Genomic DNA, 56,212 nt, shown 5'->3' on the forward strand with positions numbered 1-56,212 from the left:
GCACCGCGCCGATCAGCGGATGCCGGTCCATCAGCGCACGGAACCCCTCAGACAAAACCTGACCCACGGCGTCGGCGTTCTGCTGCAGCTGCTCCTTCTCGATCACGTCCAGGACGGTTACCCCGATCCGGCTGCTGAGCGTGCTGCCGCCGCCGGAGGAGAAGAAGGAGCCTTCGGACGCCAGCGCCGCCGCGATCTCCTTCCGCGTGATCACTGCTCCGAGCGGATGCCCGTTGCCCATCGCCTTGGCCATGGTGATGATGTCCGGCACCACCCCGTGCTCCTCGAAGCCCCAGAAATGCCGGCCAAGCCGGCCGTAGCCCATCTGCACTTCATCGCAGACACAGACCCCGCCCTGCGCGCGGACCGCGGCGTACACCTGTTCCAGGTACCCCGTCGGGGTGCCGACCGCGCCGGCGTTGCCGTTGCGCGGTTCGGCGATGAAGGTGCCCACCGGGGTGCCGGCGTCGTGCAGCTGCTGCAGTTGGTGCGCGACGCCGGCGGCGTAGGCAGCGCCCGCGCCCTCACCGCGGTGCCGGCCGCGGTAGGCGTTCGGGGCGTCCGCGACATGCACCCAGCCGGGCCGGGTTTCAAGTGCCCGGGGGTTGTCCGAGACGGAGGTGGAGACGGCATCGGCGCCCAGCGACCAGCCGTGGTAGGACTCGTGCACACACAGCACGTCCTCGCGGCCGGTGAACGCCTTGGCCAGCCGCAGGGCCAGCTCCACCGCCTCGGAACCGCTGTTGACCAGCAGCACCGTGTCGAAAGAGTCCGGCACCTTGGCCAGCAGCCGTTCGGACAGTTCGGCCACAGATGCGTAGTGGAACCGCGAATTGGTGTTCAGCCTCCGCCACTGGCGTGCCGCAGTTTCCGCGACCTCGGGGTGGCCGTGCCCAAGAGCGGTGACGTTGTTGACCATGTCCAGGTAGTGCCGCCCGGTGGTGCTGATCAGGTGTTCTTTCCAGCCGCGCTCGATCCGCGGCGGGGCGCCGTAGTAGTGCGTCTGCAGGGCGTCGTAGGCGCTCGTTCGGCGCCGCAGCAGCTCGTCCGCTCCGGCGTCGGCCGCTGCCGCCGGCGCGGTGCTGAGCAGCGGCGCCGGATCCTGGAACACCGCCGCGTAGCCGGAGAACTCACTGGCCTTCACAAAGCGCGGCGGTGTCCCGGCCACCGGATAGGCACCGGGCACCTGGAGCCAGACCGTCAGCGCATCCGGCCCGGTCTGTCCGATCCGCGAACCGGCCTCCACCGGCCCTTCGGCCAGGTCCAAAACGGCACCGGAGAGCACGACGGCGGCGTCCCCGCCTTCCAGCCGCATGGTCCCGTCCCCGCCCGCGGACAGTGTCCCGGCGAACGGCGCGTAGATGGCCAGCGGCTGAGGGGAGTGGACCTCGACGGCGAGGGCAACGTTCGCCGGCTCTTCGGTGCTCAGCGCGGTGGCCCTGGTCAGGCGGGCTTCGCCGTAGGCAGTGACCGCTGGGGCGCCCGGACCGCCGGCAGCGGCGAGAATCCGGTGCTCCTCGGCTTCTCCGTTCTGCCAGGACCCGTCGCGGAAGTCCTCGCTGTTCCAGCCGAAGTCCACGCGGCCCGGTTCGGCCAGCTCAGGCAGCAGGGGCAGCCAGGCGGAGGTGTCCGGCGCCGCCGGAAGCGGCTGGCCCAGGGCGGTTCGGATCGCGGCCTCGGCAGCGTTCCAGTCATAGCGGGCCGGAACCTCGAACATGGTCCACTCGCGGTCCAGGGCGTCGGAGGCGTAGTCGTTGCCGGCGTCGACAGTGACCTGGTGCTCACCGCTGACAGCGAGCACTGCACCGCGCAGGACGATTAGCGGCCACAGTGCCCGCACTTCGGCGTCGGACAGCGGTGCCTGGGCGTGGAAAGCCTGGATCATGGGCAGCACGGTGAGCGGGTTGGTCGGATCGTGGTGGAACAGCGCAGAGCAGCCGACCGCCAGCTCCGCCACCCGCCAGCTGTACATTGCATCGCTGAAGTCGATGATGCCGGTGAGCTCGACTGCCCCGCCCGCGGCAGGTTCGCAGACCACGTTGTCGTCGGTCATGTCTCCATGGACGGCCTGGACCGGCAACTGATGCTTCAGCGGTTCCAGGGCAGCATTGATGCGCTCCAGCGTCTGTAGCAGCAGGGCCCGTTTCCAGTCTTCGCGGACGAAGGACACCAGCGCGGCGACCACGTCTTCACCGGCACGCAGGTCCCACTGGAGTGCCCGCTCCAGGCCCGGATGCTCCAGCCCAGCCAGCGCGGCACTGGTCCGTCCCAGCCAGTCCCCGAGAGCGGCGCGCAGGGGAGCGCCCAGATGCGGCCGGTCAATGACCGGGGTGCCGTCCACGAAGGTCAGCAGCCGCAGGCAGTGCTCCTGTTCGTCCAGCACGGCGGTTTCCACCAGCTCCCCATTCACCGAGGACAGCGGCAGCGGAGTGGCGAAGCCGGCCGCGGTGAGCCGCTCCATGGCGGCGTTCTGCGCTTCGATCTCCGTGCGGGTGAAGGCCGGGTTGCTGATCTTCAGCAACAGCTTGGACCCGTCGGCAGCAGTCAGCCGGAAATTGCGGTCCTGCTGGCTGCCCAGTTCCCGAACCCGGGAGACCGCCAGCCCGTAGAACTCCCCGGCCAGCCGGACGGCGTCGTCCGCGGAAACCGCGGGGCGGGGCAGGCCCTCGGGGGCAATGAGTGCAGACATGTTCCATCCCGGATCAACGGCGGTTCAAATAGTGCCCCGATCGTATTCGGCCCCTGAACAGGCCTTCAATGAATTGGGAAATTATGACGCCGCGGCTAGACGGAACCGGGGACCGGCGCCGAAGCCACCGCAGCCGGTTTGCCTGCCCGCCGGAACAGGGTCTTGCCGTGCAGGGCACGCAGCGCGTTGAGGATGGTGGCGAGGTCCACCAGCTCCTGGGTCAGGGCGCCGGCCACAGCCGGAATGTAGCCGAAAGCGGCCACCAGCATGAGAACCAGGCTCAGGGCGATGCCCAGCCAAATACTGCCCAGCGCCACCTGCATGGTCCGCCTGCTGATGTCCACGGCGGTGGCAACCTTGGAGATGTCATCCGCGACGATAACGGCGTCGGCGGACTCGCTGGCCGCCGTCGAGCCGCGGGCACCCATGGCGATTCCGACGTCGGCAGCTGCCAGCACCGGGGCGTCGTTGACGCCGTCGCCCACCATGATCACCGGCCGCAGGGGCAGTGCCGCCACAGCCTTCACCTTGTCTTCGGGCAGCAGCTCGGCGCGCACATCGGAAATGCCGACCGTGCGGCCCATGCTTTCGGCGGTGGCCAGGCCGTCGCCGGTGAGCATGACCGTCTCGCGGATCCCCAGCCCGCGCAGCCGCTGCAGGGTGGCGGCGGCGTTTTCGCGGGCCGTATCGCTGAGGATCAGGGTGCCGGCGAAGCGTCCGTCCACACTGAGGTAAACCACCATTTGGCCCGGTGCGAGGTCCGCCGCCTGCGTCGCCGGGTCCACTTCCTCAACGAACCGGCGCTTTCCTACCCGCACGGTTCGCCCGTCAATGAAGGCCTCGACGCCGTTGGTCGCCACCTCCTGGGCGGTGTCCGCAGGGTGGACCGGCAGACCGCGTTCCTCGGCGGAAGCCAGCACCGACGCGGCCAGTACATGGGAGGAGTATTGCTCCGCGGACGCGGCAAGGGCGAGCAGCTCATCGGCGTCGAAGCCGTTGACCGGATTAACCGAGACCAGCTCGGGACGGCCGTAGGTGAGGGTGCCGGTCTTGTCGAACGCGGCGCTCTTCGCGGTGGAAAGCTGCTCCAGCACCGCGCCGCCCTTGACGATGATGCCGTGCCGGGCGGAGCGGCTCATGCCGCCCATAAACGCCACCGGTGCCGCGATCAGCAGCGGGCACGGGGTGGCCAGCACCAGCACTTCGGCGAACCGCACCGGATCCCCGGAAACGGCCCATGCAATGCCGGCAATCAGCAGGGAAACGATCGTGAAGGGCACTGCGAAGCGGTCCGCGAGCCGCACCACGGGAGCCTTGGATTCGCTGGCCTCCTGCACCAGGGCGACGATGCGCTGGTACTGGCTGTTCGCCGTCGTCGCTGTGGCCTGGATGCGTACCGCGTGTGTGCCGTTGACCGAACCGCTCATCACTGCGTCGCCGGCAGCACGGGAGACCGGAATCGCCTCACCGGTCAGGGACGACTCATCGAAGGCCGCGGCGGGGGAGAGCAGGACGCCGTCAACGGGCACCACTTCGGAGGGTTTGACGAGCAGGATGTCGCCCACCGAAACCTCGGTGGCGGGGATGTCTTCGGCCAGTTCGGCGGCAGCTTTGCCGGAGGCCGCATTGCCGCCGGTATCCGCGCCGGAAGGCAGCCGGTGCGCGATCTGCGGGGCGCGGTCCAGCAGGGCATCGAGTTCGCCCTTGGCCCGGCCCGCGGCGTAGTCCTCCAGCGCCTCACCGCCGGAGAGCATCAGCACGATAATCAGCGAGGCAATGTACTCGCCCACGGCAACGGTGGCGAGCATGGCGATGACGGCCAGGATATCCAGGCCGTAGTGCCCGCGCTTGATGTCCTGCACCATGCCGTAACCGGTGATGCCTACGATTCCCAGCGTGTACAGGCTGGCGATCCACTGCGCCGGCCCGCCGGCCCCGGTTCCCCACAGGATAAGGACGACGGCGAGCACCACCACGGTTGCCGCAACTACCGGGTAGTGCCGGACGGCCTTCTGGAAGGACACACGGTTAAGAGCCATGCTTTCGTTTTAGGCTCCTTTGCACCGGGTTTCCAGCAAGAGAAAGCTTGCCTAACCCCGATGGGCCCGGAATCGCTCCGTTGTGGGTCAACGGCCCGCCGCGCAGCGGAGCAAAGGCCACAAAGCGGAGCGAGGCGCACCAACCGGAGCGGAAGCCGGTTTCTAGGTCAGCTGCGCTTCGATCTGCCGGACGCTTTCAATAAGCCGCGCGCCGATGCCGGCATCGTCCTTCCCGGTACCGAAGTACACCACGGACAGGGATGCCGGCAGCTGGCCGGGCACCTGCACCGGAACGGCCACGGAGCCGACGCCGTCGATCACCTCGCTGTGGCTGGTGGCGTAGCCGCGGCGGCGGGCCAGCCGAGCCTCGTCGCGGTACGGCTGTCCGGGGGCGAGCCGGTTCCAGTGCTCCTCGGAGACCGCTGACTGGATCGCGATGCCCGGTGCGCCCGCGGTGAAGGAATGCCGGGTGCCCGGCCGCTGGATCAGCGCGGTGCGGCTGTGCCGGGGCTCAACGGTGACCAGGGTGACGCAGTCGTGCTGGTCCCACACGGCGATGAAGGCGGTCATGGACAGTTCGTTCGCCAGGACGGTCAGCTCCGGCAGTGCGGCGGACTGCAGGTCGCGGGAGACTCCCCGGGCCAGGGCAGCGAGTCCGGGCGCAGCTGAAACCCGGCCGGCTTCGTCGCGCATCACCAGCGAATGCGCCTCCAGCGTGCGCAGGATCCGGTAGGCGATGGAGCGGTGCACGCCCAGGCCGGCGGAGAGCTCGGCGATGGTCAGCGGCGCCTCGGATTCGGCCAGGAGTTCCAGCGCCTGGATCCCGCGGGACAGGGTCTGGGACTGGGAGCCGGAACCGGTGGACGCAGAAGTCATGCGCCCATCATAGGCTCAGGCCACCGCCGCACGGCGCCGCCTTCCGGCAGCGATTGCGCGACCAACCACTCCCTGACGTGGGCTGAAAAGATACGCGAGGGTGAAAACGGCGCCCTGGGCCAGCACCACCATGGGGCCGGTGGCGGTGTCCAGGTAGTAGCTGGCGTAAATGCCGGCGACTGCGCAGCCCGCCGCCATAAGGGGGGCGATCAGCAGCATTCGGTTGAACCGGTCGGTGAGCAGGTAGGCGGTGGAGCCGGGAATGATCAGCATCGCGACCACCAGGACCACACCCACGGCCTGCAGGGCGACGACGGCGGTGAGCGCCAGCAGCCCCAGCAGCGCTGCGCCGAGCAACCGCGGATTAAGCCCGACGGCGTGGGCCTGGGTGGGGTCGAAGGCGTACAGGGTGAAGTCGCGGCGTTTGAACAGCAACACCGCCAGGGTCAGCGCGGCCAGGACGGCGACCTGCGCCAGGTCCGCGGAGCTTACGCCCAGCAGGTTGCCGAAGATGATGTGGTTCAAGTCGGTCTGGCTTGGCGTCACGGAGATCAGCACGAGTCCGGCGGCGAACAGTGTGGTGAAGACGATGCCGATCGCCGCGTCCTCCTTGATCCGGCTGGTGTCGCGCACCAGGCCGATCAGGCCGACGGCCAGGAACCCGAAGATTACGGCTCCCAGCGCGAACGGTGCGCCCACCACATAGGCCAGTACAACGCCGGGCAGCACGGCGTGGGAGACGGCGTCGCCCATGAGCGACCAGCCGATCAGCACCAGCCAGCAGGAGAGTACCCCGCAGACCACCGACGCGATGACGGCGGTGGCCAGTGCCCGGACCATGAAGTCGTAGGAGAGGGGGTCGGTGAGCAGCTCGATCACGGTTGGCCTGCTTTCAGCGTCCCGGCATTCACTGTCCCGGCCGGAACCGGAGTGCCGTCCTCCAGTACATTGAGCCCGAATGCCCGGGCCAGCTGCTCGGGCCGCAGCACCTCCTGCGGGGTCCCGTGTGCCAGGACGCGGCGCATCAGCAGCACGGCTTCGTCGGCAAGCTGGGGGAGAGCATGCAGGTCATGGGTGGAGACGAGGATGGTCCTGCCGTCAGCGGCCAGTTCCCGCAGCAGAGCGGTAATGGTTGCCTCCGACCGCTTGTCGACGCCGGCGAACGGCTCATCGAGCAGCAGCACCGACGCGCCCTGGGCAATGCCGCGGGCCACGAAGGCACGTTTTTTCTGCCCGCCGGAGAGCCTGCCTATTTGCCGCTCCGCCAGATCGGTCAGTTCCACCCGTGCCAGGGCTTCGGTGACGGCGGCCCGGTCTGCGGCGCGGGGCCGGCGGGTGGGCCCCATGTGTCCGTAGCGTCCGGTCATCACCACGTCCTTGACGCTGAGCGGAAACGTCCAGTCCACGTCCTCGCTCTGCGGAACGTAGGCGACAAGTCCGGATGTGCGAGCCTTCGCCGGGGACAGTCCGCTGAGCCGGACCGTCCCGGCGGCCGGCTTCACCAGGCCCATGAGGGACTTGAACAGGGTGGACTTGCCCGAACCGTTCATGCCGACGAGTCCGCAGACGCGGCCCGGCTGGACGGTGAGGCTGACGCCGTCCAGCGCCGTGACGTCGTCGTACTTCACCGTCACGGAGTTCAGTTCCAGTGCCGGTGCGGCCATCAGGAACCGGCTCCGGCCAGTGCGGCGATGATGGTTTCTGAATCGTGGCGGATCAGGTCGAGGTAGGTGGGCACCGGTCCGCCTTCCTCGGAAAGGGAGTCGACGTACAGGACGCCGCCGAACTTTGCGCCCGAGGCCTCGACCACCTGCTGCATGGGTGCGTCAGAAACAGTGGACTCGCAGAAGACGGCGGGAACCTGGTTGTCCTTGACGAATTCGATGGTGGCGGCGATCTGCTGCGGGGTGGCCTGTTGTTCCGCGTTCACCGCCCAGATGTAGCGTTCGGTGAGTCCGGCGTCGCGGGCCAGATAGGAGAACGCGCCTTCACAGGTGACCAGCGCCCGCTGGGATTCCGGCAGGGCACCGAGCTTGGTGACCAGCTGGTCCTGCACCTCCTGCAGTTCCTGCTTGTACGCCTCCGCGTTGGCTCGGAAGGCATCGGCGTTCGCCGGATCGAGTTCGGCGAAGGCCTCCGTCATGTTCTCCACGTAGACCTGCGCGTTCAGCGGGGACATCCACGCATGCGGATTGGGCAGGCCGGCATAGGCGTCCTCGGCGATGCTGACCGGGTCCACGCCTTCGCTGACCGTCACCCGGGGGACGTCCAGGTCAGCGGTGAACTGCTCGAACCAGGCCTCGAGGTTCATGCCGTTATCCAGGATCAGGTCCGCCTGCGAGGCGCGGCGGATATCTCCGGGAGTGGGTTCGTAGCCGTGGATCTCGGCTCCGGCCTTGGTGATGGACTCGACCTGCAGGTGCTCGCCGGCCACGTTCTCAGCCATGTCTGCCAGCACCGTGAACGTGGTCAGGACAACTGGTTTTTCACTGCCGGGCTCGGACGCGGCGGTGCCGGAGCAGGCGGACAGGGCGAGCAGAAGGGCGGCAGCCGGCAGCACTGCCAGGCGGCGGAAACTGTGAACGGTCTTCATGCGGAAAACCATAAGTTCGGTGCATCGATTAAACAAGTTCGGTGCACCTAACTTTGTCACATCGGGCGAATGGTCCGGTTCAGGCTCGTCAAACACATCAGGGAAGGCGGCGGCGGCTCAGCAGGCCGGACCCGAGCAGGAGCAGGCCGCCGGCCAGCGGCCACCACAGGTACATGGAAATGGTCCCGCCCACAAAGGCGGTCACCAGCACGGCGATCATCACGGCGCTGACCAGCAGCACCCCCGCCACAATCCGGGCCCGTCCGCGGTGCGGAGGCGGGATGGGCGGCAGCCAAGTGGGACGTTCGTCGATCCACTCCATCCGGCCAGTGTAAGAGTGTGCGGTCCGCCTGCAACCCGGCCCCGGCAAAAAATCCGCCCGGGCGCCAAAGCCGGCGCTCGCCGTCGTGCATCCCTTTTGTCCGCGCTGCCGAACTGGCACAGTGGCGTTCAACCACTTCCAAACCTGCAGAGGAGTTCCCATGGAATCGAGCGACCTGTTAGTTGACGCATTCGGCCGGCTTCCCTCTACCGTGCGGCGGGTGGTGCACGGACTGAGTGCGAAGGAACTGAACCACCGGCCGTACCCGGATGGCAACTCCATCGCGTGGCTCATTTGGCACCTCGCGCGGGTTGAGGATGCCCAGGTGGCCGACATCGCCGGGCACCAGCAGGTGTGGACCGCCGAAGGCTGGGCAGGCCGGGTAGGACTGCCGCTCGACGCCGAGGACACCGGCTACGGCCATACCTCGGAGCAGGTCGCCAAGGTGCAGGTGCAGTCCGGTGACGTGCTGCAGGGGTACTACGACGCCGTGAGCGCCCGGACCATTGCCTTCGTCTCCGGCCTGTCTGCGGCGGACCTGGACCGGGTAGTGGATACGGCGTGGGACCCGCCCGTCACGCTGGGGGTGCGGCTGGTCAGCTCCCTGGCCGACTGCCTGGAGCATGCGGGGCAGGCAGCCTACGTGCGGGGAATGCTGGCCGCCGGGCGATCCTGAACATCGTGGCCAGCCTGTCCGAGTCCTCCAAATCCATGGCGGTCACCCCGGGCCTGCGGTGAGCCGGAGACCCGGCCGGCAGCTAGACCGGCCGGCCTAGGAACCGATCGTCAGCAGCAGCGCATCGCAGGCAGCCGCACAGCGGTGGCAGGCCTCGGCGCAGATACGGCAGTGGTCGTGCGCGGAGGCGTGCTGCTCGCATTCATCCGCACACCGGCGGCACGCTGCGGCGCAGGCGCGGACAAGCTCAACGGCGGACGCGTAGTCCTTCCCCGCCCGGGCCAGCACCTTTCCGGTGGCTCCGCAGATCTCCGCGCAGTCCAGGTCGGTGCGGATGCAGCTGACCATGTCCCCGAGCATGTCTTCGCCGAGGCAGGCATCCGCGCAGGCAGTGCAGGTCTGGACGCAGTCGAAGCACGCTTCGATGCAGGCGGCCAGCGCATCCATGTCCACGTTGGAGTTCCCTGCGGGGTGGGACGTCAGCATGTCTTTGATCAGGCTCATGGTGTGCTCCTTCTTCTCCGTGATGCGGCGGCAAGCTCCCGCCGCGGGCTTGCCGCGAGCCTAGCCAAGCGGCTGCCGAGCCCTCAAGGAGCCTGCGGCATTTTGCCCCCGGACTAGGCGGGTGCATAGAATCGGCGTAGCCTGACAAGGCCGGTTATCCGGAACAGGCCCGGGGCTTTAGCTCAGTTGGTAGAGCGTTTCGTTCGCAATGAAAAGGTCAGGGGTTCGATTCCCCTAAGCTCCACAGATGTGGTCCCGTCCTCTCCGCCCAGCGGGGAGGACGGGACTTTTTTGTGCCCGAATATGAAGTTCCCAAATAGGCGGCAGTGCAGGCCTCCGGCCTATATTGGCCGCAGTCATGTAACGGGCATCACAGAAAGGGAACAGCGTGAACAACAAGGAACTGGTTCTCGATTTCTACGAGAAGTACAACAACCGCGACGTCGAGGGCGTGATGGCCTACCTCGGGGACACTTACATCCAGCACAATCCCTGGGTCGCCGACGGCCCCGAGGCATTCCGCCGCTTTGTGACCTACCTGCGCGAGAACTACCCGGACGGCCGCAACGAAGTAAAGCGCGCAATTGCCGACGGCGACCTGGTGGCACTGCACGTTCACTCGCGCCGGGTTCCGGGCGAAGAAGGCCGGGCCATCGTGGACATCTTCCGGGTCGAAGACGGCAAAGTCGTTGAGCACTGGGACGTCATCCAGCCCATCCCCAAGGAGATCTACCCGCCCATCAATGACAACGGGTACTTCTAGCCAATACTCCAGGCCCGCCTAAGCTGGAGAAATGCTGCCGCCGGACACCCCAAGACTCCGTTTCCGCGAGATGACGCCGGAGGACCTTGACCTCATGGCTGCGCTGCTGGGCGATCCGGCGGTCATGACCTACTACCCGGCGCCCAAGACCCGGGACGAGGCGGCCCAATGGATCGCCTGGAACGAAGCCAACTACGCCCGGCACGGTTATGGCCTGTGGATCGTGGAGACGCACGACGGCGAGTTCCTGGGGGACTGCGGCCTCACTTGGCAGAAGATCAACGGCCAGGACACCGAACTGGAAGTCGGCTACCACATCCGCACCGGCAGGCAGGGCCACGGCTACGCGACCGAAGCCGCAGCCGCCTGCCGGAACTTTGCCCGCGACACCCTGCAGGCGCCCCGGCTGGTTGCCATCATCCATCCGGAAAACACGGCATCGCGGCGGGTAGCGGAGAAGCTCGGCATGGGCCCTGTCGATGAGGACCACGGCGGACCCATCCCGGTACGAACGGTGATGGGCATGAACCTCCGCTAGGCAGATTCCCGTCCGTGCCGGTAGCCCCGCCGGACCTCGGCGATGGCCCGTGCAATGTTCGGATCCCGCCCGGAGGCGGTCATGATCGTGTCGAAGTCCGTCAGCCCTACGTCGCCGTGGCGGACGGTTACCTCAATCTCCGTGCGCTTGGCGGCGTGCGGACGGCGCGGCGGTCCGGCAATCGCCGCGTTCCCCGCCAGCGCGGCGCGGCCGGTGCGCACCATCCGCATCTCGCCGCCCACGTCATCCCGGAAACGGAAGGTCTTTCCCTTCCTGGTGGTCATCAGCGCACGCCACTGCTCACGCTGCACCTTCGGTGCGGCGGGGAAGAACTGCGCGACGGCGTCGTTCAGGGCAGCGGTCTCCGCCTCCTCGCGGCGCGGACGCAGGACGAGCCGCTCCCTGAGGATGAAGAGCGGGTAAACCACCAGGAGGATGGCCAGTGCCACAGCGATGAAATTGAAACCGCCGAAAATGATGAACGCTGCGGCCGTGAAGACCAGCCGGCTCACTGCCTTCTCCGAATATGTTCGCGGCGGCGTATACGGAACTCCCACCCGCACGCTGGATTCTTCACTCATGCCCATCCGCCTTTCAGCTCTGCCAGGGCTTCTGCTTCCCGCGCCAGCCGGGTGGCCTCGCGCAGCTCGGTATCGAACGGATTGCCGGGACCGGCAGGAATTCCGGCAGGAACACCGCCCAGCCCATCCAGCCTTAGCCGGCTCTGCTCCACGGTGACGGCTAGGCGCAGCTCAGCCTGCGCCTTAACCAGGTCTGCCAGCAGCTGGTGGACCTTTTCACGCCGGGAACGGATCTCCTCGAGGTGGGCGGAGGCCATCTCCCCGCGCTCGGTTGCCAGTGAGTGCATGCGCCGTGCTGTCCCGGCCAGCGTCAGTACTGCGGGGGACGGTTCGGCCGGCATGACGGTCTCCACTGCTTCGCGCCGCAGCCTGTAGGCCTCGGAGACTGAGGCGAAATGGGCGGCCATTTCTCCCGCTACCCGTTCCTGTTCCTCGAGGGTCCGTCCGGCGGCCCGGGCTGATGTCATGGCGCTTTCCAGCCGCGCATGGATTTCTTCATGGTTGGCCCGCGGCGGCGGAAGCGTTCCCCGCCGCGCATCAAGGTTCGTCCGCAGGGTGCTGCTCACGCGACGCAAATCCTGGAGTAATCGGGCCATGATTCTCCTCAGCCGGGAATTGTTCCGGACCCCTAATGCCCCTCAGCTCTCTGCCCCGCAGCTGCCGTGCATCAGAAGGAAGTGTGCAGGAGTCTAGCAGTGGCGGAGAGCGGCCGGGATGGGGTTGCACAGATTAGTTGTGCGCGCTGCCGGAGTTGGCTGGGCGTGAGTCCTGCCACGTCGGGCCGGTGCGGATTATCCTCATCTGCCGCCCGGATGCAACGGTGTTGCCCGGTATCGGCAGCTCAACAGAACCAGAAATCCCATGTTCCTGCGTTATGCTCCCATATCATGGCTGCGCGTAAATCTCCCGTGTTCACCACGGCAACCACATTCGGACGCCTGCTCTCCTTCCTTGGGGTCAGTGTGATCTGCGGAGTGCTTACTGCCGGGCTGTTCGTGCCCATGGCAGCCGGAGCCGGATCCGCGGCGTCGGCCTCCATTTCCTTCTTCGATGGCCTGCCTGCCGATCTGGAGCGTGCCACGCTGGCCACGCCAACCCGGATCGTTGCGGCGGACGACTCGCTGATCGCCACCCTGTACGAGGAGAACCGCCAGCCGGTCACCCTCGACCAGATTTCCCCGCACATGCAGGACGCCTTGATCTCCGTTGAGGATTCCCGTTACTACGAGCACGGGGGTGTGGACATGCAGGGCATCTTTGGTGCCCTTGCCAGCAACGTCTCCAAAGGAACCAACCGCGGCGCCTCCACCATCACCCAGCAGTTCGTGACCAACGTGCTGGCCAATGGAGCCAGGGAACGCGGGGAAGAAGCGGTCTATAACGGCAGCAAGGGCGTTTCCGACAAGGTCCGGGAAGTCCGGCTGGCCATTGCCGTGGAAAACGAGATGACCAAGGACGACATCCTTGAGGGCTACTTCAACATTGTTTCGTTCACCGGGAGCACCTACGGCGTCCAGGCAGCAGCCAAGTACTTGTTCAACGTCGATGCCAAGGACCTGAACATCCAGCAGAGCGCCCTGCTGGCAGGACTCGTCAAGGGCCCCAGCGTCTACGATCCCGTCACCAACCCTGATCTGGCCGTCGAGCGCCGCAACGTGGTGCTGGGCACCATGCTTGAACACGGCAAGATTGACCAGGCGCAGTACGACGCCGCAGTGGCCAGCGGCCTGGACCTCAGCATTACGCCCACCAAGCAGGGTTGTGTGGCTGCCGAACAGGCACCGTACTTCTGCTCCTACGTGGAGCACCTGGTCCTGAACAGCGAGGAATTCGGTGCCACCAAGGCGGAGCGTGCATCGGTGCTCTACCGGTCCGGACTGACCATCAAGACCACCCTGGACCCTGCAGTGCAGCAGGCTGCGCAGGAAGCCGTCACCGAGACCGCCAATCCGGACACCACCGCCGGCCAGGTGGGGCACTCGATGATCAGCCTGCAGCCGGGCACCGGCAACATCCTCTCCATGGCGCAGAACACGCGCTTCATCCCGGGCGAAAACCCCGGCGACTCCGTCCTGAACTTCAACGTGGACCAGTACCAGGACGGGGATCCCGAGAAGAGCCTGGGCGGTGTGGGCGGATTCCAGCCCGGATCAACGTTCAAGCCCTTCACCGTTGCTGCGTGGGTTGACGCCGGCAAGTCGCTGGGGACCCAGCTGGACGGCCGCAAGAAGACCTACCCCCAGGGTGACCGCTGGACCGCCAGCTGCCTCGACGGCGGAGCCTACGTTGAAGGTGCCGCCAACGGCTGGACTCCGCAGAACTACGGGGACACCAACTATGGGGATGCCACGGTGCTGCGCGGACTCGCGCAGTCGCTTAACACCATCACCTTCTCCAGCGCCAAGCAGCTGGATCTGTGCCGCATCATGGAAATCGCTCAATCGATGGGCATCCATGACGGAAAGAGCGACTCAGGCGAAGAAGAGCCGCTGATGATCAACCCGTCCGCCCTCATCGGCGGTGTGCAGGACGTTTCCCCGATGGCGATGGCACAGGCCTTCGCCGGCTTCGCCGCGGAAGGAAACGTCTGCGAACCGCGGGCGCTGCTGGAGGTCACCGCGGCCAACGGCAAGACCTATGACGTCCCGGAACCTGAATGCGAGCAGGTGATCTCCAAGGAGACCGCCCGCGGCGTGAACTACGCGACCCAGGAAGTCATGAAGTCCGGCTCCGGCTCCCTGCTTAACTACGGCAACCAGCCCATGGCCGGCAAGACTGGTACCAATGACTCCCGGTCCCAGACCTGGTTCATTGGCTACAACTCCGGAATGGCCACCGCGTCCTGGATTGGCAACTGGAAGGCCGGAACCGAGTCGCTCTCCGGGCTGGAGATCGGCGGACGCTTCTACCCTGAAATTGACGGTTCGCTCATTGCCGCCCCGTCCTGGGCAAAGTTCATGCAGCAGGCGGGCAGCCTTTACCCCGGCCAGCCCTTCGCCAACCCGCCGGCCAACCTGCTGGTGAACCCGAGCCCCAGCCCGAGCCCGTCGGAGACGGAGGAAGCCGAGGAGGACGCGGACAAGGACCAGGCCACGCCGTCGGCAACTCCGGTGCCGCGGCCGACGACGGCTCCCGCTCCGGCCCCGTCCCCGAGCCCCTCGACCACGACGCCGAACCCCGCGGTCCCGAACCCCGAAGTGCCGGAGGTTCCGGAGGTGCCGGGGAACCCGCCAGCCGCAGCGCCCAAGCCGTAGCACCGCCCGCCGGATAACCGAGAAAAGCAGCAGGTCAGGACGCAGGGCCCCGAGTCGGATAGTGTTTCGGCTCGGGGCCTTCTGCGCTCCCGCCGCCGGCGGGACCGTGCGGAGAACTCTTCTGGAGGATGAAGTGACTGAAAACCTGCCGGCCATATCGGTCCGGGGCCTTACCAAGAGGTACGGCACAAAGACTGCGGTGGACGGCCTGTCCTTCGACGTTGAGGCCGGAAGCGTCTTCGCTTTCCTGGGAACCAACGGCGCCGGAAAATCCACCACCATCAGCTGCCTCACCACGGCCATCGCCTTCGATGCCGGCACCGCCGAGGTTAGCGGGTATGACGTGCGTTCCGCAGGGGAAGGTGTCCGCGCCCGCATCGGCGTCGTCTTCCAGGAGTCCATCCTCGACCCGCTGCTTACGGGACGGGAGAACCTGCGTGTGCGCGCCCGCTTCTACTCCGCGGACCGCGCGGCCAACGAGGCACGCATCAACGAGCTTTCGGACCTGATTGGGCTGGGCAGCTTCATTGACCGCCGCTACGGCACGTACTCCGGCGGCCAGCGCCGGCGCGTGGACATTGCCCGCGCCCTGCTGCACGCCCCGCCCATCATCTTCCTGGACGAACCCACTGCCGGCCTGGATCCGGCCAGCCGCGCGATCGTCTGGTCCACGATCCACGACCTCCGCGACCGCCACGGACTGACCGTCTTCCTCACCACGCACTACATGGAAGAAACCGAGGAGGCAGACCGGGTCTGCATCATCGACAGCGGCCGGATCATCGCTGACGGCACCCCCGCGGAACTGCGGGCGGCCTACAGCTCCAGCATCCTCACCATTACGACGGCGGACCGGGCAGGCCTGACGGCGGCCGCCGTGGAACTGGGCGGCACAGTGGAAACCGCGGAAGGCGCCGTCGTGCGCATTGGCGTGGAGACCGCCGAAACTGCCCGGCAGATCCTGGCCCGCCACGGGTCAGCCGTACAGGACTTCGAGTTCCGGCACGGCACGATGGATGACGTCTTCCTGGCACTGACCGGCCGTGAGACCCCTGCCGCAGACGAGGCAGCTGAAGGAGCCGAAAAGTGAACGTGGTCCTGGACATCACCACCCGCAACCTCAGGCTTTTCTTCCGGGACCGGCTGGGCGTGTTTTTCTCGCTCGTCTCCGCCCTGGTGGTCTTCCTGCTGTACACGCTGTTCCTGGGCAACCTGCAGACCGAAGGGCTCGGTGAATCCTTCCCGCAGGCCACCGAGGACGAGATCCGCGGCTTCGTGGACAGCTGGATGTTCGCCGGGATCCTGGGCATCACCACCATTACGACGGCGCTGGGCGCCATGGTGGTGTTCGTCGAGGACTCCGGGTCCGGCCGCTTCCAGGACTTCCTGGTCTCCCCGATCCGGCGGGAGAAGCTGATCCTGGGCTATCTGCTCTCCGCCGTGCTGATCTCGATGGTCATGACTGCCTTGGTCCTGGCAGTGAGCCTGGCCTACCTGTTCGTGGTCAGCGGCGTGACCATCGCCTTTGTGCCGCTGCTGAAGGTCTGTGCGTATCTGGCGCTGTCCTGCTTCGCGTTCTCCGCCCTGAGTGCGTTTGCGGTGTCCTTCATCCGGACTGCGGGCGCCTACTCGGCGCTGTCCACGATTGTGGGGACCGTCCTGGGCTTCATTGCCGGGTCCTACATTCCGGTTGGCAACTTTCCCGAGGGCGTGCGCGAATTCGTGAGCGCCCTGCCGTTCCTGCAGTCCTCCATGCTGGTCCGGCAGGAAATGACCGCTGAAACCCTGCCAGCCATGACCGGGGACCAGCCGGCCGCGATCGAGGAGATGCAGAGCGTCTTCGGAATCACGGCGCAGGTGGGGGACTGGCAGGTGGGCACCGGGTACGTGATCTTCGTGCTGGTTGCTATGACCGTGGTGTTCACGCTCGTGGCGGCCATCCGGATCCGCGGACGGGTCCGCGCCTAGCTCTTTTCCACGGCCTCTGGGCAGGGCCTTCCGGCGGTTCCACACTGGAGGGACTGCCGAGAGGAGCAGTCATGCCCACCGACTCCGTGATCATCATTGGCTCCGGCCCCGCCGGGTACACCGCCGCCGTCTACGCCGCCCGTGCGGGTTTGTCTCCACGGGTCATGGCGGGTTCCGTGACGGCCGGCGGAGCGCTCATGAACACCACCGAGGTGGAGAACTTCCCCGGCTTCCCGGACGGGATCCAGGGGCCGGACCTCATGGAAGCGCTGAAGCGGCAGGCCGAAAAGTTTGGTGCCGTGGTGGAGTTCGACGACGTCGCCTCCGTGGACCTGTCCGGCCACACCAAGCGGGTGGCCACGGCTGCCGGAACCACCAGGAAAGCACGCGCCGTCATCCTCGCCACCGGTTCGGCTTACAAGGAACTGGGGCTGCCCGAAGAAAAGAAGCTCAGCGGCCGGGGGATCTCGTGGTGCGCCACCTGCGACGGGTTCTTCTTCCGCAAACAGCACGTAGTGGTTGTGGGCGGCGGCGACTCGGCCATGGAAGAGGCGCTGTTTTTGACCCGGTTCGCGGCCTCCGTGACGGTGGTGGTGCGCCGGAACCAGCTGCGTGCCTCCCGGATCATGGCACAGCGGGCCACATGCCATGACAAGATCCAGTTCGCCTGGAACAGCGAGGTCACCGCCATTCACGGCAGGGACAAGGTCACCGGACTAACCCTGACGGACACCGTGACCGGGCAGTCCCGGGAGCTGGCGGCGTCGGGCATCTTCGTGGCGATAGGGCATGTGCCGCGCACTGAGCTGCTCCGCGGGCAGGTGGCCTTGGACGAGGCCGGGTACATCAAGGTGGCTGCTCCCACCACCCAAACGGACATCGACGGCGTCTTTGCCTGCGGAGACGCCGTGGATCACCGCTACCGGCAGGCCATCACAGCGGCCGGTACGGGATGCTCGGCTGCGCTGGACGCAGAGCGGTACCTGGCCGCCGTGCAGGACGCCGATGCCATCGCGACCGCCCTGGTGGAAGGCGCCCTGGACGATTGACCGCGCAGGCCGCTCCGGGGCACTTACTGGGCCGCAGCCTATCCGGAACCAGTAAACGTCAGGTACAGCAGCACCACGTTCAGCGTGATCAGCAGGCCGGCCACCAGGACGCCCAGGGCGGTGGTCCACCACCGGTTGCGGTGTTCACCCATCAGGTCCCCCCGCGTGGTCAGCCACAGCAGCGGCACCAGGGCGAACGGAATGCCGAAGGAAAGCACCACCTGGCTCAGCACCAGCGCCCAGGTAGGGTCCACGCCAGCCGCCAGGATGGCCAGTGCCGGAAGCAGCGTGACCAGCCGCCGCAGCAGCATGGGGATGCGCACCTTGAGCAGTCCCTGCATGATCTCCGCACCGGCGTAGGCGCCCACCGACGTCGAGGCCAGGCCGGACGCCAGCAGTCCAAGGGCGAAAAGGAGCGCGACGCCGCTGCCCAGTGCGCCGCCGATTGCGGCATGGGCACCTTCCAGGGTGTCTGTGCCGTCCACGCCCTGCAGGGACGTCGCGGCGAGCAGCAGGATGGCGAGGTTGACGGTGCCAGCCACCGCGAGGGCAATGGTTACGTCCCAGCGCGTGGCCCGGATCAGCGTGGAGGTTGTCAGGCCGGCGGTGCGCTGGGGGAACCGGTCCCGGGTCAGCGCGGAGTGTGCGTAGATCGCGTGCGGCATGACGGTCGCCCCCAGAATCGACGCTGCGAGCAGCACCGAATCGGGACCGTCAAACCGCGGTACCAATCCTTCCGCCACGGCGCCGGGATCCGGGGGAGCCACAAAGACGCCGGCGGTGAACCCGATAGCGATGATCGCCATCATTGAAACAATCACGTATTCGAAACTGCGGTGCCGTCCGCTGCCCTGGACAGCCAGTACGGCCATGGACACACCGCCGGTAATCACGCCGCCAAGCAGCAGCGGAAGGTCAAAGAGCAGCCAAAGGGCGACGGCGCCGCCAATCACCTCTGCGACGTCGGTGGCCATGGCCACCAGCTCCGCCTGCAGCCAGTAGAGCCTCCGGCCGGCGGTGGAACGTACCCGTGCGCCAAGCAGCTCCGGCAGGCTGCGTCCGGTGGCCAGGCCCAGCTTCGCGGAAAGGTACTGAACCAGCCAGGCCATCACGTTTCCGGCGACCACTACCCACACCAGCAGGTAACCGAAGCGGGCGCCGGCGGTCATGTTGCTGGCCACGTTGCCTGGGTCCAGGTAGGCCACCCCGGCTACGAGTGCAGGGCCAAGGAGCCAGGGCAGGCGCGTGCCCGCCTTGGGCCGGGAGGTCCGGGGCGCAGGGTCCGTGGGGGCTGCCTTGCGGAGCATAAGGCCAAGGTAACACCGGGAGTTCGGAGTGCCTAACAGTTTCCGGCAGGTGTGCTCAACAACCCTGGAACTGGTAACCCAGGTCTCAGGGCATCCCGGCGGGTCCTATGCCAGGGGTTCGGTTCCGGACTCTCCGGCGGCCGCTGCACGGGTGCTGTGCTGGAGTACGGCAAGCCACGCTATTGCCCCGGCAACGGGAAGCAGAAGCACCACCGCAAACCAGAACACCCGCTTTCCTCCTGCGGTTTCCCCGGTCCGGAACAGGCTGATCAGGGCACCGGCCGTCAAGGTAAGGACAAGCAGTGCCAGCAGGGCCGCGGCAGGTATCCACATGAGGTAATCGACGGACATGGTCTTGGGGCACTTTCAGGCAGGTCAATAGGAAGTAGAGCAGGAAGCGCGGGGGGTCACTGAGTGCCGGAAGAGCTGTTCGGCCAGTGCTGAACCAGCCTATGGCCCGGCAGGGGTCCGGGCCATCATCCCTAAAGATGACTTTTGGAGGTGGCGGCCTCATCCCGTGGTTCCGGGGACGGGAGCCGCGGAGATTAGTGTTGAAGCATGCCTGACAGTCCGTCCTCCGCTGTGTTCCGAACCTTCACCGCCGTCCTGGCTGGCGCAAGCCTTCCGATGGCCCTGGTGATACCGCTGTGGATCACTGCGGGGCGGATGCTTTTTGGCGTCGACGGGCGCCTGGTTTCCATTTTCGCGCTGACGGCAGGACCGCTGCTGGCCGTGCTGATGCTTGCGGCGGCAGTGAAGATTACTGCCGCTGCTGCGGCACGCCGCCCGTTCGGAGCGCCCCTGAAAACCTCGTTGCTGCTGCTGGCGAACTATGTGCTGGCCGGTTGCTTCGGGTTTTTCGTTCCGGATTTCGGCACGCCCCAGGCGGGGTCGGTTTTCTCCGCCCTGGCCGGACCGGAGGTTCTGGGATACTCGGCAGCCCTGGCCAATCCTTTCGGCATTGCCACCCTCATGGTGACCGTGGCGGTGCTGGTATCCGCCGTCCGCACGCGGCCCGAGCCTGCTGGACACCAGACCGCAGCACACCTATAGCGGCTGCTTCGGGCCGGCTGGCTCCACGGGGCCGGGCTGCCGCTGCCACGGCAGCCTGCCGGTTACTTCCAGCTGCAGTGAATAGCTCAGGAAGGTCCGGATCAGCACAATGACTGCCAGCACGCCGAGCGACTCGAACGTGGGGGTTACCGCGACCGTGCGGATGATGTCCGCCGCCACCAGCAGCTCCAGGCCCAGCAGGATGGCCCTGCCCAGCTGCTGCCGGTAAACCTCATAGACCTTTTCGCGGCGGCGCAGCAGTCCCCGGGCAGCCAGCACTGTAGCAACGACGGCACCGGCCACTATCGCGGCAACTCCGGCGAGGTCCACCAGGGAACCGGCCGCCTCTATAAGGTCATGAAAGTCCATCCCGCTGACCGCTCCCACCCGTCTGGAAGGTGCTCTGCACACGCTTCTCCATCAACTGAGCTCCGGCCGGCAGCGCGGTGTCAACGCGAAGGAGCGCTGGGGGCCTGCACGGACGGATAGTAGAAGTCGAAGTCGTCATAGGGATCCCGCCAGGCTGAGTCGTCCCGCGCAATACGCACGACGGCGGCTGCCGGCACCCAGCGGTTGTGGGCCTGGCCGTCGTCGTCCATCCAGTGCACCAGCACCTCGCTGCGCGTCCAGGCTACGGCTTTGCCGTCCACCGCCAGGGAACCGAAGCGGCAGCGCACGTACGGCTCCTGCCGGTACGGGGCGTGCGAAACCGGGGGGCGGGCGGCTGAGGGGCTGCGGAGCGGGACGGGATGCGCGGTAACGGTCATGTGCCAACTCTTGCCGACGGCACTGACAATGGGCCCGCAGGAGTGTTCCGCGCGGACCGGGCAGGCTAGGAAGCCAGGTCCCGCCATTTCGCGGCGGCGCGGTTGCCCAGGGAAGCGCTGCTGTCCTTGACCTTCCGCGGAATCATCCGGATTACGGGAGCCAGGTCGGCGCGCACCGAACGCTGCGGCTGCACTGAACGCTGCGCCGTCGCGGCAGGAGCCTGCTGCCGGGTCGATCTACCCGGCCTGTTCATCAGCAGGTAGGCAAGGGCAACGGGCGCGATCAGCAGGGAGATCAGAGTGAGGGTGCCCAGCGCGTAGAGCGCAAGCATGGCGTAGAACGGCCGGTCGAACAGGGACGCAACAAAACCGGCACTGCCCAGGAGCAGCCACAGCCAGAAGAGCACGAGGGCGCCCAGGACAGTCCGGGCGCGCCGGAAAAGCATAACGGAGCGACGGCGTGCCGAAGGCGCGCTTGCCTGAGACTCACTGCCCATTTGGTTCTCCCCCAGCTACAAGAGCCCAAGACCGGCGGACCCTACCGCTGATATTAGTCTCTTTTGGTCTGTAACTCTGGCATACACAGGCAACAATGGTCTGTGTCGTCCCACGAGAGGAATATCTTGCGTTCCACCCCCGGCCCCGGTTTGCTGTTCGTGCTGGTCTGCGCCATGGGAGCCGGGCCGGTCATGAACTACGGCATCTCCGCTGCCAGCACGCTGATCATGGATGACCTGGGCATCAGCGAATCCCAGTTCGGCCTGCTCGCGGCCACCTGTTTCGCCAGCGCGGCGCTGTCCTCGATGTCCCTGGGGCGGTTGAGCGATCACATCAGCTCCCGCTCCCAGATGCTGATCATCTTCGGCGGAACGGCCCTGGCCCTGGTGCTGATGGCAGTGTCCGGGAACTACCTGTGGCTGCTCGCCGCCGTCCTGCTCTCCGGGCCTGCCCAGGCCATCTCCAATCCCACCACTAACCGGATCATTATCCACGCGGTCCAGCCGGACAAACGGCCGGGATGGATGGGCATCAAGCAATCCGGGGTGCAGGCCAGCCAGCTGTTCTCAAGCCTGTTCTTCCCGGCCGCAGCCCTGCTCGCTGGCTGGCGGGGAGCCGCCGTCGGAGCGGCGCTGGTGCTGGGCCTGCTGCTGGCCTACGCCTGGCAGCGGCTGCCCGCAGAGCCCCGCCGCAAGTCCGGTACAGGGCTGAAACGTCCCCCTGCCGAACGCCGGTTCCCGGCTGCCGTTTGGCTCCTGGCCGCCTTTGCACTCTTCTCCGGTGCCGGCATGCAGGCCACCAACGTCTACCTGCCGCTCTTCGCCCAGCGGGAACTTGGATTCCCGCTGCTGCTCGCCGGCGCAACAGCCGCTGCTGCCGGCGTTGTTGGGGTAGCCTCCCGGGTGCTGTGGGGCCGGCGCATGGCCGAAGGTGTCCGTGCCTCCACGCTGCTGCTGATCCTGGCCGCCGGGGCGATCTGCGGGGCCGGGCTCCTGCTTGCCGCCGGAGAGACCGGGAACCCGGCACTGCTCTGGGCCGGTGTGCTGTTCCACGGTGCGTCCGTCCTCGGCGTGAACGTTGTGGTGATGGCCGGAGTGCTGCGCGAGGTGCCGAAGGAACGCGTGGGGGCGGCGTCGGGTGCTGTTTCCCTGGGCATGTACGCCGGGTTCGCCTCCGGGCCGCTGGCGATGGGCCTGCTCCTTGAGTTCTCCGACGGTTTCCTGGACGGCTGGATCTTCATTGGAACGTCCTACCTGGTGTGCGTGCTGGTGGGCCTGGCGTATCGCCGTGTGGGCCGGCGGTCGTCCCGATCCGTTCCTCGCAGCCCGCGCACGGCAACGGATCAGGCCTAGCCAGCCTCCGCAGCTTCGCCGCGGCTCACGGCACCGGCAGCTATCCCGCGGTGCCCGGTTCCGGCGAGGTGGACGGCGACGGCCCGGTTCCGCCGGAATCCGTATGCCGTGGACTGTCCGGGTTCAGCAGCGAGTGTTTCCGGCTGTAGAACCAGTACACGGCCATCCCGATGACCAGCCAGACGGCGAAACGCAGCCAGGTTTCCCAATGCAGCTGCGAGATGAGGAACGCCGAGGCCAGGACGCCGAAGGCCGGGATCCACGGCATCAGCGGCAGCCGGAACTCCCGCGGTGCATCCGGCTGGGTCCGCCGCAGCACAATCACGGCGATGCAGACCACCACGAACGCTGCCAGGATGCCGATGTTGGTCAGGTCGGCCACGGCCCGGATCGGGAAGAACCCGGCCAGCAGCGCTGAGACTCCGCCGGCGATCCAGGTCACGCGCTGCGGGGTTCCGTTGGAGTCCGTAGCCGAGAACCAGCGGGGAAGCAGTCCGTCCCGGCTCATCGAGAACCAGACGCGGGTGACACCGAGCAGGAAGGTGAGCATTACGGTCAGGATGGACAGGACGGCGAACGCTGAGATCACGGTGGCGATGACCGGCAGGCCCACGTTCTGGAACGCGGAGGCGAATCCCGCCGTCGGGCTGATCTCGGTGTAGTTCTGCATCCCGGTGAGGACCAGGGTTGCCAGGATGTAGAGCACCATCGCTACGCCCAGCGAGAGCAGGATGGCCTTGGGCATGTGCTTCTTGCCGTCCTTGGCTTCCTCCGCGGCGGTGCTCATGGCGTCATAACCGAACACCGCGAAGAACACCGTGGCGGCACCCGTGAACACTGCGCCGAAACCGTTGGGCAGGAACGGGGTGTAGTTGGAGGTGTTGATGAAGAAGATGCCCAGCCCAATGATGAACAGGATCAGCAGGACCTTCAGGCCCACGGCCACCAGTTCAAAGCGGCCGAAGGTCTTGGTGCCGCGGCTGAGGATGAACGTGATGAACACGCAGACCACCAAGGCCGGCAGGTTGACCAGCCCGCCTTCCACGACGTCGCCGGTGCCCTGCATCCACACCGGCACGTCCAGCCCTATGCCGGCCATGAACTCGGTGAAATAGCCGGAGATGCCAATGGCGACGACGGCGACGATCGCCGTGTACTCCAGCAGCAGGTCCCAGCCGATAAACCAGCCGATGATCTCCCCCAGGGCCACGTACCCGTAGGTGTAGGCGGACCCGGCGCGCGGCACCATTCCGGCGAATTCAGCATAGGAGAGCGCTGCCGCGGCGCTCGCGAGGCCAGCGATCAGGAAGGAGATCAGGACCGCCGGACCCACGCCCTCGGCGTCGGGCCCCCCGTTTGCCACCAGCCCGGCCAGCGTGAAAATACCGATGCCGATGATGCCGCCGACGCCGATGGCCGTGAGTTGCCACAGGCCCAGGCCCTTGAACAGTTTGGAACCGGAGACCTCGTCTTCGGTGAGCTCGATTGGCTTGCGCCGGAAGACGGATCTTTCCTTGTTGGCCGCGGTCATATTGGCTCCTTGGACATCATGGACGGTGGTGCTGCATGGAAGTATCTGCCGCGTACGCCCCGCCCGGAACCCCCTGCGGCTTTTTCGCAGCCGATCCCGGCCAAGCGGTTCCCCGCGCGCACGGTAAAGGCGCAGCCCGTCCGGGGACTGCGCCTTTACCTTTGAAGCGCCTTTGACGCGGGGTTTGAGCCGTTACTCGCTGGGACGGGTGGTCTGCTCGGCCAGGGTGTCCCAGATGGAGGTGTCGGTGCTTTCGATCGAGCCGTCGGCGATGGCCCGGGCGGTGGCGTCCAGCGTGGTGACGGTCTGCTTGATCAGGTAGCCGTTGCTCTTCTGGCCCAGGACGGCGGAGGGGTTGGTGTTGTCCGACATGCCGCGCATCTCGAACAGCAGGGTGGAGATGCCGTATTCAACCGCGATCCCGTTTCGGCTGATGGTCTCGGCGGAACCGCCCACATAACGGCCCAGGTGACCCCAGCCGGTCGGATCGATCGCGTTGAAGACCACCGCGCCGAGCTGCTTGGAACCCTCCACCACCTCGGGAGAGGCATTCGGCGTCGTGGGGTAGAGGATGGAACCCGAAACCAGCTCGCCGTCCCGCTCGCTCTGCGTGCCCTGATGGTGCAGGTCGATCATGTAGTCGATGTTGTAGGCGCGCATCACGTTGTTGTGCAGTGCCTGGGTCTCGGGCTGGATCTTCGCTACGTGGTCCCGGTTCAGATCCGTGCCGGTGGCGTTGGCACGGGTGAGGGTGCGGCCGCTGGCGATGTAGCCGTCCAGCGGGAAGTCGACGTCGCCCATCGCCCCGTCCGGGTTGAGCATCGGCACGATCAGGATGTTGACGCCGTCCAGCACGCCCTTGGTCTTGCCGGTGCCCAGGTGCTTCACGAATTCCAGGGCACCTTCGGTGGTGAGCTGCTCGTTGCCGTGCTGCTGGGTCAGGTACAGGATGGTGGGGTTGGACGGATCGCTGATGTACTTCGCGAGGTAGAGGTCACGGCCCTTCACTGACTGCCCGATCACTTCCAGCTCCATTGCCGGCTGCTTGGCGTCCTGTTTCTTCAGCTCCGCCACCATCTCGTCATAGGTGCGCAGGATCGAGGTATTGATGGTCTCGTTGCCGTTGTAGTTCGGCCCTTCGCCGACGGCGGCGGCGGGAACTGCGGTGCCGGCTGCAAGCAGGACCGCAATCGAGAGTGCGGCAGCGGTTTTCGGGATCCTCATGGGGGTCTCTCCTCAGATAGCGCGGGGTGCGGTCCAAGCAGTGAAACCGGGCCGGATGGATGTGTCAATCGAAGTGCCTGCAGTCTGGTCTTTTCGCAGGGCCTCCTATATAAGGCCACGTCAGAGTGCGATTTCCGCTCCCTCAGAGCCAGCGGCCGGGTCCGCCGAATGTGAGCTGCGGCTCAGCTGCGGATAGGGTTGTTTGATTCGTTCTCTGAAAGGCCAGTTATGCGCGACCGTATTTCCCATCCCGGACTCTCCGAACTCGTTATGTCTGCGGAGCAGGCAGCAGCGATGATCAAGCCGGGAATGACGGTTGCGATGAGCGGCTTCACGGGCGCCGGCTACCCCAAGGCCGTTCCGCAGGCGCTCGCCGAACAGATCGAACAGGCGCACACGCGCGGCGAGGATTTCCAGATCAAGGTGCTCACCGGTGCCTCCACCGCCCCGGAGCTCGACGGCGTGCTGGCCAAGGCCCGCGGCATGGAGCTGCGCCTGCCGTACCAGTCGGACCCCACGCTGCGGAAGCGGATCAATGACGGCGAACTCGAGTACATCGACATCCACCTTGGGCACGTGGCCCAGTACGCCTGGTTCGGGTTCTACGGCCACATCGACCTGGCCGTCATCGAGGTAGTGGGCATCAACGAAGACGGCAGCCTCATCCCGTCCTCCTCGGTGGGCAACAACAAGACCTGGATCGAGCAGGCAGACAAGATCATCCTCGAGGTGAACCGGCAGCAGCCCGCCGCGATGGACGGCATGCACGACGTCTACTACGGCACCGCACTGCCCCCGCACCGCAAGCCGATCATGCTGGTCAACCCGGACGACCGGATCGGTGAGCCCTACCTGCGGCTGGACCCGGAGAAGGTCGTCGCCGTCGTCGAGACCGACGCCCCGGACCGGATGACGCCGTTCGCGGCACCGGATGAAACCTCGCAGATGATCGCCGGGCACCTGCTGGACTTCTTCGAATCCGAAATCAAGGCCGGACGCCTGACGGACAAGCTGTTGCCGCTGCAGTCCGGCGTCGGCAACATTGCCAATGCCGTGCTGGCCGGCCTCTCCACTGCGGGTTACACCGGGCTCACCGCGTACACCGAGGTGATCCAGGACGGGATGCTGGAGCTGATCCGCGACGGCGTGATCCGGGTGGCGTCGGCTACCTCCTTCTCGCTGAGCCCGGCAGGCATCGAGGAGTTCAACTCCAACATCGAGTTCTACCGCAAGCGCATCATCCTGCGGACCCAGGAGATCTCAAACCATCCCGAGCTGATCCGCCGGCTGGGCTGCATCGCCATGAACGGCATGATCGAAGCGGATATCTACGGCAACGTGAACTCCACCCACGTGGGCGGTACGGCCATGATGAACGGCATCGGCGGCTCCGGGGACTTTGCCCGCAACGGTTTCCTCTCCGCGTTTATGTCACCCAGCACGGCCAAGGGCGGAAAGATCTCCGGAATTGTGCCGATGGCGTCCCACGTGGACCACACCGAGCACGACACCATGCTCATCATCACCGAACGGGGCCTGGCGGACCTGCGCGGACTCTCGCCCAAGCAGCGCGCGCGGACGATCATCGAGAAGTGCGCCCATCCGGACTTCCAGCCCCTGCTGCAGGACTACTTCGACCGGGCCAGCCGCGACTCGGTGGGCAAGCACACCCCGCACCTGCTCGATGAGTCGCTGGCCTTCCACCAGCGGTTCGTGGAGACCGGCACCAGCCTGCCCGAGGCCGCGAGGATCTAGCGGTGCCTTTCGGGGCCGGGACGGGCTCCCAATCCCGGATTAGGAGTGTGAGCCCTCGGACGGTTCGGAAGCAGGTGCGGGCTTATCCACGAACTTCAGCCCGATCACGCAGCCGATAATCCCGGCCAGGAACAGCACCTTCAGCACGCCGGGTTCCTCGGTGCCGGTGAACATGGCCCAGGCCACCGTGAGCACGGCGCCCAGCCCGGTCCACACGGCATAGGCGGTGCTGATCGGAATGTGTTTCATGGCGTAGCCCAAGCCGGCCATGGACAGGGCCGCGGCCACGGCAAAGATGATCGACGGCGCCAGGACGGTAAAGCCGTTGGAAGCCTCCAGGGCAGTGGCCCAGACAGCTTCAAGGACAGCGCTGAGAAGCAGGATGATCCAAGCCATGGTTATGCCACCAGCTTCAGGCCGATGACGCAGCCGACGATTCCCATCAGCAGCACCACCTTGATCACGGTGGCTTTTTCCCCACCGAACACCATGGCGTAGCCGGCCGTCAGCACGGCGCCGATGCCCACCCACACGGCATAGGCCGTGCCCACCGGGATGCTGAGCATCGCCCAGGCCAGGCCCGCCATACTGGCAGCGAGCGCTACGGCAAACACGAGGGTGGGAAGGGGTTTCTTGAAATTGTTCGACTTCCCCAGCGCTGTAGCCCACACGGCTTCAAGCATTCCGGAGGCAATGAGGACAACCCATGACATGGCTAGCTCCTTTGGCCAGTCTTGTCGCGTGCCGGGTACTGAACCGTCGTCCGGGGGCCGGAGTGTCACGGCCCTGACCCTAAGGTAGCAAATCCGGCAATCCCGTGCCGTGGGATTCGCCACCCTTGCGCCGGATGGGACGAGGCGGGGCCAAGGATAAGCACCCGCCTGCGGTGCGCCAAATCAGCTCGGCGGCCGTTCGGGCCCGGTTCCGGACGACGGCGAATCTTGCCTCCCGGCGCCGATACCCTTAACAGGGTGCCCGCCCAGCACGGGCCTTAGGCGCTGACCGGACCCCCTCCCAGAGAGCCGGCCCGGCAGCCGCCAAGACACTCCTGCATATCCGTTTACGTCCCCCTGCGGTGCGCAACGGGTGTGTCAGAGAAGGGCACTGCGACGCCGGGATTCCGGTCCCTGGCGTCTGGAACCTCAACGAAGCGGAGAAGCAATGCCCCACAAAATCATCCTGGACTGCGATCCCGGCCACGATGATGCGGTCGCCCTGCTGCTGGCACACGGCAGCCCGGAGATCGAGCTCTTGGCGGTTACCACCGTCGTCGGAAACCAGACCCTGGAGAAGGTAACCCGTAACGCGCTGGCGATTGCGCGTGTCGCAAATATCACAGGTGTTCCGTTCGCCGCAGGCTGCGACCGGCCACTGGTACGCACCATCGAAAACGCTCCGGACATCCACGGCGATTCCGGCATGGACGGCCCCGAGCTGCCCGAGCCGACCGTCGAACTGGATTCCCGCCATGCTGTGGACCTCATCATCGACACCGTGATGTCCCACGAGCCCGGCACCGTCACGCTGGTTCCCACCGGCGGGCTGACCAACATCGCCATGGCCGTGCGCAAGGAACCGCGCCTGGCTGAGCGGGTGAAGGAAGTCGTGCTGATGGGCGGCGGCTACCACGTGGGCAACTGGTCCGCAGTGGCCGAGTTCAACATCAAGATTGATCCCGAAGCTGCCCACATCGTCTTCAACGAGAAGTGGCCGCTGACCATGGTGGGCCTGGACCTGACCCACCAGGCTCTGGCAACGGACGAGGTAGCCGAGCGCATCGCCGCGGTTGGCACCAAGCCCGCCAAGTTCGTTGGTGAACTGCTCGAATTCTTCGGGCACACCTACAAGGACGCCCAGGGCTTCGACTTCCCGCCGGTGCACGACCCCTGTGCCGTCGCCTACGTGATCGACCCGTCCGTGATGACCACCCAGCGCGTACCGCTGGACGTGGAGCTGACCGGCACGCTCACCCTCGGCATGACCGTGGCTGACTTCCGGGCCCCGGCTCCGGCGGACTGCAACACCTCCGTCGCCATGGAACTGGACCAGGACAAGTTCTGGGGCCTGGTCGTGGACGCCCTCGAGCGCATCGGTGAGGTGGACCTGTGAGCGAGACTACCCAGCGCCGCGTCAATGTAGGTGCCCTCATGGCAGCACTGCTGGCCGCCTGCGTGGCGTTCCAGCTCAACGCTTCCATGCTCTCCCCGGCCCTGGTCACCATCGAAGAGGAACTGAACACCACTTCTGCTGCCGTGGGCCTGACGCAGACGGCGTTCTTCACCGCCGCAGCACTGTTCTCCCTGTTCCTGCCCCGGCTGGGTGACATCATCGGCCGCAAGAAGGTCCTTGCCGGAATGCTGGTGGTCCTGACCATCGGTTCCGTCGTGGCTGCCCTTGCCCCGAGCATCGAGGTCCTCTTCATCGCCCGCCTGATCCAGGGCGTCTCCGGACCCGTGGTCCCGCTGACGCTGATCATGCTGCGCGTTGAAATCCGCGACGCGAAGCTCTACGGCACGCTGATGGGCGTCATCACCGCCGTCAACGGCGGCATTGCCGGCGTTGACGCCATCGCCGGAGGCTACCTGGCGCAGAACCACGGCTTCGCCTCGGTCTTCTGGGCCATGGCCGCCGTTGGCGCCGTCGCCACCGCGCTGCTGCTTTTCCTGGCACCTGAATCCACGGCCGAGAAGAAGGAAAAGATGGACTGGGTCGGCGTCGTGCCGCTGGTCATATCGGTGGGCACCCTGCTGACCGCCTTCAACGAGGCCGGCAAGCTGGCGGACGCCAACTGGCCGCTGGTAATTGGCCTGATTGTCGTTGCTGTTGTCGCGTTCGCCGTTTTCTGGAAGGTGGAGAACCGCACCGAACAGCCGCTGGTCGCCACCTACCACCTGAAGCAGCGCTCCACCTGGGCCCTGCTGCTGACCACGCTGCTGACCATGACCGGCGTCTTCGCCGTCATGAACGGCATCATCCCCGCACTGGCGCAGGACGGCGTCATCGGCTTCGGCATGGGTGCCGAGGAATCCGCCTGGTGGACCCTCACGCCGTACGCCCTCGCGGGCCTGATCGTGGGCCCCATCGCCGGCCGCCTTGCCGCAACCTGGGGTTACGGCAAGGTGCTGCGCATCGGCATGATCGGTTCCGTCATCGGCCTGACACTGGTGCTCCTGGTGGTTGGCAGCGATTCGAAGCTGGGCCTGCTGGGTGTGTCCCTGCTGATCGGCGTCACGTACGCCGGCATTGGCAACATCATGCTCAACGGCCTCGGGATTGTGCTCTCGCCCAAGGAGAACCCGGGCTTCCTGCCCGGCCTCAACGCCGGCGCGTTCAACCTGGGTGCCGGCCTGAGCTTCGCCGTGATCTACGCAGTCAAGACGGCCACCACGCCGGCCGACGGCGGTGCCGGAGGCTACTACGGCGGTATTGTTGCCGGTCTGGTCATCCTGGTGCTGGCCCTCGCCGCGTCCTTCCTTATCCCCAAGCCGGTCGCCGCCGAAGTGTCAGCCGACGCACCGGCTGACCGCTGACGCCAGACCGTTCCCAAGGAGAATCCCGCATGCCTGCAGGAAAAGTCGTAGTTGTAGGGTCGCTCAACGCGGACCTGACCGTGCGCACTGAGCGTTTCCCCTCCCCGGGGGAGACCCTCAACGGATCTGAGCTGGTGATCGTCCCCGGCGGCAAGAGCGCCAACCAGGCCGCCGCCGCGGCGATCCTCGGCGCGGACGTGCGCCTGTTCGGCGCCGTGGGCGCCGATGGTAACGGGGACCTGCTGCTTGAGGCGGCGGCCGGTGCCGGCGTGGACGCGTCCCGCGTGCTGCGCCGCGCCGGCACCGCCACGGGCACGGCCATGATCGTTGTGGACGCCTCCGGTGAAAACACGATCATTGTGTCCCCCGGAGCCAACGGAACGGTGACCGGAACCGAGCTGCCGGCGGACCTGTTCGACGGCGCTGCCGTGCTCACGCTGAGCCTGGAGGTTCCGCTCGAAGCGGTTACCGCTGCGGCGCGGGCAGGGCACGACGCCGGCGCCCAGGTGCTGCTGAACCTTTCGCCTTACCGCGAGGTCCCGGCGGAGCTGCTGGAGCTGACGGATGTGCTGCTGCTGAACGCGCACGAGGCCGCCCTGGTAACGGGACTGGCCGACCCTGCTGCGGACTGGGAAGCGGTTCTCGCTGCCCTGGACGCGCTGGGCGTGCGCCGGACCATCATCACCCTCGGCGGGGACGGCGCCGTCGTACTTGATGGAACTGCCTCCGGCGAGGGGCGCGTGGTGGCTGTTGCACCAACGAAGGTGAGCGCTGTGGACACCACAGGCTGCGGGGATGCCTTCACGGCCGCCACCGCGGCGCGGCTGGCTGCGGGGGATAGCCTTGCCGACGCGGCCCGGTTCGCTGCCCGTGCCGGTGCGCTTGCTGCTACGCGGGAGGGTGCACAGTCCTCCTACCCGGTCCTGCGGGAGCTGCTGGACTAGTACGGGTAATCCCGGCTTTTGCCGCTTAAAACGGAAGAGGCCCTGCACCGTCCGGTGCGGGGCCTCTTCCGTTTTATGCGGGAAGCTGCAGGGGAATGTCAGGGTTTGGGGGCCTTGTGGGCCCCGGCAGTCCGCCGCCACTGCTTCTTCACTGCTGCATCCACCTGGTCAGCCATCTGGTCCTCGTACTGCTCCTGCATGCTGTCCTGGACCTGCTCCGTCACGTGGGCGGTCAGCTCGTCACGCGCAATCTTCCGCTGTGCCCGCATCAGGGTCTCGTGTTCCTGATGGAAGGCCTTGGCGGTGGCAACGCACATCAGCAGGATCACCACGCTGAACGGAACAGCCGTGAGGATGGCTGCTGTCTGGATGGCTTCCAGGCCGTTGGCGAGCAGCAGCGCAATCGCAACTGCGGCCGCGGACAGGGCCCAGAAGATCCGGATCCAGTTCTTCGGTTCCACGTCGCCGCCGGTGGAGAGCATGCCCGTGACCAGGGCGCCGGAGTCGGCGGAAGTGATGAAGAAGATCGCGATCAGCACGATCGCGCCGATCGTCAGCGCCGTGCCGCCGGGCAGGCCCCCCAGCATGCCAAAGAGCGAGCCTTCCGTGTCTACCGTGCCGTCGGCGCCCACCAGGCCGCCGTCACCGAACAGTTCACGGTAAATAGCCGTGCCGCCCAGGACGGAGAACCACAGGAACCCGACGATGCTGGGAACCAGCAGGACGCCGGCAACGAACTGCCTGACTGTGCGTCCCTTGGACACACGGGCAATAAAGATGCCCACGAACGGTGCCCAGGAAATCCACCAGCCCCAGTAGAAGGTGGTCCAGGCGGCCTGCCAGGCCTCACCTTCCGCGCCGGAGAATGCCAGCGTATTGAAGGTCAGGCCAATGACGTTCTGGAGGTAGTTGCCGATCGACTGCACGAATTCGCGCAGCAGGAACAGGGTGGGGCCGGCGAACAGCACGAACAGCAACAGCAGGCCGGCCAGCGCCAGGTTGATATTGGAGAGCCACTTCATGCCCTTGCCCACGCCGGAGATAAGCGAGGCGATGGTGAGGGTGGTGATGCCCAGGATCAGGCCCACCTGCGTCATCTGCGTGGCCTGGAGGATGTTGGCCTCTTCCAGCCCGGCCGAAATCTGCAGCACGCCCAGGCCCAGCGACGTTGCCACGCCGAAGAGCGTTCCGACGAGGGCAACGACGTCGATCAGGTTGCCCCAGCCTCCGGAGACCCGGCGCTTGCCCAGCAGCGGCTCCAGGGTCCAGCGGATGGAGATGGGCCGGCCACGGCGGTGCACGGCATAGGCAATGGAGACGCCGACGACGACGTAGATCGCCCAGGCATGCAGGCCCCAGTGCAGATAGGTCTGGGTCAGCGCCTGCTGGGCCAGCTGGATCGGGGTGCCCTCCACTCCCGGACGCGGGGCTGCGAAGTGGTTCAGCGGTTCTGCAACGCCGAAGAACACCAGGCCAATGCCCATGCCCGCGGCGAACAGCAGGGAGAACCAGGACCGCAGGGAGAACTCAGGCTCATCGTCGTCCTTGCCGAGCTTGATGTCCCCGTACCGGCTTAATCCGATCCACAGGGCGAACACCACGAAAATGGCGATGGCGGCGACGTAGTACCAGCCGAACCAGCGGATGACGTTGCTCTGCACCGAATTGAACATTTCGGTTGCCGTCCCCGGAAAGATGATGGCGAAGAGCGCGAAAACCACAATAATGCTGGCGGCCGGCCAGAACACCCAGCGGGCAATGCCTGTTCCAGGCTGCACGTCGTCAGCGGGAGGTTCCCGGTCTACTTTCCCGGGGACCTCAGCCTTGGCGGCTTTGGATTGTGCGTCTTCGTCTGTACCTGCGCCTTGTATGGCGGTCATTCCCAGTTGCTCCTCCTGCGCTTTTTATCAAGCGCTTCAGATGTTTTCTGGCGGATGCTCTTGCGGCGGCGATGCACACCGTCTATAAGTCTACTGATTTGTGGGCGCGCGGCCTCATCGGGGATATAACAATCCGGGGCGCCGCAGGCTGCCGGCACCGCGCCGATGGTGGCAGGACAATCTCCAGTTACCAACGCAGAGCACCGTGCACGGGTTCCGGCATAGGGCCGAACGTCAGCCTTCTCACTCCGGAAGACACCCGCCGGCCACTACCGCAGGGCCCTAAGCCCTGCGGTAGTGGCCGGGCCATTCGCCAGCCGGAATCCGGGTGATTTCCCGGACCTCTCCGATGGTTCCCCATTCGTTGAGGCCCAGCCGGGAGAGCGGGCGCAGGGCCTCGATGCGCGGGTGAGAGTCGCCGTCGAGCGTTTCCGTGCTGATGGCGGCCCGGGTGATTTCGCCGTAGACCACAAAGCAGTCACCCACGGGATGGATCTCGTGCAGCCGGCATTCCAGGGCCACCGGTGAACCGGCAACCCGGGGTGGACGCACGGTGGCGCTGGCCTCACGGGTGATCCCTGCGGCGTCGAACTCGCTGACGTCGGCAGCGAAACCGGTGCCGGTGGCGTTGACGGCTTCGAACATGTCCTCCGGCGCCAGGCTGATGACAAACTCGCCCGTTTCCCGGATGTTGCGCAGCGAATCCTTCTCGCCCACCGAGGTGAAGGAGACCACCGGCGGGTTGACCGAGGCGATAGTGAAGAAGGAATGCGGGGCCAGGTTCTCCACGCCGTCAGGGGACACGGTGGATACCCAGGCAATAGGCCGCGGGACCACCACGGAAGTCAGCAGGCGGTAGAAGCTGCGGCCGCCCATTTCGGCGGGATCGAAGTCCGTTCTCATGGTGCCCAAGCCTAGTCCGGTTTGCGGTCAGGACCGGCAGCCATAATGGGGGCATGACCATCATCAAAATCAACGCGATCACTGTTCCCGCGGACTCCGGTGACGAACTGGCCCGCCGCTTTGCCGCACGTGCCGGCGCTGTGGACAACCAGGACGGGTTCGAAGGCTTTGAGCTCCTGGAACCAACGGACGGCCGGAACACCTGGCTGGTCCTTACCCGCTGGCGGGATGAGAAGTCCTTCCAGGACTGGGTCGCGTCAAAGAACTTCGGGCACGGACACGGACACGGCGAAGGAGCCGACGCCGAACGCCGCAAACCGGTGGGTGTCAGCGCCGAACTGTGGAGCTACCGTACCGCCGGGGGCAGCACCCCGGAGGCATAGGCGCCGGGGCGAATCTCCGCGCCGGCGTTCCCAAATGCCGGCGCGGCTGGAATCGTGGAAGAGGGGTTTGTTGACCGACCTACACGAAACCAGGTGCAGCATGGAACTCATTCCGGGAAACACCCTTCTGACCGCTTCGCCGGAGGAGGGCCGCAAACTGGCCCTGGAACTGGCGCTGCACAGCATTTATGCCATCCAGCCGGACGAGAAGGTCCTTAAGGCGGGCCGTGATGTGTACACGACGGACCCGGAAGAACTGATCGCGTCCTCGCACGTGGTGGCCATCGAGTTCGCCACCATCGCGGCAGCCAACAACTACTGGCGCTGAGCTCACCGCCGGCCGCGCATTTACGCGGCACCCGGGGCGATGTTGTGGTTGCGCCGGAAAAGGTTGCCCGGATCGACTGCCTGTTTCAGCGCGGCGAGCCGGGCAAGCTTTTCGCCGGAGTACACATCCGGTGCGGCTGAGGCAGGATTCTCAGCGCCCATAAAGTTCACGTACTGGCCGCCGCCGCTGAAGGGTTCCGCGTCCGCTGCCACTCCGCGGACAAATGCGGTGTGGTGCACGTCGTTTGCCGGGTCGGTCCAGAAGCCGTAGACGTTCAGCCAGTAACGCGCGTCGCGGACCGGGAACGACGTCGCCTCCTCCGGGATCCTGCCGAACGCGCCGCCCATGTGGTGCAGGTCGAACCCGGTGCCGCGCCAGGACTGTTCCCGTGCACGCCGGGCCAGGACATCGATGAGCCCGGCGTCCAGCGCGTTGAAGGACGTGTTCTTCCAGTAGGCGCGAGAGCCGTGCGGAAACAGGCCATCCACGGCCGACTGCCAGTCCAGCCACGGCACCGGCTGTACCAGTTCGGCATCCGGGACGGCCAGATCCCGCAGCCGGTCCACCACGGCGGCGGCCGCCTCCTGGTCCTCTCCCGCCCAGGCGAAGCCGACCGCCATGATCGGCTGATCTCCCTGCTCCCATTCCGGCGGCGGCACCAGGAAGGACACGATAGTGGTGAGTTCATCCGGAACGTCTGCGCTCCACGCGGAGAAGGCATGCAGCGCGTTCTCGAAGCGGTCCGCTGTGTAGATGAGGTTGCCGCTGTAGACCTCCTGCGGCAGCGGCCAGGCCTGGAAGGTCAGCGAGGTAACGACGCCGAAGTTCCCGCCTCCGCCGCGCAGCCCCCAGAAAAGTTCCGGTTCCTCGCCGGCCGAGGCGTGGACGGCGGTGCCGTCCGCGAGCACGACGTCGGCGCCCAGAATGTTGTCAACGCTCAGTCCGTGCGAGCGGGTCAGCCACCCCACGCCGCCGCCCAGGGCCAGGCCGGCGACGCCGGTGCGCGACACGACGCCCAGCGGAACGGCCAGCCCGAACGGCTCCGTCGCCAGGTCGATGTCGCCCAATGTCGCGCCGCCGCCGGCCGTCACGGTTTGCGCAATCGGATCGACTTCCACGCTGCGCAGCCCGCCGACGTCGAGCACTATGCCGCCGTCCACGGTTCCGTTGCCTGCCACGTTGTGCCCGCCGCCGCGTACTGCCAGCGGCTGCCCGGTCCGGCGCGCGAACGCGAGGACGGGTGCGACGTCGGCAGGGGTGAGCGCCCGGATGACGGCGGCCGGCTGCACGTCCACCATTCCGTTCCAGACCCGGCGCCCGGTGTCATAGGCCGGGTCTCCGGGCAGCGTCACCGTGCCTGCGATGGCATCCGCCAGGGCGGGGTAGAGACTGGAATCGGGCTGCGGCCAAGGAACGGCCGGTGCTGTTGAGGCTGTAACTGGGTTCATGGTCCACCGCCTGGGGACAAGCCCGGCCGTCCGGACCGGGACGGGAAAGCACTCGGGAGGGTCTGCTCCCATTCTTGGCCCGTCCCGGACCGGGTTCAATGCCTTCCCGAAACCGCAGGGATGTCTACCGCCGGTGGTGCACCTCCTGCAGCCCGTAGACCGGGGTGGGCAGGCCTTCCATCCGCGCCTTGAGCTGGAGGGCCAGGAAGATCGAGTAGTGCCGGCTCTGGTGCAGGTTGCCGCCGTGGATCCAGAGGTTGTCCACGTTGGTCGGCTTCCACATGTTCCTCAGCTCGCCCTCCCACGGACCCGGGTCCTTCGTGGTGCCGGAGCCGTAGCCCCAGCACTTGCCCACCTGGTCGGCCACCTCCGGTGAGATTAGGTCCGCGAGCCAGTTGTTCATGGACCCGTAGCCGGTGGCGTAGATGATGACGTCCGCGTCCAGCTCCGTGCCGTCGTCGAGCACCGCACCGTTGCCGGTGAGCTTGGAAACCTGGCCCTGCTTCAGCTTCACCCGTCCGTCAATCATCAGCTGGGAGGCGCCTACGTCGATGTAATAGCCGGAGCCGCGGCGGAGGTATTTCAGGAACAGGCCGGAACCGTCTTCACCGAAGTCCAGGTTGAACCCCGCCTCGCGGAGCTGGTCATAGAAACCGGCGTCGTGTTCGGCGATTCTCTCGTAGATGGGGATCTGGGCGTCGGGCAGGATCCGGTAGGGGAGCGAGGCGAAGAGCATGTCCGCCTTCTCCGTGGTGGTGCCGGCGGCCAGGGCACGTTCGGAATACAGGTCTCCAAGGGCGAATTCCATCAGTGAGTCGCTGCGGACAATGTGCGTGGAGGAACGCTGCAGCATGGTCACATCCGCACCGTGTTCCCAGAGATCCGCCGCGATGTCATGGGCCGAGTTGTTGGATCCGATGATCAGGGCCTTCTTGCCGGTCTGGTCGCCGCCGCCGGGGTACTTGGAGGAGTGGTACTGCTCGCCGAGGAACGCGTTGGCCCCTTCGAACTCGGGGACGTTGGGGTAGCCGGAGACTCCGAGGGCGAAGACGAGCTGCTGCGGGCGGAGTGTCACGTCCTCGCCGCGGCGGCGGACCCGCAGTTCCCAGGTGCCGGCGTCGTCGTCGTACCGGGCGCCCAGGCACTCGGTGCCGGACCAGTAGCCCAGCTCCATGAGCGCGGTGTAGTGCTCCAGCCAATCGCCGATCTTGTCCTTGGGTGCGAAAACCGGCCAGTCATCGGGGAACTTCAGGTACGGAAGATGGTCGTACCAGACCGGGTCATGCAGGGCGAGGGACTTGTACCGTTTGCGCCAGGAGTCGCCGGCGTTCTCATTCCGCTCGATCACGATGGTGGGAACGTTCAGCCGCCGCAGCCGAGCCGCCAGTCCGATGCCGCCCTGACCGCCGCCGACGATTACGCAGTACGGCTGGTCCTCATAGCCCAGCCGGTCCTGGTGGTCCTGTTTCTGCTCGAGCCAGGATTTCCGGCCGCGTTCCACCGTGTGCTCCACACCCTTGGGACGGTTGGTGCCCTTCTGCTCCTCGAAGCCCTTCAGCTCCTGCATGGTGGTTAGCAGCGTCCACGCCTTGCCGTCCCGCAGGCGCAGATGGCCCCATCCCCGGGAGGCAGCCGTTTCGAAGCTGATCCATGCCTCGGTCACGCCGTCTGCCGCGGTTGGCTGCTCGGTGAGCTGCCAGTTGGCGGGCTGGACGTCATCGAGGACCGTATCCAGCATGTCCGAGATTTCCCGGCGGCCCTCCAACGTTTTCAGGTTCCAGGTGAAGGACACGAAATCCCGCCAGAGCCCGTCTTGTTCGAACAGTTCCGCGGCGGCCGTGGTGTCCCTCCCGGTCAGCGCAGTGCTGAAGGCGTCCAGCCAGGTTTCGACGCCGGTCTCCAGTGCAGAATCAGCCATCTCCACTCCTTTGTGGTTGCGGTTTGGAGGGTTCCAGTAAACGCCGCCGTGCCGCAGATAGGTAGGGGTCCGAACTGAATCAGTCCCCGCTTCCCCCCAACGGCCGAGAGGCCAGTTACGGCTGTTTTGAGGGGCTAAGGAGCCGTAACTGGCCTCTCGATGAGCGGGGTTAGGCTGGGAGCAGTCCAATCGAAGGAGAAAACCGTGGCATCTTTGCTGACCCCGCTCATCACTTCCGCCGGCCTGATCGGCGGCTACAAGACCGCCCGCGACACCGGAAACCGCCAGCTCGGGGGAGCCGTCCTCGCCGCAGCAGGGGCTGCTGCGTTCGCGGTCTGGAAGCGCGACGCCGGCACCGGCACCGCCGTCGCCCTCACCACCACCTACGTGGCCGCCTTTGGACTCTCCCATCCGCTGGCCAAGAAGCTTGGTGCCTGGCCGTCGGTCTACACGGTGACTGCGGCTACCGCGCTCGCGTCGCTGGTGTTCGGGCGCAAGAAGTAGCCTGCCCTCCTCCCTCCCCACCCATCCACATAGCAGAAACTGCCCGTTTGGAGGCTCAAACGGGCAGTTTCTGCTATGTGGATTTGTAGGACGCCGCGCATTCGCCGTCGAAGGCCTGGACCGTGCCAGTGTTAGGCTCCCTGCCATGCGCCGACGCCGATACCTGCTCGTCATTCCTGCCACGCTCGCGGTCGGGCTGGCGTCCTGCACATCACCGCCGGAACCTGATTGGGGGGCCGCTCAGGCACAGGCGGACGCCTTCATCGAGACTGTTAGGAAGAGTGGGGACTTCCTCGGCGCTGGCACTCTGCGCGCAACGCAGGACGATGAAGTCCCGTTGGACGGGGAAGGCATAACGCTGGACTACCCGTCGGAGGTACGCGTCGACGGCATCCGCGCAGTCTGTTTCGGCGGCGGCGAAGCTACCTTCGGTCTGCTCGTGCGCGCAGAGTCCTCTTGGGAGGTCATCGGTCCCCCCGCGCTGACCTGCGACGGCGAACCGCGCACGGTGCCCCTCGACGAACCGCTCGAACGGATCAACGCGGTACGCTTCAACGGTCAGATCCAAGACGGCGCCGGCGCAGTCATCGCCGCCGCCCTCACTGGAGTCTCCCAGTGAACCGGTCGTTTACCTCCAGCCGGCGTCGGGCGCCACAAGCTTGACGATGTTCTCCAGCAGCGCCGCGTTGTAGTCGACGCCGAGCTGGTTCGGCACGGTGACCAGCACGGTGTCAGCAAGCTGGACGGCGGCGTCGTCGGCCAGTTCCTTGGCGATGACATCCGGCTCGCCGACGTAGCTGCGCCCGAACCGAGCCAGCCCGCCTTCGAGGCGGCCCACCTGGTCCTTGGCATCTGCCTGTGCGCGGAGACCGAAGTAGCGCCGGTCCTGGTCGCTGACCAGCGGGATGACGCTGCGGCTGACGGAGACCTTGCCCTGCCCGGGGTGCCCGGCGGCCTTCCACGCCTCGTGATAGGCATGGATCTGCTCGGCCTGCAGTTCGTCGAATGGAACGCCGGTGTCCTCGGTGAGCAGGGTGGAGCTCATCAGGTTCATGCCCTGTTCGCCGGTCCACTTTGCCGTCGCCCGGGTGCCTGAACCCCACCAGATCCGGTCACGGAGACCGGGGGACTGGGGCTCGATCGGCAGCAGACCGGTGTGCCCGGTCATCTGCGGGTTCGCGGGCGCCATGCCGCGGCCGGTGATGGCGGCACGGAAGATCTCGGTGTGGTGGCGGGCCATGTCCGCGTCGGTCTGTCCGTCGCCGGGCACGTAGCCGAACGATTCAGCGCCGCGGAGCGCAGGCTCGGGGGATCCCCGGCTGATGCCGAGCTGCAGCCTGCCCCCGCTGATCAGGTCCGTTGCGGCGGCTTCTTCAGCCATGTACAGCGGGTTTTCGTAGCACATCTCGGGGTTGTGGCACCCGTTGTTTTTGGAAGCTCCGCATCGGACCCGCGTAAATATGGCGCTTGTAGGGTATCTTGTTCATCTCGCCCGTCGGGCGGCGATGACACCCCTATTAGTATGCCCGGGAACGTGACGGCTCACTCCAGTTCGGGGCGCCACCCTGCGCCTCAGATCAAATACAGCACGTAGTGGATCGCTCGATAATGTTGCTCGCCCGGGCTATTGCGCGGTAACTTCGCGTGCCTAAAACAGCTTTTGGAGCCCTGGGGGGACAATGTAAGCCATGAGTGAGATCTGCTTATATGGTCGCGAGAGCGAGCGGGACACCATAATGGCAACGCCTGCTGGGTTCGTGCTCGTCGTAGGTGATTCCGGCATCGGGAAGTCGAGTTTTCTCTCGAGTCTGACAACTTGGCCGGGTTCACCCCTGGTATCAAGCCCAATCGTTCTGAAGTCGGTCGAGGGTTCATTGCAGACAGCTCTCGCCGACGCGATTAGTGATTGCATGTCGCAGTACCTGACCGATGAGCCAGACGCGCGCACCGCTTGGACCATCGTGAAATCCGTTGGGGATCGAGCGAAGACGATCACAGGCGGTGAAATTGGTCGTGCAGTCTTCGCACGCGTTCTTACCTATGCCGAGTCGAAGCTCGGCGAAGAAGTCGTCGAAATTGGTCGAAAAGTGCTTGGTGACGTTTCCAAGGGGGGGATTTTAGGCTTTGACGATCAACTAGCGTCGATCCGAGTTCCTGATCGCGCGAAAGAATTGTGCGATATAGCTGCAGAATTCAGCCAAGCTGTGGATCGACCAATTGTGCTCCGACTCGATAACGCCGAGCGCCTCGTCCCATCCGATCGCGGGCTTATGGCAGAACTTGTCGACGCCTGTGTCGGCCCGGTGTGGATCGTGGCTTGTGTTACACCTCATCATGCGGCGGGCGACGAGATCATTCAGCAGGTGAGGATGCGAGGCGCTGAGCCGCATGAGCTACTTCCCCTCGCCCCTCCCGCTATCGAGGAGTGGCTCATTGCCAGTCATGTGCCCCCGGCTCGCTGGGACACAATTGTTCGGCTCTCAAACGGGTACCCGTTCTTCGTTGCCGATGCCATCCAGTTATCAGGCGCAGGTGCATCCCTGGATGGAATCACCGCTCCGAATGGTTTTGAGGCGCTAATGCGCGAGTCCTGGAACAACATCCCTGAGAATCTTCGAGCGATCGCGGCTCGGCTGGCCCCATTCGTTGACCCACCGAGCGACGATTTCCTTCTTCGATACCTTAGATTCGATGTTCTGGAATGGGCCATTTTGACCGATTCGTTGCTTGAGTCCGGCATCTTCGTCCGCCGCTCGGATGGTTCAGCATGGTTCCACGAACGGCGGCGCACCTTCATTTGGGAACGGATCGGTGATAAAGCGCGCAAGCATGTTGCTGGGAAGGCATTCGCCGACGTGTCGTCGTGGGTGGACGGTCGGAGCAATTTTGAGCTGTGGGTGCCCTCCGCAACAGCGGTTCTCGTAAGAGCCGCCGACATGTCCGCTATGGGGAGCCTCACTCAGGACCTTCTCGCCCTGCCCGACGAAGGCATCGCGCTGCTGTGGGGTCTGATCGAGGTGATAGAGCCAGCTTCTACACTCGCTCCCTTCGCCGAGATCGGACAGGTGGTGCGCCATGCCGAGGCGCGTTCAGGGCAAGTGATAGACGCGCTGACCACCATGACCCAACTCGAAGCGAAAGGCCTGATTGAGACGGGAGAGGTGGGTCGCACCCGCCTCGCGCGCAGCAATGTGCGACAAAACACCGACTACGCAGCCCTGCTCGGTGAGATTCAACTGCGCTTCCACGCCACTCCAAGGCCCCGTCTCGCAACGGCAGCCTTCGACGGGTTTATTCGACCCGTGATCGGTTCTTTCGACGGAGCGATGATTACTTTGGGCAAATCGAGCCTCGTCACCCATAAGGATGAGACGGAGATGCTGCGGGATCCTTCCGTCCTCGGAAGTGCTGGCGAGCCGATATTTCTCGGAGCAACGGTGACCGTTGATGGCCAGCAGTTCAGCTTCACTGCTAAATTCCCCAATCGGGAGGCTAGAGATGAGGCAAAGCGCGCGGTGCTTGCCATCACCGACGTGACCTCTCGTGCGCAACCCGACCGAGTGCTTGACCTACCACGACCCCGCCTGCGCCACGCCCGCTATCGAATGGCGACAAAATTACTAAAGCTAAAGCTGGCGAACACTTCGGCACCTACGCCCGAAGACATCATCACCTTTTTGGATTCGCGGGCGCATTACGCGGAAGCACTCGGAACAGTCAGTACAACCGATGAGATTGAAGTACTCAACCTAGGGCGGCGACGCTTCATCGTTGACACGCGGACAGCGCCTGACTCCTGGACCTGGTTCGATGTTGCCACTGACAACTTGCGGTCTACACAAGACATCGCGGGCTTTGGGCCAGACATTCACGATCCTCTTCTCGAGCTCCAGCTACGTGCTGGCGGCTTTTTGGCTGGAGAGGAACACATCGTTAGGACCGTGACTCAGCACGGCTCGAAGCCGTCGATTCCACATCCACTGACGGCAGTACTTGACGACATAGACGCAGCTGGCAAGGAGTACAACTCCGGGCTCCGCTCGGTGCTTTTCATGCCGGATGCCGAGATGCTCGAGCGAGAGATTCGCGCCGAGCGTCAGCGGCTCTTCAGCGTCGTCGACGCGTTGGCCTCGGTTGGCGTCGAAGGGGCGACAGATCACCAACCATCGTTACTCGTCGGTTTTTGGGAAGACACAGACGCGGGATGGGTGAGCGACTTCGGTAACTGGAGTGCGTGCGCTTTAGAGGTTGATGATGGCGAGGGCGCCGTGGTCGTTCGGAGACTTCCAGGATCGCCCTTTGATCCCTCCGCTTGGCCCACTCTCACTGTGCCTAGCGTGTTTTCGGACCACGCCGGCGCAACTGTTTCCTCATGGACGAGCGGCTTTGCGGACTCAGTTATCTCGCCGCTGCTGGGGTACCTCGATCGTGACGCACGGATGATGGATCTAGATACGCCGATCGGCCGAATGGTTCGCAGCACGCATGACATCGTTGGAGAGAGCGACATCGCCCCGTAAAGCCAGCAAGATTGTAGTTGCCCGATGAGGTGAGCCAGACGGCTCACAAGAGGAACGATCACGATAATGTGTGCTAGCGCATCTTGGGGTTGATGCACTCGCGCGGTCCGCAGCTATCACGGTCCGACCCCGAGTGTCCTTTAGAACTTGGTCTACCGCCTGACGTCCATCATCGATGGAAGGAAAGGACTCTTAAACAGAAGGACCGCCGGTGTGTTTGCTCGGTACGGGTGTCCAATGCCAGCCGGTATGGTTATGGACATGCTGACCTGGGAATATTATCTAACCGTCCTCCTGCCGATGCTGTCAGTGTTGACTACTATGCTGCTGGCCTACTGGATGCTCCTGCGGCAGCGCTACGAGCGCCGCCATCAACGCGTCCTTGACGAGATCAGGCTTCGCGAAACCGAGCTTAGGTACGCTTCTGCGGTCAGCACGCGGGGCACGCACGAACTGATCGAACTCGTGTGGAAAAGCGTGCATACGGTGAACGAGTTAGAGAAGGATGAGGCCGCACAGCAGTCAGCGGCGCTGCAACACGGCCTAAACGAGCTTCGCGAGATCCAGTACCGGGAGATCGAGATGCTCCTGGCAAACCTCGACGATGATCGCGGAGAGCGGGAATTAGCGCCCTTGCGTCGGCTGCTGGACGAACGTCGTACAGAGTTGAGCGATCTGACAGATTCGGGAAGAAGCGACGCATGACCGAAGGAACTCAAACTTCCGCCGCGCTGATTCCGAATGCCGATACCGACGCAGCTCCAGAGAACTTCTCATCTGGACCGGCTGAGGCGATCGTTGCGGCATTCAAGACCAACCCTTCGGTCAAGATTGTACTTAACGACGCGCAGCATGCCCTCGTCAACATGTCGGACGACTTCACACGGGATGTGGGGGTCCGTGCTGTTGAGATCGCCGGAGCACGAAAGGCGAGCGCCGTCGACGTGCCAGACGTAGTGGCAGCTTTGGCTGAAATTCGTCCCAAAGACCCGGAACGTGGTCCTGCTTGGGCATGGGGCGTGCTCGGAATCGTGGCCGGAGGATTGTTGTCATTACTGATAACGCTAGTCGCGCCAAACGTTCCCAATGACTGGAAGGGACTTGTCACCACCGGTGTGATGGTGGCCATTCTCATCTGCGGCATCTGGGGGTACAAGCTGGTCTTCCCCAAACGTGCGAAGAAGATATGATCAGCGATTGCGATTGGGGATTGCGCCGGCTGCACAAACCCACAGAGCAAATCCCGCCGGCTCGCCTACGATCTCCCCAACGAGAATGAGTGCAACGCACAGAACACCTCGTAAACGAGGCTTGAGACGCGGTGACGTTTCACGAGCGTTAGAGACTAGGCTGGCTCCGCGTCGACGTATTGCCTGATCGCCCGCTCATCCGCCGCCTCGACGCATGACGACGACCTTCGTCTCGGCTCGCTCCAGCGACGGTCACCAGGTGATGGAGGCGATTTCTCCTAGCCGTGCCGTCCCCAGATTTAGCATGGACACAACGAAACCGCAGCGAGGCGATCCGCTTGGCTGACTCCGCGTGAAGGCATCCACCTCCGTCGACAAGCCGGTTGCGCCTCAACACTCTGGCTTCAAAGCCCACAACATAACTGACATTATGGTGTGCCATATTCTTCGGTTACAGGGTGAAAAACATTGGGCCGCCTGGGGTGGCAGGGTCCTCTGATGCAAGCCGCAGCTTGCCAAATTCATCCCTGATCCAGCGCTGTCCCAGTCCGTCTCCAAACATGACCCATCGTTCCGTAGGGCGAACCACGGGGGACTCGTTCGGCTCATACTTTCGTCCTTCTATCGTCCGCTGCCCCCCGCCCTCGATAATGGGCCAATTACCTATTACGTGGTGGGTGGAACTCAGCTCACCGTTCACGAACGGACGCTCGGTGATCTGCACAGCAGTAATCGGTTCCTCCCCGCCGTTGTGAACCCGGTATATCCGAAATCGTTGACCGAAATCGTTGTATGCTCCCTCGGAGGAAAGTGTGACTCGACTTGCCAGCCGCCTCATCCGCTGCTCGGCTTCTTGAGCCTGCATTCGGCGGAACTCTGCGCGATCTTCCGCAGCCTCTGCCCTCTCAGCCTTCAGACGTTGCCCGTCGCGCGAAGCGAGATAAACGGATATTCCGACTGCGACTAGGGTCCCTGCTGCAGTTAGCCACTCGGGGAGCGCACTCCAGTCAAAGCCAGTATCACCAGCGGGGGCATGCATGGGAGGCATCGTGGGCAGCACCGGTCAGGGGCCCTCCGGGGGCCGCTGCGCGGGGCCTTCTCGGCGCTGCGCGCCTCGATCCAATGACCCGCCAGCGCTCCACTGGAGCCCTGGCGGATCGGCTGCTGCTGGCCGTCGAAGGTGCTCATCGCGCACCTCCCGCGACCAGCAGACCGCCGTTCGCCCGGAGCCGCTCGACCTTCCGATCAAGCTCGGCCCGGCGCGCTTCGAGGCGCTGGCGACGGTCCTCCTCGGTGAGCACCGGGCAGGCGTCCCCATGCCTCCCGTAGGAGCCGGCGGGGCGCGGCGTGCATGTGCACATCGCCGCCAGACGCTGCTCCGCCTGCCAGCGCTCGATCTCCTTCAGCCGCTTCTTGGCCGCAATCTCGGCAGCACGCTGCTCGGCCTCCTCGGCGGCTGCGGCAGCGGCCTGCCTGCGCCGTTCGCTTTCCTCGGCAGCCGCGACCTCGATAGCAGCTTTCTGCGCGAGGTACGCGGCCAGCTCGGATTCCGGGATCAGCTCGATCACGTCCCGGTTGTTTTCCATCAGGATCGACACGGCGAGGAAGCGGGCCGCATCCTGAGCACCCTTCACTACTGCGACCGGAGCCATCTCGTGCGTCGTCGTGATCTCGCCCAGCGGCTGGCCTTCGCGATTCAGCACCGGCTCGATCCGGCGCACGGAGTTCACCCTGACCCTGCGGATGCTCACGAGCATCTCGGCGCGGATCACCGGGTAATCCTCATGATCGTTGCCGGTCAGCTGCAGCGACTCCGGGATCGAAACCTCGACTGCCCACCCAATGCGGCGCAGGAACTCGTCGATGTCCACAGGAGGGAACCGCTTCGCACCCTGAGCGTTGAACGCCAGCACGTCGCTGGGCTTGCGCGCCTTCATGGTAAGTCCGAGCGACTGCGGCGTCTCGGTGCTCGACATCATGATCAGCCGCGGCGCGACCACCTGCCCGCTGCGGCTGTGCCGCTTGTACGCTTCCGTGGCGCGGTGGTTATCCGTGTACCGCAACGTCTCGTCGTACGTCGGCGTGATGTCGAAGCGGGCATCATCGTGATGCGTGATCTTCGCATCCCCGACGGCTTCCAGCGCGTTGCGCCCCGGAGGCTGCACGTACGGCCAGTCATAACCAGCCAGAGCCACCAGCGCCTGAGTCTGCGTGGCGACCTCATCAGCAAGGATGCCCTTGCCAGACCCCTTCGGGCCGCAGATCGCCAGCACCGACTTGTGCCACGTCGTACCGAGCCCGTCGGCGACCAGAGCGCCACGCTTCTGCTCGTACCGCGAGTGGAGCATCTCCAGCCGCGGCAGATCGTCGGCGAACGCGTCTCGATCAGCGACCTCGGCCACATCGAGCGTCATCCCGTCCATCACCGCGCGCCGAAGCTTCCGCTTCCTGGCAGTGAGGCTCTTTCCTCCCTCGGCAGCCGACACGCGGCCAACCATGTGCGCGTCCAGTTCGGCGCTGAAATCGAAGTTCGCCACGATGCGCCCGCGCCCGTACTGGTACTTGCCCGGATTGCCATCCTGCTTGTTGTCTGTTAAGTACGTACGCTCGATCTGACGCACGCCCGGAATCGCATCTGCCCGCCGCGACTCGTGCGGCAGGTACTCACAGAGGTCGAAGAACGCCTTCGGTGCAGCACCGGAACCCTTGTGCTCGTCCCCGCCCTCCTCGGCCACGACCTCCTTCGGCACCCGCACGCGAGCACTCGGGATCTCCAGCGCGTTCGAGACCGTTCGGGTCTTCGGGCGCTTTTCCTTGAACCACAGCACGAGGTGCCAGTGCAGGCCCTTGAGACCGGTACACCGACAGTCCACTGTGCCCTCGTCCACTTCCACGATCCGATCGAGCGGGTGAGCTATGAAGGCCGACCACATCGTGCCGAACTGCTCTTCGAGGAGAGCGAGGCCGGCTTCAAGCTGCTCCTGGCTATACATCGGCTCGCCCGTCTCCGGGTGGTTCGCGTACTGCATCACTGAGAACACCCGCGAGAGCGTCTGAGCACGCTTCACCTGCTCCTGCGTCTCGGAGTTCTTCTGCCTCTCGAAGAAGGCGCGCGCAGCCTCAATGTGATCAGGCGACGAAGCCACCTCGAACGGTTCCACGTCGTCGCTCGAATCAGCTCCCGGCACCTCGAACGTGGAGTAGTCGACCGGGGTATCCGTTGGAGCAGATGAGGTATCCGTTTCTGAAACGGATACGCGCGAACCCAAGGAGTCGCGCGTGCACACAGGCTTTTGACCTGCGGAAACATCGTTCTCGGTGGTGTGGTCGTCGGTCGTGTATCCGATATCGGTATTCTGAGCGGGATAAAATTCCGGCTCAGACCCCATGTTTTCGCTGTTCGGAGCGGCGACGGGCAGCCCGCCTGCGGCGGGTGCCAGGCTGGGCCCTCCGGGCGGGTTCAGATCGGCGGGAGCAGTGCTGCTGGCGCGGTCCGGGGCGCTCATCGGCGACCACCGCCCTTACCGTAGCGCTTGATGGCAGCCTGGTGCGTGACGCCGAGGGCATCAGCGATCTTGACCCAGGTCGCGCCGTCGGCGCGGGCGTCAGCGACGGCCATCTCGACGACCTCGTTGAGCACGGATCGGAGTATGCCGAGGTCGTAGAGGCGGGCCTCGGCGTCGGTCAGGGAAGGGTCTCCCAGGCGCCAGCGGAAGCCTTCGATGTGGTGGGACGCGGCGGCGTTGGCGTTCATCGGACACCGCCCATCACGGAAGCGACGACGGCGCATTGTCTCGGGGTCAGGGGCGTGCAGGCGAGTCGCTCACCAGCCAGACGGCCGGCAGCGAGGGCAGCGGAAAGCACGGGATCAAAGCCATCGGCTTTCTGATCTGAGGTCGAGTCCGGGACCTGAGCTGGGCGGCCCGGCGCGAATGCGCGCGGAGTGTCAATAACGACAGACATCACGAGTGTCCTTACAGGAGGAGCTTTCCGCTCCACTCCCAACAGCGGGGGCGGACTGTTCCCCGTCGCCTTGGACTTATTCTCGGTTCAACCGGTGGTTACGGTCTCCCCGTGTCTCGGTCTGTCGCCACCCGAGACGCCATGAGCGAGGTGGAAACCCGGTGGCGAACCGGGCTGGCGCCGACCTCTGTGATGTCTGCAACTATTCTCACATGACACGACTTGCACCGCAATGACCGATTAACCCGTGCGTCAGTTGCGACGCGCCTCTATTCGTACAAGGTCCGGGTCGAACTTCACATGCCCCGGCTGGATCGGATCAATGGTCACAGTTACCAGCTCGTTCACCAGCATCCGGCGACGATCCATGTCCAACGCCTCCCACTTCCGCGCGACTGATTGGTGGCGCTGCCGGGTGCCCGCCGGATCGTCGATGCCGGCCAGCAAGCCGGCCGACGGCGACACGGTACGGTCCAACAACGCGACGTCGAGCTCAGTGATGCGCGCCTGGGCCAGCGCGAGCCCCTCGCTGATTTTCTTGACAGGCTGACGAATGTCAGCGAGCAGCGGGGTCAACTCCTCAATTCTCTCAACCAATGCCTTGCGCTCGGAGAGCAGCGCTTCGCGGTCGACCGACACGTCCTCCGGAGGTGCGACCAGGTCATGCACGTCCACCGCTGACAGCCGGGTGAGCACGGCCTCGATCACCATCGCATCGACCGGATCACGCTGACGCGACAAGTGGAAGTGCACGCCGCACTTGTACGTCCCGACGCCCCGGCTGTTGTTCCCCGAGACGAGGGTCGCCCCGCACTTCCCGCACAGGCCGACCGATGACAGCAGATATTTCGGCTGATTGCCCTGTTTGCCCGCCCGCCGCACGTTGTCCTCCAGCTTCACCACCGCCGCCCGCCACGTCGGCTCGCTGACGATAGACGGGAACTTCTCGCCCTGGACCGGGAACAGCTCCCCGGTCGAGTACTTCTTGATGAAGCCGGCGTAGAGCGGGTTCGCCAGCAGATACCGAACAGCGTCGATGGAGAACGCAGAGTTTCGGGCCGTGCGGTGACCGGCGGAATTGAGATCCTCGCGGATGCGGCGGATGGACAGCGAAGGCTCGCCGAGGAAGGCATCAAACGCCCTGCGGACCGCAGCCGCCTGCTCGGGGATAAGCTCGCCATCTTTCGTCCAGCCGAACGGAGTCCAGGCCGAGGCGGGGATCCCTTCAGCCCGTCGCCGGGCATTCGACCGCAGCTGACGTTCGGACTTTCGACGGGTCTCGAACCGCGCCATGATCGTAAGGAACCCAGCGCGCATCTCGCCGTCCGCCGTGGAGAGATCGATCTCTCCGTCCACCGTCGCCACGTTGACTCCGGTGTCCATCAGTGTGTTCATGTCGCGTGTCGAGCGCAGCAGCCGATCGATGTCGACGGCGACGACCAGCTCGAACTGTCCCGCCTCGGCGTCGCGGAGCATCCGTGCCCAGTCCGACTTCGGCCCACGGGGCTTTGAAGCCGAGACATCATTGTCTTCGTACCACTCCACGATCTGCCAGTCACGGGCGCTGGACAACTCCGCGATCTTTCGCCGCTGCGTCTCGACGCCCCACCGCTCGCCAGTAGCGTCCATTGAGATCCGTACATACGCGGCGACCCTTTTCATGCAGCCAACGCTACAACCTCGACGTGCGCGACCTCACACCGCTGGTCAGGGTCTTGTCGGCCCATGGCTTCGGGAGACGGCAGCCAAGACGTCCGCCCCGCCGAACAGGACTCAGTTGCTTCCCCCCGCCGCAGATTCCGCGGCTCCTAGAAAGTCGCCGATGGCTAAATCCGCCCACTGTCGAACCTACAATGAGACGCGTGCATCAATCGGATGGAGAACCTGACTCGTTTGTCCCTCCTGACTGGGGAGGCTGGGCGGTGCCGGCTGCCACAAATCCTCCTGACTGGTCCGGCAACTGGGGAGCGCCAGTCCCTGCCACGAATCCTCCTGACTGGTCCGGCAACTGGGGAGCGCCAGTCCCTGCCACGAATTCCCCTGACTGGTCCGGCAACTGGGGAGCGCCAGTCCCTGCCACGAATTCCCCTGACTGGTCCGGCAACTGGGGAGCGCCAGTCCCTGCGCCCGCACCCACCCCTGACCCTGCCCTGGTTCTCTTCGAGACACCCAGCCAGCACAAGGTCTTACCGAAGGTTCACGTCTTCGTTGATGAGTACGGTGATAGGAACTTCAAGAACAACCGTGAATCCGAATGGTTCACCATGACCGCTCTCATGGTCGAACAAGAGCATGTGGATCACATGCGGGCGGCCGTAGCTGGGCTGAGGTCCGTCTACAGGATCCCGGCGGGCAACAAACTGCACTGGGTTGACCACTTCAAGGTGAAGCAAGAAGCCAGGAGATTCACTGCCCTCCACCTTCTGACCTCGATCCCCAACATAAGGTTGGTCAACGTTCTGCTACACAAGCCTTCGGTGGGCCTTGGAGCCCACATGCGCAACGAACAAGCACGCTCATACCATTTGATGACGCAGTACCTCATGGAACGAGTAGCACGCGCGGCCGCAGGTTGGCCTGGCGGTCCGCGACTTGCCAAAGTTTCACTTGGCGTCGTCGGAGGTGTGGACCACGATGAAACCATGATGCAGCTTCATGCTGCCGCACTTCGCAATGATGCCCGAACACCCTTCGGCAACCTCCTCTGGCCATTCAAGTGGTTCGATTCCGCGAGGCTCGATGGCCTTCAGGCCGCCGATGTGTTCTCCGGCTTTTTGACCGCTGCCCTAGTTAGTGGTGACGGACGCTATTACTCCCGCGTCTTACAACTGGTCTGTACAGATCCTCGTGGAAACCACTTGGGCGAGGGGATGAAAATTTTTCCGAACAACGCCATCCGACTGGTGACGGAGTCCGCCTGGTGGCGAAGCTGCCCAGGTGCTCATTACTGGGATGAGCAGGGACTCCGGATAGTTTCGGGACAAAACTAAGGCCTTTGGGCGGGGCTCGGGTGGCGTTTCTCGTGTGGTGGCGAGTGATCCGGTGTCCCGGCTCCGGCCAATTCCTCGCAGCCCCTTCCGAAGGCCTTAGTGGTCTCAACCCTAATGATTCGCGCGGTCCTGTGCAATCCTCCGGCGTAGGCGTTCATGAGGGGGCTCTGGTCCCCGTGACGGTTCTGTGACCGCCTAGGTTCTGCTCAAGTGCATCAACCCCGAGATGCGCTACCTCATGTCGATTACGCCGGTGCCCAGATCGATCCGGGACGTGCGCGCAGCCATCGCGGCGAGCAGCGGGAACGGCGACGCCTGCTGCGGCGCGAAGTGGTGCACACGTACGAACGCACCATCGCCGCCGACCTCTTCAGCCGCGACCGCCAGGTCGATGGCCTGCAGCAGCGCGTCGCCGGCCGTGGGGGTCAGGGAACCCGGGACGTCCTGATAGTGGCCAAAGGAAAGGAATCCAATCTTCTTCACACCTTCTCCAGCGCCCACGCACCGGGGGTTATTCCGGCGTGCAGTTTCCTTCGCTCCCTGTCGGTTCGCCTGCGGCGCGTCTACACTCCCGGACCATGGAAAACGAACTCGTGGAACTTGAAACGGCCGGCTGGCACGCGCTGTCCACCGGACCGGAAGAGGCAACCGCCTTCTACTCCGAGGTGCTGGCGAGCCAGCCTGTGGTCCTGCTGACCAACGGGCTGCGGATCACCGACCGGGAGCAGATCATCGAGTCGATGGGCGGACCGCCCTGGACTGCCTTCGAGATCATCGAACCCCGGGAGGACTACCTGGGGAACGACGTCGGTGTCCTCACCTACAAGGTGCGGGCGGACCGCGAAGGAACCCCCTATACGGCCCTGCTCAGCAGCGTGTATGCCAGGGAAGACGGCAGCTGGAAACTCGCGCTGCACCAGCACACTCCGTTTGAGGGGCAGCAGCTGTAGCTACGCACTCACCAAAGGTTCGCTCGTTTTAGGCGTTTTGCACTTGTACCCAACCTCGATTAGGGAATGATGTTTACAATAGTTGGACTAGAAATTTAGGGCTAGGGATGCTCAGAAGAGCCGAAAATGTATCTTTCAGTCATCGCAGGGGTTTTTGGACCAGCAATGGTCCCGCCGTCATAACGATTGGGAGAAAGTCTTACGAGCTGAGGAAGATCACCGAGCGTGAATTTCTGGATCATTATGAACGGCAGAGGCAATATCCCAAACTTGTGGCGCGCGTCAGTGGGCGCCGATATTGGCACTATCAGGATAGGTTTTATTGGGAAGCTGAAGGCCTCAATGCCGATCAGGTGTATGCGCTCATCACTTCGAAGGCTCATCGGCAGCGTCAGCAGGTGGAGCGGGCTCAGGCCATCGTCGCCATGGGCTCAAACCCCAGGCAGAATACGAAGAGAGCGCACATACCGGACGACCTGAAACAGCTGGTGTGGCTAAGGGACGGCGGAAGCTGCCAGGCATGTGGATCTTCGTCGGAATTGCAGTTTGACCACGTTATCCCAGTAGCGCTGGGAGGAAGTAGTACAGAGGATAATCTCCAAATCCTCTGCGGGCCGTGCAATCGGTCCAAATCCTCAGGGCTCACCGTGCGGAGAGGGAGAAACTAAGCCGAAGCGGAAACCCGCTCCGCAACCAGCGCCTGCAGATCCTCAACGGTGTGGCCGGCCAGGGTTTCCCAGCGGGTAATCCCGGGCTGCTGGGGAACCTCGACGGCGTTGGGCACGGCGAGGGTGACCGCACCTGAGGCCTTGGCAGAGGCAACTCCTGGGAGTGAATCCTCCACTGCAACAATGCGGTCCAGGTCCATGGACGTGCCCAGTTCTTCCCCCATCAGCTTTGCCGCCAGCAGATAGGGCTCCGGATCGGGTTTGCCCAGGGAGACCATCTCGCCGGTGACCAGGAAACGGAAGGTTCCCTCCGGGAGCTGATCGGCAATGACGTGGGCCAGCAGCGCTTCACTCATGGTCACCATGGCGCACGGGATCTCGGCGGCATACAGCTCGGCCAACAGTTCCCGGGCTCCGGGACGCCAGGGGATTTCCTGCTGGACGGAGCGGACAACGCTGTCCAGCATCCCGTCAAGGATCTCCCGGATCCCCAGCTCGGCCCCCGCAGCCTGCAGTGCACGGGCAGAATCCGGAAGCGCATTGCCCACCAGTGCCATGGCCTGCTCGTCGCTCCAGCTCACCCCAAACCGGGCCATGAGTTCTTTCTCGGCAGCGAACCAGTACGGTTCGGTGTCCACCAGGGTTCCGTCCATGTCCCAGAAAACTGCCTGCAGGGCGGGGTTGGGTGCCAAAAGTCCTCCTGGACAAGCGCCGCAGGAGCCCGCGGCAGATCAAGCGAATAGTCGATAACGGCTGGGCGCCAGGTGGAGCGCAGCGCACTCACTGATCGTGGCAGTGCCGCCGGGTTCCGTCAAAACAGAAGACGCCGGGCAGAGTCCTGGCGAACCTTCGGGGAGCTGACGTCCCTTAGGGACCTTCAGCGACAACCCTCGGGGAGTAAACGCTGCTTTGGGGCGTTCAAAGCGACGTTATCTCCGCAATGGTTTGGGCTGGCGCCCTCAAAGCGACGTGATCTCCCCGGAGGTTGCGACCAGCCCTGCCGCTAACTCCGGTGGGAACGCATGAAGTCCAGCACCGGCGCGGCCAGTGACGCCCCGATCACGTCCTGCGGCCGCTTGTTCCCGGCGACCTCGAACATGTGGTTTCCGCCTTCAATACGCTCGACGACGGCGTTCGGCCCGATCCTTTCGGCCACCGGTTCCAGCTCACCCGGCAGCGCGAACGGATCCCGGGTGCCTTGGAGGAACAGCATCGGCAGGGTGAGCCCATACAGGTGCTCGTCGCGCAGCTTCTCCGGCTTACCCGGCGGGTGCAGCGGGTAACCGAGATACACCAGGCCCGCAGCCTGCATCCCCTCGGCCACGGCCATGGAAGCCATCCGCCCGCCAAAGGACTTGCCGCACGCCCACACGGGCACGCCGCCGGCATTGTCCTCCGCCGCAAACATCACGGCCCGCCACGCGGCAATCGCGGCCGGCGCACGGTCAGGGAACTTCTTGCCGGCCTCCCGGTAGGGGAAGTTGAACCGCCAGGTCGCCACGCCGCCGTCGTTCATCGCGTCGGTGAAACCGGTGAGGAAGGGGTGCTCCATGCCGGACCCGGCTCCATGCGCCACCACCATGGACGCCCACGCATCGGCGGGCCTGGCGAACACGGCACTAACGGTCCCGTCCCCAACGTTGACGGTAAGTTCCTCGGTTTCAGTGGGCATAGGTTCCAATTTACGGGAGGCCTCCGCGCCGCTCACCTCACAGCGGCAGACCGGCTTCTTCCTTGACGGTCTTCATCACGATGGTGCTGGTGAGCTTCTCCACCCCGGGCAGGTTCACCAGCACATCGTCGTAGAACTGCTGGTAGCCGGGAAGATCCGCCGCAATCACCTTCAGCAGGAAATCCGGATCACCGAAGAGGCGGTCCGCCTTCACAATCTGCTCGTGCCGGCCGACGGCCTCCTCGAAAGCCAGCATCTGCGTGCGGTCGCGCAGGGTCACGAACACCAGGGTCTGGAAGCCCAGCCCGACGGCGGCAGGATCCACCACGGCACGGTATCCGGTAAGCACCCCGGCTCGTTCAAGCTCCTTGATCCGGCGGTGGCACGGTGCGACGGTCAGTCCCACCCGGGCGGCCAGCGCCGTCGCACTCATCCGTCCGTCATTTTGGAGCAGGCGCAAGATTTCACGGTCAATGGCGTCAATCACGCAAAAACCATATCGTGAAACCCGTTTGTGCAGCATATTCCGGTCAGCACTTCGCGCCATGTTTTTCCTAGGGTTGAGGAATGGATCTTTCACAGCTCGCGGGGTTCGCGGCGGTTTCGATCACCCTGGCCATGACCCCGGGTGCTGACTGGGCGTACTGCATCTCCTCCGGCCTGCGCGCTCGGCGCGTGGCCCCCTCCGTGGCCGGGCTCTGCGCCGGCTACCTGGTCCACACCGCGCTGATCGTCGCCGGGCTCGCGGCATTGATCGCGGCTTCACCCGGGCTGCTCACCGGCCTGACCCTGGCCGGCGCGGCGTACCTGTTGTGGCTGGGCATCTCCACGATGCGTTCCTGGCGCGGCGCCGGATTTACAGACGGAAGTACGACGCCGGTGCCCGCGTCTGGGGCGGAGTCAGAACCGGCCGTAGCGGAGGGCTCCGGTTCAAGTGGCTCCGGGTCCGTGGCCCTGGCCGTCCGCGCGCCGGTCCGCTCCCGCCGCGCCGTCGAACGCCGCGAGTTCCTCAAGGGGCTGGGAACCTCAGGCACCAACCCGAAGGCGCTGCTGCTGTACCTGGCCCTGATCCCGCAGTTCGT

Annotated in this window: 53 protein-coding genes, 1 tRNA gene, 2 pseudogenes and 1 riboswitch (2 of these 57 running past the window's edge); of the genes and pseudogenes, 25 read left to right on the forward strand and 31 right to left on the reverse strand. The window is 65.2% G+C overall.

Annotation, left to right across the window (positions count from 1 at the left end; genetic code table 11):
- The 7 genes from ABFX29_RS05545 to ABFX29_RS05575 all read right to left on the reverse strand — a co-directional run.
- Positions 1-2,689: the 5' portion of an aminotransferase gene (locus ABFX29_RS05545; protein WP_152225572.1), read on the reverse strand. 233 nt of this gene lie to the left of the window's left edge; 2,689 of the gene's 2,922 nt are visible here — the first part of the coding sequence; its start codon is at positions 2,687-2,689; the stop codon falls past the left edge of the window.
- 95 nt (positions 2,690-2,784) lie between these two features.
- On the reverse strand, positions 2,785-4,728 hold the full coding sequence (locus ABFX29_RS05550; protein WP_152225574.1) for a heavy metal translocating P-type ATPase: 1,944 nt from the start codon (positions 4,726-4,728) through the stop codon (positions 2,785-2,787).
- A 162-nt stretch (positions 4,729-4,890) separates the two neighbouring features.
- On the reverse strand, positions 4,891-5,604 hold the full coding sequence (locus tag ABFX29_RS05555; protein WP_152225576.1) for an IclR family transcriptional regulator: 714 nt from the start codon (positions 5,602-5,604) through the stop codon (positions 4,891-4,893).
- A gap of 15 nt (positions 5,605-5,619) precedes the next feature.
- Entirely contained in the window at positions 5,620-6,444 is an 825-nt protein-coding gene (locus ABFX29_RS05560) for a metal ABC transporter permease (RefSeq protein WP_152227216.1), read from the reverse strand.
- 35 nt (positions 6,445-6,479) lie between these two features.
- A complete protein-coding gene (locus tag ABFX29_RS05565) occupies positions 6,480-7,268 on the reverse strand; it encodes a metal ABC transporter ATP-binding protein (RefSeq protein WP_211372326.1) in 789 nt (262 codons plus the stop codon).
- A complete protein-coding gene (locus ABFX29_RS05570; RefSeq protein ID WP_152225580.1) occupies positions 7,268-8,197 on the reverse strand; it encodes a metal ABC transporter substrate-binding protein in 930 nt (309 codons plus the stop codon). Before ABFX29_RS05570 ends, ABFX29_RS05565 begins: the two co-directional genes overlap by 1 nt.
- A 97-nt stretch (positions 8,198-8,294) precedes the next feature.
- Positions 8,295-8,519: a hypothetical protein gene (locus ABFX29_RS05575; protein ID WP_152225581.1), complete on the reverse strand. Its 225-nt coding sequence runs from the start codon at positions 8,517-8,519 to the stop codon at positions 8,295-8,297.
- Positions 8,520-8,679: 160 nt separating this feature from the next.
- Between ABFX29_RS05575 and ABFX29_RS05580 the strand changes: the two genes are divergently transcribed.
- Positions 8,680-9,195 (forward strand): mycothiol transferase, encoded by a 516-nt coding sequence (locus ABFX29_RS05580; protein WP_152225583.1) that lies wholly within the window; start codon positions 8,680-8,682, stop codon positions 9,193-9,195.
- Between the two features lie 96 nt (positions 9,196-9,291).
- On the opposite strand, the gene ABFX29_RS05585 is transcribed toward ABFX29_RS05580, so the two are convergent.
- Positions 9,292-9,699, reverse strand: a complete 408-nt coding sequence (locus ABFX29_RS05585) for a four-helix bundle copper-binding protein (protein ID WP_152225586.1) — start codon at positions 9,697-9,699, stop codon at positions 9,292-9,294.
- 171 nt (positions 9,700-9,870) lie between these two features.
- Here ABFX29_RS05585 and ABFX29_RS05590 point away from each other — a divergent pair.
- From ABFX29_RS05590 to ABFX29_RS05600, 3 genes are all read left to right on the forward strand, one after another.
- Positions 9,871-9,943: transfer RNA gene (locus ABFX29_RS05590), tRNA-Ala, on the forward strand.
- A 144-nt stretch (positions 9,944-10,087) separates the two neighbouring features.
- Positions 10,088-10,462: a nuclear transport factor 2 family protein gene (locus tag ABFX29_RS05595; protein WP_152225587.1), complete on the forward strand. Its 375-nt coding sequence runs from the start codon at positions 10,088-10,090 to the stop codon at positions 10,460-10,462.
- A gap of 31 nt (positions 10,463-10,493) precedes the next feature.
- Complete coding sequence (locus ABFX29_RS05600; protein WP_152225589.1) at positions 10,494-11,000, forward strand: GNAT family N-acetyltransferase; 507 nt, start codon at positions 10,494-10,496, stop codon at positions 10,998-11,000.
- Here the strand turns inward: ABFX29_RS05600 and ABFX29_RS05605 are convergent.
- Together ABFX29_RS05605 and ABFX29_RS05610 are read right to left on the reverse strand one after the other, a co-directional pair.
- Positions 10,997-11,581: a hypothetical protein gene (locus ABFX29_RS05605; protein ID WP_152225590.1), complete on the reverse strand. Its 585-nt coding sequence runs from the start codon at positions 11,579-11,581 to the stop codon at positions 10,997-10,999. The two genes, ABFX29_RS05600 and ABFX29_RS05605, sit on opposite strands and share 4 nt — an antisense overlap.
- Positions 11,578-12,147, reverse strand: coding sequence for a hypothetical protein (locus ABFX29_RS05610; RefSeq protein WP_152225593.1), 570 nt, complete (start codon positions 12,145-12,147; stop codon positions 11,578-11,580). The genes ABFX29_RS05605 and ABFX29_RS05610 overlap by 4 nt, the downstream gene beginning before the upstream one ends.
- 321 nt (positions 12,148-12,468) lie before the next feature.
- Between ABFX29_RS05610 and ABFX29_RS05615 the strand changes: the two genes are divergently transcribed.
- The 4 genes from ABFX29_RS05615 (at position 12,469) to trxB (ending at position 17,852) form a co-directional block, all read left to right on the forward strand.
- Positions 12,469-14,835 carry a transglycosylase domain-containing protein gene (locus ABFX29_RS05615; RefSeq protein ID WP_152225595.1) on the forward strand — a complete coding sequence of 789 codons (2,367 nt, stop codon included), beginning with the start codon at positions 12,469-12,471 and terminating at the stop codon, positions 14,833-14,835.
- A 133-nt stretch (positions 14,836-14,968) separates the two neighbouring features.
- The gene (locus ABFX29_RS05620) at positions 14,969-15,925 is read left to right on the forward strand and encodes an ABC transporter ATP-binding protein (protein WP_246167228.1); all 957 of its coding nucleotides are present in this window, start codon (positions 14,969-14,971) and stop codon (positions 15,923-15,925) included.
- On the forward strand, positions 15,922-16,803 hold the full coding sequence (locus ABFX29_RS05625) for an ABC transporter permease (RefSeq protein WP_152225597.1): 882 nt from the start codon (positions 15,922-15,924) through the stop codon (positions 16,801-16,803). Before ABFX29_RS05620 ends, ABFX29_RS05625 begins: the two co-directional genes overlap by 4 nt.
- A 71-nt stretch (positions 16,804-16,874) precedes the next feature.
- Positions 16,875-17,852: a thioredoxin-disulfide reductase gene (gene trxB, locus ABFX29_RS05630; RefSeq protein WP_152225599.1), complete on the forward strand. Its 978-nt coding sequence runs from the start codon at positions 16,875-16,877 to the stop codon at positions 17,850-17,852.
- Between the two features lie 38 nt (positions 17,853-17,890).
- On the opposite strand, the gene ABFX29_RS05635 is transcribed toward trxB, so the two are convergent.
- Both ABFX29_RS05635 and ABFX29_RS05640 read right to left on the reverse strand, forming a co-directional pair.
- On the reverse strand, positions 17,891-19,159 hold the full coding sequence (locus tag ABFX29_RS05635; RefSeq protein ID WP_152225601.1) for an Nramp family divalent metal transporter: 1,269 nt from the start codon (positions 19,157-19,159) through the stop codon (positions 17,891-17,893).
- Between the two features lie 105 nt (positions 19,160-19,264).
- Positions 19,265-19,510: a PLDc N-terminal domain-containing protein gene (locus tag ABFX29_RS05640; RefSeq protein WP_152225603.1), complete on the reverse strand. Its 246-nt coding sequence runs from the start codon at positions 19,508-19,510 to the stop codon at positions 19,265-19,267.
- A gap of 207 nt (positions 19,511-19,717) precedes the next feature.
- Between ABFX29_RS05640 and ABFX29_RS05645 the strand changes: the two genes are divergently transcribed.
- On the forward strand, positions 19,718-20,212 hold the full coding sequence (locus ABFX29_RS05645; protein WP_152225605.1) for a hypothetical protein: 495 nt from the start codon (positions 19,718-19,720) through the stop codon (positions 20,210-20,212).
- Here the strand turns inward: ABFX29_RS05645 and ABFX29_RS05650 are convergent.
- The 3 genes from ABFX29_RS05650 to ABFX29_RS05660 form a co-directional block, all read right to left on the reverse strand.
- On the reverse strand, positions 20,207-20,581 hold the full coding sequence (locus ABFX29_RS05650) for a DUF1622 domain-containing protein (protein WP_152225607.1): 375 nt from the start codon (positions 20,579-20,581) through the stop codon (positions 20,207-20,209). The genes ABFX29_RS05645 and ABFX29_RS05650 overlap by 6 nt on opposite strands.
- 80 nt (positions 20,582-20,661) lie before the next feature.
- Positions 20,662-20,979, reverse strand: a complete 318-nt coding sequence (locus ABFX29_RS05655; RefSeq protein WP_152225609.1) for a hypothetical protein — start codon at positions 20,977-20,979, stop codon at positions 20,662-20,664.
- 65 nt (positions 20,980-21,044) lie between these two features.
- Entirely contained in the window at positions 21,045-21,476 is a 432-nt protein-coding gene (locus ABFX29_RS05660; protein WP_152225611.1) for a hypothetical protein, read from the reverse strand.
- 126 nt (positions 21,477-21,602) lie between these two features.
- Between ABFX29_RS05660 and ABFX29_RS05665 the strand changes: the two genes are divergently transcribed.
- Positions 21,603-22,829 (forward strand): MFS transporter, encoded by a 1,227-nt coding sequence (locus ABFX29_RS05665; protein ID WP_246167230.1) that lies wholly within the window; start codon positions 21,603-21,605, stop codon positions 22,827-22,829.
- A gap of 40 nt (positions 22,830-22,869) precedes the next feature.
- On the opposite strand, the gene ABFX29_RS05670 is transcribed toward ABFX29_RS05665, so the two are convergent.
- Together ABFX29_RS05670 and ABFX29_RS05675 are read right to left on the reverse strand one after the other, a co-directional pair.
- Entirely contained in the window at positions 22,870-24,360 is a 1,491-nt protein-coding gene (locus ABFX29_RS05670) for an amino acid permease (protein ID WP_152225613.1), read from the reverse strand.
- Positions 24,361-24,552: 192 nt separating this feature from the next.
- On the reverse strand, positions 24,553-25,584 hold the full coding sequence (locus tag ABFX29_RS05675) for a M14 family zinc carboxypeptidase (protein ID WP_152225615.1): 1,032 nt from the start codon (positions 25,582-25,584) through the stop codon (positions 24,553-24,555).
- Between the two features lie 228 nt (positions 25,585-25,812).
- On the opposite strand from ABFX29_RS05675, the gene scpC reads away from it, so the two are divergent.
- On the forward strand, positions 25,813-27,339 hold the full coding sequence (gene scpC, locus ABFX29_RS05680) for a succinyl-CoA:acetate CoA-transferase ScpC (protein WP_152225617.1): 1,527 nt from the start codon (positions 25,813-25,815) through the stop codon (positions 27,337-27,339).
- A gap of 39 nt (positions 27,340-27,378) precedes the next feature.
- On the opposite strand, the gene ABFX29_RS05685 is transcribed toward scpC, so the two are convergent.
- Both ABFX29_RS05685 and ABFX29_RS05690 read right to left on the reverse strand, forming a co-directional pair.
- Entirely contained in the window at positions 27,379-27,735 is a 357-nt protein-coding gene (locus ABFX29_RS05685) for a DMT family transporter (RefSeq protein ID WP_152225619.1), read from the reverse strand.
- A gap of 2 nt (positions 27,736-27,737) precedes the next feature.
- A complete protein-coding gene (locus ABFX29_RS05690) occupies positions 27,738-28,052 on the reverse strand; it encodes a DMT family transporter (protein WP_152225621.1) in 315 nt (104 codons plus the stop codon).
- 10 nt (positions 28,053-28,062) lie between these two features.
- Positions 28,063-28,129, reverse strand: a riboswitch (guanidine-III (ykkC-III) riboswitch).
- Between the two features lie 371 nt (positions 28,130-28,500).
- Between ABFX29_RS05690 and uriH the strand changes: the two genes are divergently transcribed.
- From uriH to ABFX29_RS05705, 3 genes are read left to right on the forward strand one after another with little or no spacing between them, the layout of a single operon-like run.
- Positions 28,501-29,448, forward strand: coding sequence for a uridine-preferring nucleoside hydrolase UriH (uriH, locus tag ABFX29_RS05695; RefSeq protein ID WP_152225623.1), 948 nt, complete (start codon positions 28,501-28,503; stop codon positions 29,446-29,448).
- A complete protein-coding gene (gene uriT, locus ABFX29_RS05700) occupies positions 29,445-30,869 on the forward strand; it encodes a uridine transporter UriT (protein ID WP_455550989.1) in 1,425 nt (474 codons plus the stop codon). Before uriH ends, uriT begins: the two co-directional genes overlap by 4 nt.
- A 29-nt stretch (positions 30,870-30,898) precedes the next feature.
- The gene (locus ABFX29_RS05705) at positions 30,899-31,813 is read left to right on the forward strand and encodes a ribokinase (RefSeq protein ID WP_152225625.1); all 915 of its coding nucleotides are present in this window, start codon (positions 30,899-30,901) and stop codon (positions 31,811-31,813) included.
- A gap of 98 nt (positions 31,814-31,911) precedes the next feature.
- Here ABFX29_RS05705 and ABFX29_RS05710 read toward each other — a convergent pair whose 3' ends face one another.
- A complete protein-coding gene (locus tag ABFX29_RS05710) occupies positions 31,912-33,693 on the reverse strand; it encodes a BCCT family transporter (RefSeq protein ID WP_152225627.1) in 1,782 nt (593 codons plus the stop codon).
- A 282-nt stretch (positions 33,694-33,975) separates the two neighbouring features.
- Entirely contained in the window at positions 33,976-34,596 is a 621-nt protein-coding gene (locus ABFX29_RS05715; protein ID WP_152225629.1) for a flavin reductase family protein, read from the reverse strand.
- A gap of 53 nt (positions 34,597-34,649) precedes the next feature.
- Between ABFX29_RS05715 and ABFX29_RS05720 the strand changes: the two genes are divergently transcribed.
- Positions 34,650-34,979 carry an antibiotic biosynthesis monooxygenase family protein gene (locus ABFX29_RS05720; protein WP_152225631.1) on the forward strand — a complete coding sequence of 110 codons (330 nt, stop codon included), beginning with the start codon at positions 34,650-34,652 and terminating at the stop codon, positions 34,977-34,979.
- 100 nt (positions 34,980-35,079) lie between these two features.
- Positions 35,080-35,307 (forward strand): hexameric tyrosine-coordinated heme protein, encoded by a 228-nt coding sequence (locus ABFX29_RS05725; RefSeq protein WP_152225634.1) that lies wholly within the window; start codon positions 35,080-35,082, stop codon positions 35,305-35,307.
- Between the two features lie 20 nt (positions 35,308-35,327).
- Here the strand turns inward: ABFX29_RS05725 and ABFX29_RS05730 are convergent, their stop codons facing one another.
- Positions 35,328-36,755 (reverse strand): FAD-binding oxidoreductase, encoded by a 1,428-nt coding sequence (locus ABFX29_RS05730; protein WP_152225636.1) that lies wholly within the window; start codon positions 36,753-36,755, stop codon positions 35,328-35,330.
- A gap of 124 nt (positions 36,756-36,879) precedes the next feature.
- Positions 36,880-38,673 carry a flavin-containing monooxygenase gene (locus ABFX29_RS05735; protein ID WP_152225637.1) on the reverse strand — a complete coding sequence of 598 codons (1,794 nt, stop codon included), beginning with the start codon at positions 38,671-38,673 and terminating at the stop codon, positions 36,880-36,882.
- 204 nt (positions 38,674-38,877) lie between these two features.
- Between ABFX29_RS05735 and ABFX29_RS05740 the strand changes: the two genes are divergently transcribed.
- Complete coding sequence (locus ABFX29_RS05740) at positions 38,878-39,177, forward strand: hypothetical protein (protein WP_152225639.1); 300 nt, start codon at positions 38,878-38,880, stop codon at positions 39,175-39,177.
- 145 nt (positions 39,178-39,322) lie between these two features.
- On the forward strand, positions 39,323-39,796 hold the full coding sequence (locus tag ABFX29_RS05745) for a hypothetical protein (protein WP_152225641.1): 474 nt from the start codon (positions 39,323-39,325) through the stop codon (positions 39,794-39,796).
- Positions 39,797-39,805: 9 nt separating this feature from the next.
- Here ABFX29_RS05745 and ABFX29_RS05750 read toward each other — a convergent pair.
- Positions 39,806-40,585: pseudogene (locus tag ABFX29_RS05750) on the reverse strand (LLM class flavin-dependent oxidoreductase); the annotation flags it as partial.
- 280 nt (positions 40,586-40,865) lie between these two features.
- Between ABFX29_RS05750 and ABFX29_RS05755 the strand changes: the two are divergent.
- From ABFX29_RS05755 to ABFX29_RS05765, 3 genes are all read left to right on the forward strand, one after another.
- The gene (locus tag ABFX29_RS05755; RefSeq protein ID WP_152225645.1) at positions 40,866-43,697 is read left to right on the forward strand and encodes a hypothetical protein; all 2,832 of its coding nucleotides are present in this window, start codon (positions 40,866-40,868) and stop codon (positions 43,695-43,697) included.
- A 261-nt stretch (positions 43,698-43,958) separates the two neighbouring features.
- Positions 43,959-44,402, forward strand: coding sequence for a hypothetical protein (locus ABFX29_RS05760; RefSeq protein ID WP_152225647.1), 444 nt, complete (start codon positions 43,959-43,961; stop codon positions 44,400-44,402).
- A complete protein-coding gene (locus ABFX29_RS05765; protein ID WP_152225649.1) occupies positions 44,399-44,887 on the forward strand; it encodes a hypothetical protein in 489 nt (162 codons plus the stop codon). Before ABFX29_RS05760 ends, ABFX29_RS05765 begins: the two co-directional genes overlap by 4 nt.
- A 1,184-nt stretch (positions 44,888-46,071) precedes the next feature.
- Here the strand turns inward: ABFX29_RS05765 and ABFX29_RS05770 are convergent.
- From ABFX29_RS05770 to ABFX29_RS05780, 3 genes are all read right to left on the reverse strand, one after another.
- On the reverse strand, positions 46,072-48,393 hold the full coding sequence (locus tag ABFX29_RS05770) for a hypothetical protein (protein WP_152225651.1): 2,322 nt from the start codon (positions 48,391-48,393) through the stop codon (positions 46,072-46,074).
- Positions 48,390-48,641 carry a hypothetical protein gene (locus tag ABFX29_RS05775; RefSeq protein WP_152225653.1) on the reverse strand — a complete coding sequence of 84 codons (252 nt, stop codon included), beginning with the start codon at positions 48,639-48,641 and terminating at the stop codon, positions 48,390-48,392. The genes ABFX29_RS05770 and ABFX29_RS05775 overlap by 4 nt, the downstream gene beginning before the upstream one ends.
- Positions 48,642-49,102: 461 nt before the next feature.
- A complete protein-coding gene (locus tag ABFX29_RS05780; protein WP_152225657.1) occupies positions 49,103-50,512 on the reverse strand; it encodes a recombinase family protein in 1,410 nt (469 codons plus the stop codon).
- 191 nt (positions 50,513-50,703) lie between these two features.
- Between ABFX29_RS05780 and ABFX29_RS05785 the strand changes: the two genes are divergently transcribed.
- Complete coding sequence (locus ABFX29_RS05785) at positions 50,704-51,840, forward strand: DUF3800 domain-containing protein (protein ID WP_152225659.1); 1,137 nt, start codon at positions 50,704-50,706, stop codon at positions 51,838-51,840.
- A gap of 234 nt (positions 51,841-52,074) precedes the next feature.
- Here the strand turns inward: ABFX29_RS05785 and ABFX29_RS05790 are convergent.
- Positions 52,075-52,323: pseudogene (locus ABFX29_RS05790) on the reverse strand (LLM class flavin-dependent oxidoreductase); the annotation flags it as partial.
- Between the two features lie 95 nt (positions 52,324-52,418).
- On the opposite strand from ABFX29_RS05790, the gene ABFX29_RS05795 reads away from it, so the two are divergent.
- Together ABFX29_RS05795 and ABFX29_RS16635 are read left to right on the forward strand one after the other, a co-directional pair.
- Positions 52,419-52,790 carry a nuclear transport factor 2 family protein gene (locus ABFX29_RS05795; protein ID WP_152225661.1) on the forward strand — a complete coding sequence of 124 codons (372 nt, stop codon included), beginning with the start codon at positions 52,419-52,421 and terminating at the stop codon, positions 52,788-52,790.
- Between the two features lie 425 nt (positions 52,791-53,215).
- Positions 53,216-53,458, forward strand: coding sequence for an HNH endonuclease (locus ABFX29_RS16635; protein WP_152227224.1), 243 nt, complete (start codon positions 53,216-53,218; stop codon positions 53,456-53,458).
- Here the strand turns inward: ABFX29_RS16635 and ABFX29_RS05800 are convergent.
- From ABFX29_RS05800 to ABFX29_RS05810, 3 genes are all read right to left on the reverse strand, one after another.
- Entirely contained in the window at positions 53,455-54,150 is a 696-nt protein-coding gene (locus tag ABFX29_RS05800; protein ID WP_152225663.1) for an HAD family hydrolase, read from the reverse strand. The genes ABFX29_RS16635 and ABFX29_RS05800 overlap by 4 nt on opposite strands.
- 311 nt (positions 54,151-54,461) lie before the next feature.
- Positions 54,462-55,130 (reverse strand): alpha/beta hydrolase family protein, encoded by a 669-nt coding sequence (locus ABFX29_RS05805; protein ID WP_152225665.1) that lies wholly within the window; start codon positions 55,128-55,130, stop codon positions 54,462-54,464.
- A 37-nt stretch (positions 55,131-55,167) separates the two neighbouring features.
- Positions 55,168-55,617, reverse strand: a complete 450-nt coding sequence (locus ABFX29_RS05810; RefSeq protein WP_152225667.1) for an Lrp/AsnC family transcriptional regulator — start codon at positions 55,615-55,617, stop codon at positions 55,168-55,170.
- Positions 55,618-55,697: 80 nt separating this feature from the next.
- On the opposite strand from ABFX29_RS05810, the gene ABFX29_RS05815 reads away from it, so the two are divergent.
- On the forward strand, positions 55,698-56,212 hold the 5' portion of the coding sequence (locus ABFX29_RS05815; RefSeq protein ID WP_152225669.1) for a LysE family translocator. 220 nt of this gene lie beyond the right edge of the window; 515 of the gene's 735 nt are visible here — the first part of the coding sequence; its start codon is at positions 55,698-55,700; its stop codon lies beyond the right edge, outside the window.

The organism is Arthrobacter gandavensis, from assembly GCF_039528575.1.
In the GTDB taxonomy this organism is placed as follows: Bacteria; Actinomycetota; Actinomycetes; order Actinomycetales; family Micrococcaceae; genus Arthrobacter_B; species Arthrobacter_B citreus_B.

Bases quoted from the DNA above. Each gene is read 5' to 3' on its own strand.
- ABFX29_RS05635 (WP_152225601.1), bottom strand. From the start codon at position 19,159: ATGCTCCGCAAGGCAGCCCCCACGGACCCTGCGCCCCGGACCTCCCGG.
- ABFX29_RS05570 (WP_152225580.1), bottom strand. From the start codon at position 8,197: ATGAAGACCGTTCACAGTTTCCGCCGCCTGGCAGTGCTGCCGGCTGCC.
- ABFX29_RS05605 (WP_152225590.1), bottom strand. From the start codon at position 11,581: ATGAGTGAAGAATCCAGCGTGCGGGTGGGAGTTCCGTATACGCCGCCG.
- ABFX29_RS05600 (WP_152225589.1), top strand. From the start codon at position 10,494: ATGCTGCCGCCGGACACCCCAAGACTCCGTTTCCGCGAGATGACGCCG.
- ABFX29_RS05555 (WP_152225576.1), bottom strand. From the start codon at position 5,604: ATGACTTCTGCGTCCACCGGTTCCGGCTCCCAGTCCCAGACCCTGTCC.
- ABFX29_RS05775 (WP_152225653.1), bottom strand. From the start codon at position 48,641: ATGAACGCCAACGCCGCCGCGTCCCACCACATCGAAGGCTTCCGCTGG.
- ABFX29_RS05765 (WP_152225649.1), top strand. From the start codon at position 44,399: ATGACCGAAGGAACTCAAACTTCCGCCGCGCTGATTCCGAATGCCGAT.
- ABFX29_RS05745 (WP_152225641.1), top strand. From the start codon at position 39,323: ATGCGCCGACGCCGATACCTGCTCGTCATTCCTGCCACGCTCGCGGTC.
- ABFX29_RS05615 (WP_152225595.1), top strand. From the start codon at position 12,469: ATGGCTGCGCGTAAATCTCCCGTGTTCACCACGGCAACCACATTCGGA.
- uriH (WP_152225623.1), top strand. From the start codon at position 28,501: ATGCCCCACAAAATCATCCTGGACTGCGATCCCGGCCACGATGATGCG.
- ABFX29_RS05755 (WP_152225645.1), top strand. From the start codon at position 40,866: ATGAGTGAGATCTGCTTATATGGTCGCGAGAGCGAGCGGGACACCATA.
- ABFX29_RS05795 (WP_152225661.1), top strand. From the start codon at position 52,419: ATGGAAAACGAACTCGTGGAACTTGAAACGGCCGGCTGGCACGCGCTG.
- ABFX29_RS05710 (WP_152225627.1), bottom strand. From the start codon at position 33,693: ATGACCGCCATACAAGGCGCAGGTACAGACGAAGACGCACAATCCAAA.
- ABFX29_RS05715 (WP_152225629.1), bottom strand. From the start codon at position 34,596: ATGAGAACGGACTTCGATCCCGCCGAAATGGGCGGCCGCAGCTTCTAC.
- trxB (WP_152225599.1), top strand. From the start codon at position 16,875: ATGCCCACCGACTCCGTGATCATCATTGGCTCCGGCCCCGCCGGGTAC.
- ABFX29_RS05705 (WP_152225625.1), top strand. From the start codon at position 30,899: ATGCCTGCAGGAAAAGTCGTAGTTGTAGGGTCGCTCAACGCGGACCTG.
- ABFX29_RS05760 (WP_152225647.1), top strand. From the start codon at position 43,959: ATGCTGACCTGGGAATATTATCTAACCGTCCTCCTGCCGATGCTGTCA.
- ABFX29_RS05720 (WP_152225631.1), top strand. From the start codon at position 34,650: ATGACCATCATCAAAATCAACGCGATCACTGTTCCCGCGGACTCCGGT.
- ABFX29_RS05565 (WP_211372326.1), bottom strand. From the start codon at position 7,268: ATGGCCGCACCGGCACTGGAACTGAACTCCGTGACGGTGAAGTACGAC.
- ABFX29_RS05655 (WP_152225609.1), bottom strand. From the start codon at position 20,979: ATGACCGTTACCGCGCATCCCGTCCCGCTCCGCAGCCCCTCAGCCGCC.
- ABFX29_RS05670 (WP_152225613.1), bottom strand. From the start codon at position 24,360: ATGACCGCGGCCAACAAGGAAAGATCCGTCTTCCGGCGCAAGCCAATC.
- ABFX29_RS05735 (WP_152225637.1), bottom strand. From the start codon at position 38,673: ATGGCTGATTCTGCACTGGAGACCGGCGTCGAAACCTGGCTGGACGCC.
- ABFX29_RS05550 (WP_152225574.1), bottom strand. From the start codon at position 4,728: ATGGCTCTTAACCGTGTGTCCTTCCAGAAGGCCGTCCGGCACTACCCG.
- ABFX29_RS16635 (WP_152227224.1), top strand. From the start codon at position 53,216: ATGGGCTCAAACCCCAGGCAGAATACGAAGAGAGCGCACATACCGGAC.
- ABFX29_RS05770 (WP_152225651.1), bottom strand. From the start codon at position 48,393: ATGAGCGCCCCGGACCGCGCCAGCAGCACTGCTCCCGCCGATCTGAAC.
- ABFX29_RS05675 (WP_152225615.1), bottom strand. From the start codon at position 25,584: ATGAGGATCCCGAAAACCGCTGCCGCACTCTCGATTGCGGTCCTGCTT.
- scpC (WP_152225617.1), top strand. From the start codon at position 25,813: ATGCGCGACCGTATTTCCCATCCCGGACTCTCCGAACTCGTTATGTCT.
- ABFX29_RS05580 (WP_152225583.1), top strand. From the start codon at position 8,680: ATGGAATCGAGCGACCTGTTAGTTGACGCATTCGGCCGGCTTCCCTCT.
- ABFX29_RS05805 (WP_152225665.1), bottom strand. From the start codon at position 55,130: ATGCCCACTGAAACCGAGGAACTTACCGTCAACGTTGGGGACGGGACC.
- ABFX29_RS05730 (WP_152225636.1), bottom strand. From the start codon at position 36,755: ATGAACCCAGTTACAGCCTCAACAGCACCGGCCGTTCCTTGGCCGCAG.
- ABFX29_RS05575 (WP_152225581.1), bottom strand. From the start codon at position 8,519: ATGGAGTGGATCGACGAACGTCCCACTTGGCTGCCGCCCATCCCGCCT.
- ABFX29_RS05785 (WP_152225659.1), top strand. From the start codon at position 50,704: ATGAGACGCGTGCATCAATCGGATGGAGAACCTGACTCGTTTGTCCCT.
- ABFX29_RS05660 (WP_152225611.1), bottom strand. From the start codon at position 21,476: ATGGGCAGTGAGTCTCAGGCAAGCGCGCCTTCGGCACGCCGTCGCTCC.
- ABFX29_RS05690 (WP_152225621.1), bottom strand. From the start codon at position 28,052: ATGTCATGGGTTGTCCTCATTGCCTCCGGAATGCTTGAAGCCGTGTGG.
- ABFX29_RS05780 (WP_152225657.1), bottom strand. From the start codon at position 50,512: ATGAAAAGGGTCGCCGCGTATGTACGGATCTCAATGGACGCTACTGGC.
- ABFX29_RS05645 (WP_152225605.1), top strand. From the start codon at position 19,718: ATGCCTGACAGTCCGTCCTCCGCTGTGTTCCGAACCTTCACCGCCGTC.
- ABFX29_RS05725 (WP_152225634.1), top strand. From the start codon at position 35,080: ATGGAACTCATTCCGGGAAACACCCTTCTGACCGCTTCGCCGGAGGAG.
- ABFX29_RS05650 (WP_152225607.1), bottom strand. From the start codon at position 20,581: ATGGACTTTCATGACCTTATAGAGGCGGCCGGTTCCCTGGTGGACCTC.
- ABFX29_RS05585 (WP_152225586.1), bottom strand. From the start codon at position 9,699: ATGAGCCTGATCAAAGACATGCTGACGTCCCACCCCGCAGGGAACTCC.
- ABFX29_RS05685 (WP_152225619.1), bottom strand. From the start codon at position 27,735: ATGGCTTGGATCATCCTGCTTCTCAGCGCTGTCCTTGAAGCTGTCTGG.
- ABFX29_RS05640 (WP_152225603.1), bottom strand. From the start codon at position 19,510: ATGTCCGTCGATTACCTCATGTGGATACCTGCCGCGGCCCTGCTGGCA.
- ABFX29_RS05560 (WP_152227216.1), bottom strand. From the start codon at position 6,444: ATGGTCCGGGCACTGGCCACCGCCGTCATCGCGTCGGTGGTCTGCGGG.